At 62.5% G+C, this 56,247-nt stretch carries 54 protein-coding genes, 1 tRNA gene, 2 pseudogenes and 1 riboswitch (1 of these 58 only partly in view); of the genes and pseudogenes, 33 read left to right on the forward strand and 24 right to left on the reverse strand.

The window, feature by feature from the left end; translation table 11 throughout:
- The 3 genes from AC13EY_RS03250 to AC13EY_RS03260 all read left to right on the forward strand — a co-directional run.
- Positions 1–139, forward strand: a 139-nt coding sequence (locus tag AC13EY_RS03250; RefSeq protein WP_482876293.1) for an IS3 family transposase, incomplete at its 5' end; no start/stop codon positions are given.
- Positions 132–635: a restriction endonuclease subunit S gene (locus AC13EY_RS03255; protein WP_233048768.1), complete on the forward strand. Its 504-nt coding sequence runs from the start codon at positions 132–134 to the stop codon at positions 633–635. The genes AC13EY_RS03250 and AC13EY_RS03255, both read left to right, overlap by 8 nt.
- 14 nt (positions 636–649) lie before the next feature.
- The gene (locus AC13EY_RS03260) at positions 650–808 is read left to right on the forward strand and encodes a hypothetical protein (protein WP_233048769.1); all 159 of its coding nucleotides are present in this window, start codon (positions 650–652) and stop codon (positions 806–808) included.
- 93 nt (positions 809–901) lie between these two features.
- Here AC13EY_RS03260 and AC13EY_RS03265 read toward each other — a convergent pair whose 3' ends face one another.
- From AC13EY_RS03265 to phnC, 5 genes are read right to left on the reverse strand one after another with little or no spacing between them, the layout of a single operon-like run.
- On the reverse strand, positions 902–1,774 hold the full coding sequence (locus tag AC13EY_RS03265) for a LysR family transcriptional regulator (RefSeq protein ID WP_233048770.1): 873 nt from the start codon (positions 1,772–1,774) through the stop codon (positions 902–904).
- Complete coding sequence (gene ptxD, locus AC13EY_RS03270) at positions 1,768–2,778, reverse strand: phosphonate dehydrogenase PtxD (protein ID WP_233048771.1); 1,011 nt, start codon at positions 2,776–2,778, stop codon at positions 1,768–1,770. The genes AC13EY_RS03265 and ptxD overlap by 7 nt, the downstream gene beginning before the upstream one ends.
- An 8-nt stretch (positions 2,779–2,786) precedes the next feature.
- Positions 2,787–3,614: a phosphonate ABC transporter, permease protein PhnE gene (phnE, locus tag AC13EY_RS03275; protein ID WP_233048772.1), complete on the reverse strand. Its 828-nt coding sequence runs from the start codon at positions 3,612–3,614 to the stop codon at positions 2,787–2,789.
- An 8-nt stretch (positions 3,615–3,622) separates the two neighbouring features.
- On the reverse strand, positions 3,623–4,486 hold the full coding sequence (gene phnD, locus AC13EY_RS03280; protein ID WP_083728746.1) for a phosphate/phosphite/phosphonate ABC transporter substrate-binding protein: 864 nt from the start codon (positions 4,484–4,486) through the stop codon (positions 3,623–3,625).
- Positions 4,483–5,310, reverse strand: a complete 828-nt coding sequence (gene phnC / locus AC13EY_RS03285) for a phosphonate ABC transporter ATP-binding protein (RefSeq protein ID WP_233048773.1) — start codon at positions 5,308–5,310, stop codon at positions 4,483–4,485. Before phnC ends, phnD begins: the two co-directional genes overlap by 4 nt.
- A gap of 260 nt (positions 5,311–5,570) precedes the next feature.
- Here phnC and AC13EY_RS03290 point away from each other — a divergent pair, with 260 nt between their 5' ends.
- Positions 5,571–5,798, forward strand: a complete 228-nt coding sequence (locus tag AC13EY_RS03290) for a hypothetical protein (RefSeq protein ID WP_233048774.1) — start codon at positions 5,571–5,573, stop codon at positions 5,796–5,798.
- A gap of 434 nt (positions 5,799–6,232) precedes the next feature.
- Here AC13EY_RS03290 and AC13EY_RS03295 read toward each other — a convergent pair.
- Positions 6,233–6,309, reverse strand: a tRNA-Arg gene (locus tag AC13EY_RS03295).
- A gap of 358 nt (positions 6,310–6,667) precedes the next feature.
- Here AC13EY_RS03295 and AC13EY_RS03300 point away from each other — a divergent pair.
- On the forward strand, positions 6,668–7,093 hold the full coding sequence (locus tag AC13EY_RS03300; RefSeq protein ID WP_228245656.1) for a c-type cytochrome: 426 nt from the start codon (positions 6,668–6,670) through the stop codon (positions 7,091–7,093).
- 59 nt (positions 7,094–7,152) lie between these two features.
- Here AC13EY_RS03300 and rep read toward each other — a convergent pair whose 3' ends face one another.
- The gene (rep, locus tag AC13EY_RS03305) at positions 7,153–9,162 is read right to left on the reverse strand and encodes a DNA helicase Rep (protein WP_228245657.1); all 2,010 of its coding nucleotides are present in this window, start codon (positions 9,160–9,162) and stop codon (positions 7,153–7,155) included.
- A 302-nt stretch (positions 9,163–9,464) separates the two neighbouring features.
- On the opposite strand from rep, the gene AC13EY_RS03310 reads away from it, so the two are divergent.
- Entirely contained in the window at positions 9,465–11,171 is a 1,707-nt protein-coding gene (locus AC13EY_RS03310; RefSeq protein ID WP_228245658.1) for a putative bifunctional diguanylate cyclase/phosphodiesterase, read from the forward strand.
- Positions 11,172–11,298: 127 nt separating this feature from the next.
- Here the strand turns inward: AC13EY_RS03310 and AC13EY_RS03315 are convergent, their stop codons facing one another.
- Together AC13EY_RS03315 and AC13EY_RS03320 are read right to left on the reverse strand one after the other, a co-directional pair.
- Complete coding sequence (locus AC13EY_RS03315) at positions 11,299–12,804, reverse strand: YifB family Mg chelatase-like AAA ATPase (protein ID WP_228245659.1); 1,506 nt, start codon at positions 12,802–12,804, stop codon at positions 11,299–11,301.
- Positions 12,805–12,887: 83 nt separating this feature from the next.
- Positions 12,888–13,133 carry an accessory factor UbiK family protein gene (locus AC13EY_RS03320; protein WP_228245660.1) on the reverse strand — a complete coding sequence of 82 codons (246 nt, stop codon included), beginning with the start codon at positions 13,131–13,133 and terminating at the stop codon, positions 12,888–12,890.
- 572 nt (positions 13,134–13,705) lie between these two features.
- On the opposite strand from AC13EY_RS03320, the gene glnK reads away from it, so the two are divergent.
- Positions 13,706–14,044: a P-II family nitrogen regulator gene (gene glnK / locus AC13EY_RS03325; RefSeq protein ID WP_088276303.1), complete on the forward strand. Its 339-nt coding sequence runs from the start codon at positions 13,706–13,708 to the stop codon at positions 14,042–14,044.
- 51 nt (positions 14,045–14,095) lie between these two features.
- Positions 14,096–15,343 (forward strand): ammonium transporter, encoded by a 1,248-nt coding sequence (locus tag AC13EY_RS03330; RefSeq protein ID WP_228245661.1) that lies wholly within the window; start codon positions 14,096–14,098, stop codon positions 15,341–15,343.
- 213 nt (positions 15,344–15,556) lie between these two features.
- On the opposite strand, the gene AC13EY_RS03335 is transcribed toward AC13EY_RS03330, so the two are convergent.
- Together AC13EY_RS03335 and AC13EY_RS03340 are read right to left on the reverse strand one after the other, a co-directional pair.
- The gene (locus tag AC13EY_RS03335) at positions 15,557–16,900 is read right to left on the reverse strand and encodes an ATP-binding protein (protein WP_228245662.1); all 1,344 of its coding nucleotides are present in this window, start codon (positions 16,898–16,900) and stop codon (positions 15,557–15,559) included.
- Entirely contained in the window at positions 16,878–17,543 is a 666-nt protein-coding gene (locus AC13EY_RS03340) for a response regulator transcription factor (RefSeq protein ID WP_228245663.1), read from the reverse strand. The genes AC13EY_RS03335 and AC13EY_RS03340 overlap by 23 nt, the downstream gene beginning before the upstream one ends.
- A gap of 159 nt (positions 17,544–17,702) precedes the next feature.
- Between AC13EY_RS03340 and AC13EY_RS03345 the strand changes: the two genes are divergently transcribed.
- The 17 genes and pseudogenes from AC13EY_RS03345 to AC13EY_RS03425 all read left to right on the forward strand — a co-directional run bounded on the left by AC13EY_RS03345 (position 17,703) and on the right by AC13EY_RS03425 (position 33,747).
- Entirely contained in the window at positions 17,703–18,212 is a 510-nt protein-coding gene (locus AC13EY_RS03345) for a cupredoxin domain-containing protein (protein WP_228245664.1), read from the forward strand.
- Positions 18,202–20,160: a copper resistance system multicopper oxidase gene (locus AC13EY_RS03350; RefSeq protein WP_228245665.1), complete on the forward strand. Its 1,959-nt coding sequence runs from the start codon at positions 18,202–18,204 to the stop codon at positions 20,158–20,160. Before AC13EY_RS03345 ends, AC13EY_RS03350 begins: the two co-directional genes overlap by 11 nt.
- A gap of 68 nt (positions 20,161–20,228) precedes the next feature.
- Positions 20,229–20,876: pseudogene (locus AC13EY_RS03355) on the forward strand (copper resistance protein B).
- A 93-nt stretch (positions 20,877–20,969) separates the two neighbouring features.
- Positions 20,970–23,306 (forward strand): annotated as a pseudogene (locus AC13EY_RS03360) (heavy metal translocating P-type ATPase).
- A gap of 65 nt (positions 23,307–23,371) precedes the next feature.
- The gene (locus tag AC13EY_RS03365) at positions 23,372–23,797 is read left to right on the forward strand and encodes a secondary thiamine-phosphate synthase enzyme YjbQ (protein WP_228245667.1); all 426 of its coding nucleotides are present in this window, start codon (positions 23,372–23,374) and stop codon (positions 23,795–23,797) included.
- Positions 23,798–24,013: 216 nt separating this feature from the next.
- A riboswitch (guanidine-I (ykkC/yxkD leader) is annotated at positions 24,014–24,118 on the forward strand.
- 55 nt (positions 24,119–24,173) lie between these two features.
- Entirely contained in the window at positions 24,174–25,181 is a 1,008-nt protein-coding gene (locus tag AC13EY_RS03370; RefSeq protein WP_228245668.1) for an ABC transporter substrate-binding protein, read from the forward strand.
- A 51-nt stretch (positions 25,182–25,232) separates the two neighbouring features.
- Positions 25,233–26,258: a fatty acid desaturase family protein gene (locus AC13EY_RS03375; RefSeq protein WP_228245669.1), complete on the forward strand. Its 1,026-nt coding sequence runs from the start codon at positions 25,233–25,235 to the stop codon at positions 26,256–26,258.
- A complete protein-coding gene (locus AC13EY_RS03380; RefSeq protein WP_228245670.1) occupies positions 26,255–27,046 on the forward strand; it encodes an SDR family NAD(P)-dependent oxidoreductase in 792 nt (263 codons plus the stop codon). Before AC13EY_RS03375 ends, AC13EY_RS03380 begins: the two co-directional genes overlap by 4 nt.
- Positions 27,046–27,801 (forward strand): SDR family NAD(P)-dependent oxidoreductase, encoded by a 756-nt coding sequence (locus AC13EY_RS03385; RefSeq protein WP_228245671.1) that lies wholly within the window; start codon positions 27,046–27,048, stop codon positions 27,799–27,801. Before AC13EY_RS03380 ends, AC13EY_RS03385 begins: the two co-directional genes overlap by 1 nt.
- Entirely contained in the window at positions 27,801–28,682 is an 882-nt protein-coding gene (locus AC13EY_RS03390) for a DMT family transporter (RefSeq protein ID WP_228245672.1), read from the forward strand. Before AC13EY_RS03385 ends, AC13EY_RS03390 begins: the two co-directional genes overlap by 1 nt.
- Complete coding sequence (locus AC13EY_RS03395) at positions 28,682–29,452, forward strand: creatininase (protein ID WP_228245673.1); 771 nt, start codon at positions 28,682–28,684, stop codon at positions 29,450–29,452. The genes AC13EY_RS03390 and AC13EY_RS03395 overlap by 1 nt, the downstream gene beginning before the upstream one ends.
- Before the next feature lies 1 nt (position 29,453).
- Entirely contained in the window at positions 29,454–30,101 is a 648-nt protein-coding gene (locus AC13EY_RS03400) for a cysteine hydrolase family protein (RefSeq protein ID WP_228245674.1), read from the forward strand.
- Positions 30,098–30,880, forward strand: a complete 783-nt coding sequence (locus AC13EY_RS03405; RefSeq protein ID WP_228245675.1) for an N-acyl homoserine lactonase family protein — start codon at positions 30,098–30,100, stop codon at positions 30,878–30,880. Before AC13EY_RS03400 ends, AC13EY_RS03405 begins: the two co-directional genes overlap by 4 nt.
- Positions 30,877–31,635, forward strand: a complete 759-nt coding sequence (locus tag AC13EY_RS03410; protein WP_228245676.1) for a hypothetical protein — start codon at positions 30,877–30,879, stop codon at positions 31,633–31,635. Before AC13EY_RS03405 ends, AC13EY_RS03410 begins: the two co-directional genes overlap by 4 nt.
- Positions 31,632–32,474 (forward strand): ABC transporter permease, encoded by an 843-nt coding sequence (locus tag AC13EY_RS03415; protein ID WP_228245677.1) that lies wholly within the window; start codon positions 31,632–31,634, stop codon positions 32,472–32,474. The genes AC13EY_RS03410 and AC13EY_RS03415 overlap by 4 nt, the downstream gene beginning before the upstream one ends.
- Before the next feature lie 4 nt (positions 32,475–32,478).
- Complete coding sequence (locus tag AC13EY_RS03420; RefSeq protein ID WP_228245678.1) at positions 32,479–33,321, forward strand: ABC transporter ATP-binding protein; 843 nt, start codon at positions 32,479–32,481, stop codon at positions 33,319–33,321.
- Positions 33,322–33,429: 108 nt separating this feature from the next.
- Complete coding sequence (locus AC13EY_RS03425; protein ID WP_088276279.1) at positions 33,430–33,747, forward strand: hypothetical protein; 318 nt, start codon at positions 33,430–33,432, stop codon at positions 33,745–33,747.
- Positions 33,748–33,765: 18 nt separating this feature from the next.
- Here the strand turns inward: AC13EY_RS03425 and AC13EY_RS03430 are convergent, their stop codons facing one another.
- From AC13EY_RS03430 to lptM, 6 genes are read right to left on the reverse strand one after another with little or no spacing between them, the layout of a single operon-like run.
- Positions 33,766–34,476 (reverse strand): HAD family hydrolase, encoded by a 711-nt coding sequence (locus tag AC13EY_RS03430; RefSeq protein WP_228245679.1) that lies wholly within the window; start codon positions 34,474–34,476, stop codon positions 33,766–33,768.
- Complete coding sequence (gene xerC / locus AC13EY_RS03435) at positions 34,473–35,396, reverse strand: tyrosine recombinase XerC (protein ID WP_474121113.1); 924 nt, start codon at positions 35,394–35,396, stop codon at positions 34,473–34,475. The genes AC13EY_RS03430 and xerC overlap by 4 nt, the downstream gene beginning before the upstream one ends.
- Positions 35,380–36,084, reverse strand: coding sequence for a DUF484 family protein (locus tag AC13EY_RS03440; protein ID WP_285677322.1), 705 nt, complete (start codon positions 36,082–36,084; stop codon positions 35,380–35,382). Before AC13EY_RS03440 ends, xerC begins: the two co-directional genes overlap by 17 nt.
- Complete coding sequence (dapF, locus tag AC13EY_RS03445; RefSeq protein WP_088276275.1) at positions 36,081–36,911, reverse strand: diaminopimelate epimerase; 831 nt, start codon at positions 36,909–36,911, stop codon at positions 36,081–36,083. The genes AC13EY_RS03440 and dapF overlap by 4 nt, the downstream gene beginning before the upstream one ends.
- 1 nt (position 36,912) lies before the next feature.
- Positions 36,913–38,166, reverse strand: coding sequence for a diaminopimelate decarboxylase (gene lysA / locus AC13EY_RS03450; protein ID WP_233048775.1), 1,254 nt, complete (start codon positions 38,164–38,166; stop codon positions 36,913–36,915).
- Positions 38,167–38,173: 7 nt separating this feature from the next.
- Entirely contained in the window at positions 38,174–38,314 is a 141-nt protein-coding gene (lptM, locus tag AC13EY_RS03455) for an LPS translocon maturation chaperone LptM (RefSeq protein ID WP_103904635.1), read from the reverse strand.
- Between the two features lie 122 nt (positions 38,315–38,436).
- Between lptM and cyaY the strand changes: the two genes are divergently transcribed.
- Positions 38,437–38,781 carry an iron donor protein CyaY gene (cyaY, locus tag AC13EY_RS03460; RefSeq protein ID WP_233048776.1) on the forward strand — a complete coding sequence of 115 codons (345 nt, stop codon included), beginning with the start codon at positions 38,437–38,439 and terminating at the stop codon, positions 38,779–38,781.
- The gene (locus AC13EY_RS03465) at positions 38,778–38,975 is read left to right on the forward strand and encodes a DUF1289 domain-containing protein (protein ID WP_088276270.1); all 198 of its coding nucleotides are present in this window, start codon (positions 38,778–38,780) and stop codon (positions 38,973–38,975) included. The genes cyaY and AC13EY_RS03465 overlap by 4 nt, the downstream gene beginning before the upstream one ends.
- Positions 38,976–38,987: 12 nt before the next feature.
- Here AC13EY_RS03465 and AC13EY_RS03470 read toward each other — a convergent pair whose 3' ends face one another.
- Entirely contained in the window at positions 38,988–41,828 is a 2,841-nt protein-coding gene (locus AC13EY_RS03470; protein ID WP_233048777.1) for a class I adenylate cyclase, read from the reverse strand.
- Positions 41,829–41,836: 8 nt separating this feature from the next.
- The gene (locus AC13EY_RS03475) at positions 41,837–42,079 is read right to left on the reverse strand and encodes a TIGR02647 family protein (RefSeq protein WP_088276268.1); all 243 of its coding nucleotides are present in this window, start codon (positions 42,077–42,079) and stop codon (positions 41,837–41,839) included.
- A 158-nt stretch (positions 42,080–42,237) separates the two neighbouring features.
- Here AC13EY_RS03475 and AC13EY_RS03480 point away from each other — a divergent pair, with 158 nt between their 5' ends.
- Complete coding sequence (locus AC13EY_RS03480; RefSeq protein WP_228245685.1) at positions 42,238–42,897, forward strand: glutathione S-transferase family protein; 660 nt, start codon at positions 42,238–42,240, stop codon at positions 42,895–42,897.
- Positions 42,898–43,367: 470 nt separating this feature from the next.
- A complete protein-coding gene (locus tag AC13EY_RS03485) occupies positions 43,368–44,375 on the forward strand; it encodes an adenosine deaminase (protein ID WP_228245686.1) in 1,008 nt (335 codons plus the stop codon).
- Between the two features lie 40 nt (positions 44,376–44,415).
- Here AC13EY_RS03485 and AC13EY_RS03490 read toward each other — a convergent pair whose 3' ends face one another.
- The 4 genes from AC13EY_RS03490 to aptA form a co-directional block, all read right to left on the reverse strand.
- A complete protein-coding gene (locus tag AC13EY_RS03490; RefSeq protein ID WP_233048780.1) occupies positions 44,416–46,323 on the reverse strand; it encodes a beta-ketoacyl synthase in 1,908 nt (635 codons plus the stop codon).
- A gap of 190 nt (positions 46,324–46,513) precedes the next feature.
- Positions 46,514–47,269, reverse strand: a complete 756-nt coding sequence (locus tag AC13EY_RS03495) for a substrate-binding periplasmic protein (RefSeq protein ID WP_233048781.1) — start codon at positions 47,267–47,269, stop codon at positions 46,514–46,516.
- 79 nt (positions 47,270–47,348) lie between these two features.
- Positions 47,349–47,711, reverse strand: coding sequence for a cupin domain-containing protein (locus AC13EY_RS03500; protein WP_233048782.1), 363 nt, complete (start codon positions 47,709–47,711; stop codon positions 47,349–47,351).
- Between the two features lie 55 nt (positions 47,712–47,766).
- A complete protein-coding gene (gene aptA, locus AC13EY_RS03505) occupies positions 47,767–49,104 on the reverse strand; it encodes an omega-aminotransferase AptA (protein ID WP_233048783.1) in 1,338 nt (445 codons plus the stop codon).
- A 241-nt stretch (positions 49,105–49,345) separates the two neighbouring features.
- On the opposite strand from aptA, the gene AC13EY_RS03510 reads away from it, so the two are divergent.
- Together AC13EY_RS03510 and AC13EY_RS03515 are read left to right on the forward strand one after the other, a co-directional pair.
- Positions 49,346–50,845 (forward strand): aldehyde dehydrogenase, encoded by a 1,500-nt coding sequence (locus tag AC13EY_RS03510; protein WP_233048784.1) that lies wholly within the window; start codon positions 49,346–49,348, stop codon positions 50,843–50,845.
- 236 nt (positions 50,846–51,081) lie between these two features.
- Positions 51,082–52,230: an MFS transporter gene (locus AC13EY_RS03515; protein ID WP_233048785.1), complete on the forward strand. Its 1,149-nt coding sequence runs from the start codon at positions 51,082–51,084 to the stop codon at positions 52,228–52,230.
- 9 nt (positions 52,231–52,239) lie between these two features.
- Here the strand turns inward: AC13EY_RS03515 and AC13EY_RS03520 are convergent, their stop codons facing one another.
- On the reverse strand, positions 52,240–54,315 hold the full coding sequence (locus tag AC13EY_RS03520; RefSeq protein WP_233048786.1) for a TonB-dependent receptor family protein: 2,076 nt from the start codon (positions 54,313–54,315) through the stop codon (positions 52,240–52,242).
- A 248-nt stretch (positions 54,316–54,563) separates the two neighbouring features.
- Between AC13EY_RS03520 and AC13EY_RS03525 the strand changes: the two genes are divergently transcribed.
- Both AC13EY_RS03525 and gabD read left to right on the forward strand, forming a co-directional pair.
- Complete coding sequence (locus AC13EY_RS03525) at positions 54,564–55,031, forward strand: MarR family winged helix-turn-helix transcriptional regulator (RefSeq protein WP_088276256.1); 468 nt, start codon at positions 54,564–54,566, stop codon at positions 55,029–55,031.
- Positions 55,032–55,193: 162 nt separating this feature from the next.
- On the forward strand, positions 55,194–56,247 hold the 5' portion of the coding sequence (gene gabD / locus AC13EY_RS03530) for an NADP-dependent succinate-semialdehyde dehydrogenase (protein ID WP_228245694.1). The gene runs 407 nt beyond the window's last position; the window shows 1,054 of its 1,461 coding nt (coding positions 1–1,054); the start codon lies at positions 55,194–55,196; its stop codon lies off the right edge, out of view.

A 56,247-nucleotide genomic window follows, 5' to 3' on the forward strand; every position in this document is an offset into this window, starting at 1 on the left:
CACTAGGCAGGATGCTCGCGCTGACGTGTTCGACTACATCGAGATGTTTTACAACCCAAAACGCCGACACGGTTTCAACAACCAGCTGTCACCGGTAGAGTTTGAAAGGCAACATTTACTGAGCCTGGAAAGTGTCTAGGAAATCCGGGGCGATTCACATTGATCGAAAAGGCAATCTGGATCTATCAGATGTCTCTTACATTAGCGAAGCTGATCATCAACGCATCTATAAAAGGTGTGGGCCTGAAAAAGGCGATGTGCTTTTGGTTTGTGTTGGAGCTACCATCGGCAAAGCACTTGTGGTTCCTGATATTGGGGAATTCAGCTTGGCGCGAAGTGTTGCCTTGTTAAAGCCAGGCAAGGAGATTGTTTCAGAGTACTTATTGTCATTGATTAATACTGATGCATTGCAGCGTCAATTTGTTTCCTCAGGAAACTCTTCTGCTCAGGCTGGGCTTTATTTGGGGAAAATAAAGGAAATCATGGTTCCTGTACCTGGCTTAAAAGAGCAGCTCCGATTTAAAGAAATCGTCAATTTTGTCAAAGAAAAGTTTTCCTCAAAAATTAATGGCGGAAATTTAGAGTCGGATTTTGTTTTAAGCCTCAGCCAAAAGGCCTTCTCCGGCCAGTTGTAGATAAGGAAATCCCCATGCGCCTCAAGTTCGTCAAGCTCAGCCATTTTCGTGGTTATCGCACCACCACGGTTATCCCCATCGACGAAGCCATGACCGGTAGCGTCGGTCGTAATGACGATGGCCAAACTATCGGTCACGGCCGAAGCGGGTCAGCGGAAAGGATGAGCATATAGATGGGCATTGTGAGCGCCAGCCACCTTGCGGACATCTCACCAGCCAGCACTTGGAAATAAGCTCTCACTTCACGTCGGCCGGGATTGAGGTCGTCACAATCCAGCTAGATCTGCCTCCTCCAATAAGTGCCGCACAAATCCCGGCGGGTGCAGATTTCCGGGAGGTTTGCGCCAGATCAGTTGGAGACGCTTTTCAAGCCCCGGGATGGGAAGAGCTACCAGCGCGCCACTGCGAACTTCGTCTTGTACTGCGGAAGCCATCACCAACGACACGCCGAGTCCCGCCCTGACCGCTTGTTTGACTGCCTCGGTGCTGCCTAGCTGCATACCGCTGCGAGGCACGCCCAGCTCGCCAAAGTATTCGGTCAGAAGCCGTCCGGTACCGCTACCCGGTTCACCTCCCAGCATCGGCAGGTCCACCAGACGATCACGTTCTATGCACCCTGCTTCAGCCAGCGCATGGTCGGGGCTGACGATAAGCACCAGCGGCTCGACCCGCCAGAGGCGGTGTTCGAAGTCGGGGTGAGGTAGCCACCATTCCATGATCGCGGCGTCGAGCTGGCCCGCCAGTAGCTGGTCGGCCACATCCGGGTTGGCGGCGATGCGCAGATCCACCTCGCCCCTCTCATTTGCGGTCGTCAGATAGCTGCGCACGAATGGCTGGAGAAGGTAGGTGCCGATGTTGGAGCTAGCCCCGACGCGCTCACGATTGCCATGCAGGGCTTCTAGCGCCCGGGCGTGCATGTCGAGCAAGGCGGTCGCATGCGGCATGAAGGCCAGCGCCCGTGTGGTAGGCTGGCAGCCGCTACGACTGCGCTGCACCAGCGTTACGCCGACCTGCTCTTCAAGCTTCTGCAAGTGCTGCGACACCGTCGGCTGGGCCAGCCCCAACGCCCTCGCCGCGCTCTGAAAACTGCCTGTTTGAACGATCGCTACCAGGCTCTTCAGCCAGACCGGATTCAACATGAGGCAGGCTCGGCCTGGGGCAGACGGTTCGCAGCGTTGATTGGGCGCGCACCTGCCAATGCCTGGATGATGTTCTGCGCTGCACAACGTTCAATCTCCAGGCGCACCGCGCGCACTGCCGACCCTATGTGCGGAGTGAACAGCGTATTCGGATGCGCGAGCAGCGCAGGATCGATCAGCCGCGGCCGGTCCGCGCGAGCCCAGTCTTCCATTTCGAATACATCCGCCGCATACCCGCCGAGCTGGCCTCGCTCAAGCGCCGCGAGCACGGCGGCTTCATCCACTACCGAACCACGACAGGGGTTTACAAGCAGAGCGCCCGGCCGTACGAGGGCAAGCAGCTCGGCGTTGACCAGATGCTGGGTATCGGCATTCAAGGGAAGCGCCAGCAGGATGAAGTCCGAGCTGGCGAAGAGTTCGCTGCACGCCACCCGGCGCAGGCCGAGCCGTTGCTCGGTTTGTGTATCCAGAGCCTTCGCCTCGTGGTACTGCAGGGTCGCGCCCCATCCCTGCAAGCGATCAGCCATGGCCAGTCCGATGGCGCCCATGCCAAGGATGCCGACCGTAGCGTTATCCAGCCCCGTGCCGTAGAACTGTGGTTGCCAGCCCTGGAACTCGCCAGAGCGGACGAACGCATCTGCTGCCCGCAGATGCCGCCCCAGCCCCACCGCCAGTCCGATCGCCAGCTCGGCAGTCGGGACCGTCAACAGATCAGGCACGAAGGTCAGCCAGACCCCGCGGGCAGTACAGGCGTCCACATCGAAATTGTCGAAGCCCTTGAGCGCGCAGCCGACTACACGCAGCTCAGGGCAGGCTTGAAGAAAGTCTGCATCGACCCGATCGGGCATGAACGCCATCATCGCCTGAGCATCGCGGCAGCGGCGTAGAACTTCCTCGCGCGTCAGCGTGCTGTCGGTCTGGTTGGTCACCAGCTCGCAATGTGGCGCCAGCAGTTGCAGGATCTCATCGTGTACCCGGTGAGTTATAACGAGTTTCGGCAGCATGGTTTCTCCTATTTGAAACGTTTGCGCAGCACGCCACTGAAGGCGTCTACCAGCGTGACCATGGCCAGGATGACCAGCAGGATTGCTGCGACCTCCTGGTACTGCATGATGCGCAGCGAGCCCATGAGTTCGAAGCCGATACCGCCGGCGCCGACCATGCCCATCACGGTGGAGGCGCGAAAGTTGTATTCCCAGCGGTAGATCGCCACGTCGGCGAACTGCGGCGTCACCTGTGGCAAAACCGCGTGCAGCAGCACTTGCATCGGCGTAGCCCCCGCAGCCCGAGCGGCTTCCACCGGCGCTTCGTCGACGTGCTCGATGGCCTCGGCGAAGAACTTGCCGACCATGCCGATCGAATGCAGACCCAGCGCAAGCACGCCTGGCAAGGCGCCGAATCCTACGGCTGCAACGAAGATGATGCCCATGATCAGCTCCGGCACCGACCGCAGGGCATTGAGCAGCACCCGGGCAACACCGAATACCAGGGGGTGCGGCGCCGTGTTACGGGCGGCGATGAAAGCCACCACCAGCGAGAACACCACTGCGATGGCCGTACCGGCGATGCTCATCGCCAAGGTGTCGATCAAGGGGCGAATCCAGCTTCGATAGCCCGAAAAGTCTGGCGGCATGGCCTCGCCTGCCAGGGTCGCGATGGAGGGCAGCCCGTTCAGCAGCGTGGTGGCATCGAGCAGCCCCACGTACCAGCAGGCCAACAGCACCACTCCGAATACAATCGCCACCTGCCCCAGCTGGCGCCACCAACCGAGGCCGAAGCCTCGAAGGATGTGCTCGCGTTGCTCTGCAGGCAGCGCCTGCACGTCGTAATGAGTAGACATATCGGTGCTCACATCGTGGCGAAGTCGAGGCCGAGCAGTGATCCCATGTTACGGATCACATCGTAGTCGGCGTCGGTGATGGGCGCGAAGGCCTCGGCCTTGAAGTTGCGCAGCACTTCGGGATCGTCGATACCGACGAATACATCCCGCACCTTGGTTTTCAGCTCGGGGCTCAGGTTGGAGCGCATCGCCCAGGGGTACTGGGGATATTCGCCGCTGTAACCAAGTACTTTCACCTTGCTCGGATCGATTAGGCCACGTTCGACTGCGTGATTGAAAATTACCTCCGACAGCCCACCCGCATCGGCGTTGCCGTTCGCCACGTTGACGGCAACGGCGTCATGCGTGCCCACAAAATGTTGTTCGTAGTCCTGCCCACCCGTCAAATCGGCCGTCTCAAGAAGCACGGTTTTGGGAATCAAATGGCTGGACGTCGATGCCCGGTCACCATAGGCCATCTTCTTGCCCTTAAGGTCGGCATACTCATTCACGCCTGACGCCACATTGGCGATAATCACCGAGCGATAGGTCGGCTTGCCGTCGATGACCATGGCAGCGAAGGGCTCGATGTCGCTTTTGCTTTTGGCCATGACGTAGGACAGCGGACCGAAATACGCCAGGTCGATACGGCCAAAGCGCATCGCCTCAATCATCGAGGAATAGTCGGTGGTTACGATCAGCTGCACCTTCTTGTCCAGATGCTCTTCCAGATAATCCTTCAGCGGCTGGTTACGCTTGATCAGCTCGGAGGCGTTTTCGTCCGGCAGCAGGGCAACCTTTAGCACATCCGGATCGGCATCGGCCGCTAGGGCGGACAAACTTGAAACAGCGGACAGCAAGCAAGTCAATAAGAGCGCGGATAAGCGTTTCATCGGGACATCTCCAGTGAAGGTTCGAGCATGACAGGTGGTTCAGCCGGAGCATTCGCTGGCTGAGTCGTAGAGCGGCCTGCATAGATGCGCTCAAGCTGCGCATCGGTGAGTTCCGAGGGCGCGGCATCGAAAGCGATCTGAGAATCGGCCAGCCCGACGACGCGATCGGCGAAGCGGCGGGCATATTCGAGTTGATGCAGCGAAACGATGGCGGTGATGCCGTCTTCCTTACAAATGTCGCGCAGCAGTCCGAGAACGCGGACCGAGGTTGCCGGGTCGAGGCTGGCTACCGGCTCATCGGCCAGAATGATCGCCGGCTGCTGCGCTAACGCACGCGCGATGCCTACCCGCTGCTGCTGGCCACCGGACAGTTTGTCCACTCGGCTCAGCGCCTTGTCTGCCAGCCCGACCCGGGCGAGGCAACTGAGTGCAATCTCCTGATCGGCACGCGGCAAAGGAAACAGCGAGCGGAGCGTGCTGTGAAAGGCCAGCCGGCCGGTCAGCACATTAGCCAGTGCGCTTTGACGTTCGATCAGCTGGTGGTGCTGAAAGATCATGGCGGTACGCCTACGGTGCTGACGCAAGGCCGAGCCGCTGCCGAGCTCACCGAGTTCGCTGGTGACGCTGCCGCCAGTGGGCGTGACGAGTCGATTGAGACTACGGAGCAAGGTCGACTTGCCCGCGCCCGAGAGACCAAGCAGCACGGTGAACTCACCACGCCGGAATGCAACCGAGGTATCGCGCAGGGCGGTCACGCCGCCTGGGTAGACGACGCTCAGCCGGTCGACCCACAGCACGGCGTCCTGTATCGGGTGGGGTGTCATATTATCACCTTTTGCAATTTTACGGGCCGCAGAATTGCGGTTCGCAATGCATAAGGTAGGCATTTTTTGTTAATTCACTGCTTCAGAATGATGACGATTCAATGAAAGCTGTGGATTTCCTCGCGAGAGCGAGAATGGCTAGGTCGACAGGCCAAATTTGTTCTCAGCGCATCAAAATCATTCAAGACCGCAGCAGAGAACCCTGTCATTCATACAACCAGGCGGCGGCGTGTACTCAGCACGTGGACGCAGCTATAGGTATGAACCGCTCCATCGGAGATACAGCTGCCCGTGTTTTTTCATCGCAGTTTTACTCGGCAATTGGTTTTGGGAAGTCAGTACCAGTCGCTTTTGAGCAGGCTAGAAATGCATTGATGCTTGAAGGCATACCTGAAAGCTCAACTCCAGTGCTTTACTTGCGAGAAGGGGTAGAGGCGGATGATTTGATATTGGTTAAGCCCAGAGAAAAACTACGATCGGCTCTATAAAGAAAATAGCCATTTAACTATTTGCTACCTACGCGGGCGTGAGGCAGAGGGCCGTTACAACAACCCGAACGAAGTGTGGCATCCCCGAGTGTGCTCTGTATCTATCAGGAAAAGTAGGGCAAGACTAGTCCGGCTGGGGCCTCATGTGAAAGGCGCTCCTTTGCTCTTATCGGAGGTGTTGTTTGGGCAAGGCATGGACCCGGAGGGCAATACTCAAAATCCTCGCTGCTGCGTAACGCGCAAAAATCATTGGGCACCGTATGGGCACATTTTGGGCACACGGCTTTTTTCCAGCTTTTTCAATGCTGGAGGGCAGAGGTCATTCTTGCGAGGTGTTTTGGAAGGGCGAGTGAGTATTTATTTTCTGTAGCCGCCGATTTGGGCACAAGATAAGAGAGCTCGGATGCTCGTAAGCTATTGATTCTAAAGAGAAATGGCGCACCCGACAGGATTCGAACCTGTGACCCCCGCCTTCGGAGGGCGGTACTCTATCCAGCTGAGCTACGGGTGCATATAAGTAATGCGAGGTCATTTTGACCTTTAGCCGCACCGTGGCACAAGGGGCTGAGTATTGCCTTCGGAGGGCAGTACTCTATCCAGCTGAGCTACGAGTGCGTTGCGCTGTTGCGGTCGTTGCGACCTTTGGCCGCACCCTGGCTGCCTTTGCGTGTTGCAGTCGGCGGCAGGTGCGTTTCAGCGCGGCAATGATACGCATTGAACGGGGCCGCGTCCATGCCTCAGGGTGGATTCCTTGCGTGCTGTGGCAAGTCGGGTACTTTGTCGGGTGGGGGTTTATCGGTATACTCGCGCACATTGTCCGGGCAATGCACTTGGGCGCAACACTTATAGCCATGATGAGGATGCACAAGGTGATGACTTTGAAGAAGATTCTGCTGGCCTCGGCGGCCATGCTGGCCGTAGTTGCCGGTAATGCTTTCGCTGCCACCGCGAACGAAGAGGCTATCGCTGAACGTCTGAAGCCTTACGGTACCGTCTGCCTGGCAGGTGATCCGTGTGCTGACGAGGTTGCTGGCGGTGGCGCTGCTGCTGCAGCGGGTCCGCGCTCCGGTGCCGATGTAGTCGGCAAGTTCTGCTCCGCCTGCCACAGCGCTGGCGTACTGGGCGCTCCGAAGATTGGTGATACCGCTGCCTGGACTGCCCGTCATGGTGGTGATCTGGATATGCTGCTGGCAAACGCCGTTGCTGGTTTGAACGCGATGCCGCCGAAAGGTACCTGTGGTGACTGCTCTGACGAAGAGCTGATGGCAGCGATCAAGGAAATGTCCGGTCTCTGATTCGGCCATTCGCGCTGTACTGAACGCTCCGCCCTGTGCGGGGCGTTTTGCTTTCTGGCTCAGGAGCCCTTGAGCAGGTCGCGCAGGTTGGACAGTGCCGCTTTACCGCGGGCCTGCTTCTGCTCGACCGGTGCTTCCTCGGTGCCTTCCCACTCCAGATCTTCGGACGGAATTTCGTCCAGGAAGCGGCTGGGCGCACAGTCGATGACTTCACCAAACTGGCGGCGCTTGGCAGCGAAGGTAAACGTCAGCGTCTTGCGCGCACGGGTAATGCCGACATAGGCCAGGCGGCGCTCTTCTTCGACGCTGTCGGCTTCGATGCTGGAGCGGTGGGGGAGAATCTCTTCCTCCATGCCCATGATAAACACGTGCGGATACTCCAGACCCTTGGAGGCGTGCAGGGTCATCAGCTGTACCCGGTCGGAGTCCTCTTCCTCTTCCTGGCGTTCGAGCATGTCACGCAGGACCAGCTTGGCAATCGCATCTTCGATGTTGCTCTCGCCGCTTTCGTCCTTTTCCAGGATGCTTTTGATCGAGTCCAGCAGGAACCAGACGTTGCCCATGCGCTTGGCAGCGATCTCGTCGCTGGAGCAGTTCTGGCGAATCCAGTTCTCGTAGTCCAGATCGAGCACCATGCGTCGCAGGGTTTCAATCGGGTCGCCTTCGTAGCACTGCTTGCGGATGCCGTCGAGCCAGGTGATGAAGCGCTGCAGCTTTTCGGTGTAACGGGCATCCAGGCGCTCGCCCAGCCCGATCTCGGTGCAGGCCTGGTACATGGTGATCTGGCGTTCGTTGGCGTAGGTGCCGAGCTTTTCCAGGGTGGCCGGGCCAATCTCGCGGCGCGGGACGTTGATGACCCGCAGCAGGGCGTTGTCGTCATCCTGGTTGACCAGCAGGCGCAGGTAGGACATCAGGTCCTTGACCTCCTGCCGGCTGAAGAAGCTGGTGCCGCCGGACAGGTGGTAGGGGATCTGGTGGTGCTGCAGTTTGAGTTCGATCAGGCGGGCCTGGTGGTTGCCGCGGTAAAGGATGGCAAAGTCGCGCCAGGCACGCTTGTGCTGGTGGTGCTGGTTCTGAATCTCGACCGCCACGCGCTCGGCCTCGGCCTCTTCATTGCGGCAACGGATCACGCGCAGTGGCTCGCCGTAGCCCAGCTCGCTCCACAGTTGCTTCTCGAACACATGCGGGTTGTTGGCGATCAGGGTGTTGGCGGCGCGCAGGATACGGCTGGTGGAGCGGTAGTTCTGCTCCAGCATGACTACCTTGAGCTGGGGAAAGTCTTCCTTGAGCAGCGCCAGGTTTTCCGGGCGGGCGCCGCGCCAGGCGTAGATCGACTGGTCATCGTCACCGACCACGGTAAAGCGCGATTGCGCGCCGACCAGCATCTTGACCAGCAGGTACTGGCTGGCGTTGGTGTCCTGGTATTCGTCGACCAGCATGTAGCGGATGCGAAACTGCCACTTCTCGAGCACATCGGGGTTATCGCGAAACAGCACCACCGGGATCAGGATCAGGTCGTCAAAGTCGACCGCGTTGTAGGCCTTTAGGGTGCGCTGGTAGTGCATGTAGACGCTGGCGGCGGTCTGCTCCTGCGGGGTCTTGGCCTTGGCCAGTGCTTCATCCGGCAGGATCAGGTCGTTCTTCCAGTTGGAGATCTGTGCCTGGATGCCTTCGATGCCGTCTTCGGCGCCGTAATCCTTGTGCATCAGATCGGTAATCAATGCCGTGGCATCCTGTTGATCGAAGATCGAGAAGCCGGGCTTGTAGCCGAGTCGCTGATGCTCCTTGCGGATGATGTTCAGACCGAGGTTGTGGAAAGTCGAGACGGTCAGGCCGCGGGCGTCCGGTCCCTTGATCAGCTGGCTGACCCGCTCCTTCATCTCGCGTGCGGCCTTGTTGGTGAAGGTCACGGCGATGATGTTTTGCGCGCGGATACCGCACTCCTTGACCAGATAGGCGATCTTGCGTGTGATCACACTGGTCTTGCCGCTACCGGCCCCTGCCAGTACCAGCAGCGGCCCGCTGATATATTCGACGGCTTCCTGTTGGCGGGGGTTGAGGCGTGACACGGCTTTGATACTCCTGAACGGGCGGGCAATAGTAGCAGTTTTCGTGTTGAGACCGGATGAGCGGTGCGGGTGAAGCTTGGTAATTACGCAAAATTTCGCTATAAGTAACTTCACAAAAATGCTGTATATATCTAAATTTAAAAGAATCTTTGCCTTTCGAGACGTAATGTGACGCTGTCAGCCCTGCCTGATGTCGCAGTGGCTTCCAGAAAGATGTCAGCCAAATCAAGTAGATAGCTTGGCTAGCTGGAGGGTGGGATGGTGAGTGTCAGTGTTGTTCTCGAACCTTGGGGGATCGCCAGTTGAGCGATGACAGTGCGACGCAGCGGGTAGTAATGCTCGATAGCGACCACGGAGCCTACGTGCAGCTCTGTCGGCGGCTATCGGCATTGGCACGTCTGCCCTTCGTGCTGGAGCGTATGGATGACTGGCATCAGCTGCAGACCCGAATCAATCAGGATGAGGTACAGGCGGTACTGTCGCGTTCGGCGAATCTTTCCCTGCTGCAGGACTGTGGCGTCCCCGTCATTCACTTGGTCAGCGAGCCGGATTTCTCCGGGTTTAACAGCGGCTTGAACGACAGTCTCTGGGAGCAGGCGTCAGCCAGCGAGATGGTGCGTTGCCTGCAGTACGCCATTGAACGCCACCGGCTGCGCAGTGCCCTTGAACGGGCTGCAAGCTTCGACCCGCTGACCGGCACCTGCAATCGGCAGATGCTTCAGGATCGCCTCAAGCAGGGCATGCGCCGCGCCCTGCGTACCAATCAGCCGCTGGCGGTTTTCTGTGTCGACATGGACAACTTTCGCCACGTCAACGATACCCTAGGCCACAGTGCCGGCGACGCCATCATTTGCGAAGTGGTCGAGCGGCTGCGCTCGGTGCTGCGCAACACCGACACCATCGGCCGCATGGGCAGCGACGAGTTTGCTCTGGTAGTCGAGGATTACGGCTCGTCCAGCAACCTGCTGCAGATCGCGCAGAAGATCATCAACGAGCTGGCCGAGCCCTTTAACGTCAACAGTGAAGGCATGCTGCTCGGCTGCAGTGTCGGTATTGCCACCTATCCTGAGGGTGGCCAGACCGTCGACAGTCTGTTGCTGCACGCCAATCTGGCGATGCTGCAGGCCAAGGGCCAGCGCGGCTGCAATTTCCACTTCTATGACGAGCGCATCAATCTGCAGGCGCACAGCCTGATCGAGTTTGAGGCTTCGCTGCGCCATGCGCTGCGGCGCGGTGAGTTTGAGCTGCACTATCAGCCGCGGGTCGATCTCGGCAGCGGCAAGATCGTTGGCCTTGAGGGGCTGATTCGCTGGCGTCATCCCGAGCGCGGTCTGCTCGGGCCCAACGAATTCATTCCGCTGGCCGAGGAGACCGGCCTGATCGTGCCAATGGGCTATTGGGTCATTGCCCGCGCCTGCCACGATCTGGCCCAGATGAAGAAGCGCAATATGGCACCGGTGCACGTGGCGGTGAACATGTCGTTCCGCCAGTTCCAGGACAGCGCGCTGCTGTCGACGGTCAAGCGCCTGCTCGAACGCACCGGCATCGACCCGCACTGGCTGGAGTTCGAGCTGACCGAGACCGCGGTCATGCAGCAGCCGGAGCAGGTGCTGATGACCATGGACGGGATGACCGGCCTGGGGCTGCGTTTTTCGCTGGATGACTTCGGCACCGGGTTTTCGTCGTTCGTTCACCTGCACAGCCTGCCGATCAACCTGCTGAAAATTGATCGCAGTTTCGTCAAGGCGATTGCCGAGCGTACGGCCGATCGTCAGTTGGTGGGGGCGATGATCGACATGGGGCACAGTCTGGGGCTGGAAGTGGTTGCCGAAGGCGTCGAATATCGCGACCAACTGGAGATTCTGCGCAGTCTCGGGTGTGATCAGGTACAGGGCTATTTCATCAGCCCGGCGCTGGCATTCGAGGAGCTGTGTTACTTCATGGATGCCTACGCGATGGGGCGTGAGGAAGAGTGCGGATCGGCAACCGGTCTGTCACTGATTTCCTGATTGCTGCAGGTTAAACGCAAGGCGACGACCGGCACCGCTGGCGCCAGCGTCTCGACACCGGTGCCGCCCCGCTGCTACTGACTATAGTCCACCTGTTCGCGCCTGCCAGTTATTGCATATCTTTTCTCTAGCCGGGCTGGCGGTCCAGCTGCCGATATTGCAGCGCTTCTGCCAGATGTGAACGGCTGATCTGCGCTACGGCGTCCAGATCCGCCAGCGTCCGCGCGACCTTGAGTACCCGGTGACTGGCCCGATGGGAGAGCCCAAGGCGGGTGACCGCCTGCTCCAGCCACTGAGCATCGGCGTCGCTCAGCTTGCAGTGCGTACGCAAGCTCTCCAGTCCCATATGGGCATTGAGACCCTGCTGCCGATTCAGCTGGCGCGCCCTGGCGGCTGCCACCTGCGCCGCAGCAGTCGCGCTGTCCGGCCGGCCGGGCTCGTTGTTGCCCTGCAGGCTGAATGGCTCGTTGCGCATCGCCAGATGCAGGTCGATGCGGTCCAAAAGGGGGCCCGACAGCTTGCTGCGGTAGCGCTGAACCTGCTCCGGCGTGCAGCGGCAGCGGCTCGATGGGTCACCCTGATAGCCGCAGGGGCAGGGGTTCATCGCCGCTACCAGTTGAAATCGGGCAGGAAAGCGCAGTTGCTCGCGGGCGCGGGCGATGTGAATCGCACCGGACTCCAGTGGCTCACGCAGCATCTCCAGTACCTTACGATCGAACTCCGGCAACTCATCCAGAAACAGCACGCCATGATGTGCCTGGCTGATTTCACCGGGGCGTGGCTGGCTGCCGCCGCCAACCAGCGCCGCAGCGGATGCACCGTGATGGGGCGAGCGAAAGGGGCGGGCAGGCCAGGCGCTCAGCGGCGTGCGGTCGCAGACCGATTGAATCGCCGCGACCTCGAGTGCTTCCTGCTCCGCAAGTGGCGGCAGAATGCCGGGCAGACGGCTGGCCAGCAGGGTCTTGCCGGTTCCGGGTGGCCCGAACAGCAGCAGATTGTGACCGCCGCTTGCGGCGATGATCAGCGCCCTTTTGGCCTGCTCCTGTCCCTGTACGTCGGCGAGGTCGGCATGCCTGGCTGGCTCTGAGGGCGCCGTCGGGGGGAGGTCGGGCAAGCGCTGCTCACCGCGCAAGTGCGCACATAGCGGCAGCAGATGATCGGCAGCGATCAGTTCGATCCCGCTGACCAGTGCGGCCTCGGCCGCGTTAGCGGCCGGCAGAATCAGCTTGCGACCGGCATCGCGGCAGGCCAGCGCCACCGGCAGCACGCCCTGTATCGGTCGCAGCTCGCCGGACAGCGCCAGCTCGCCGATGCACTCGCAGTCGGTCAGTGCCTGTGCCGGAATCTGCCCGCTTGCCGCCAGCAGCCCGAGGGCGATGGCCAGATCAAAGCGGCCGCCATCCTTGGGCAGATCGGCGGGCGCCAGGCTGATGGTGATGCGCTTGCTGCCCGGGAACTCCAGCTGCGCGTTCAGCAACGCGCTGCGCACCCGGTCCTTGCTTTCACGGACCGCCGTTTCCGGCAAGCCGACCAGGGTCAGGCTGGGCATACCGTTGGCAAGATGGACTTCGACCTGGACGGCCGGCGCGTCGATACCCAGACACGCGCGGCTGTGGATGGTGGCCAGGGACATGATCGCTCCTTGATCAATACCTGATACTGCCGAGGGTCAGGCGATAACGTGTGGGTTGGCAGCAAGGCTGCTGCCAAGGGGCATCAGGGGGCTTTGGCTTCCAGCTCGCTGACGCGCTTTTCCAGCGCTTCCAGGCGCTCGCGGGTGCGCATCAGCACGGCCTGCTGGGTATCGAACTCGTCACGGCTGACCACATCCAGCTTGCTCAGCGCGCTTTGCAGCAAGGCCTTGAGATGCTTCTCGACTTCCACGTTGGGTAGCCCCTGTTCGCTCATCAGCAGTTTGGTCGCCTGAGCGCTGACGGTGTCTATCACCAGTTTGTGCAGCATATGCCTGTTACCTGCGGGTCAAGAGGGCTGACGGGCCTGCAAGTGTAGCACTCCGATCCGGCTCGCCGAAATCCGCGCCGTGCTTGTGCGTACTTTGTGCGCGCGCACCACGCTTGTGCACTATGCTGGTGCATGGGTAGTGCGTTGATGATGGCCTGCTGTCCCTGTTTATTTGCAACCAATTGAAAATTAACGGGAAAACAAAATTGGCAGGGTTTCTGCAAAGCTTGCTCCAGCTGATCCCGGCGGCATGTCCCTCTACGGGGCACGGCATCGGGGCGCAGCCAGAATCGTGAGCGATCACATCGGGAGCACAATAATGAAGCGATTGACCCTGGCAGGTTTGACCCGTAATCCGCGGTTAGGCATCGGGAACACCCAGGCGCTGCCAGCGGGGGCAGGGACGCAATTGATCTCTGCCTGTGTCGAGATGAGTGCGCCGGCATGTGCAGGGCGTGTCGGCGATTCTGACGACTGCGACAGCACTTTTGTTTTGTCCGTTTCTAAAAGCCTCTAACTCGGCATAGACTTGTGCTGTCCCCCAGGGCAGTCCATCACACGGGAGTATCGAAATGAAACTAGTAACGGCTGTAATCAAGCCTTTCAAGCTGGATGACGTGCGTGAAGCGCTGTCTGAAATCGGCGTTCAGGGCATCACCGTAACCGAGGTCAAGGGCTTTGGTCGTCAGAAAGGTCACACCGAGCTGTATCGTGGCGCTGAGTACGTTGTCGACTTCCTGCCGAAGGTGAAGATCGACGTTGCCATCGCTGACGACATGCTGGATCGCGTTATCGAGTCCATCACCAAGGCAGCCAACACCGGCAAGATCGGTGACGGCAAGATCTTCGTGGTCAACCTCGAACAGGCCATCCGCATCCGTACCGGCGAGACCGGCACCGACGCCATCTAAGGCGGGTTGTTCAACAGACAGCAGTAACCAAGCCTATATGGGGGGCTTAAAATGGAAGACATCGTACAAATCAAGTACGCGCTTGATACATTCTACTTTCTGATCTGCGGTGCTCTGGTGATGTGGATGGCGGCGGGTTTTGCCATGCTCGAAGCCGGTCTGGTCCGCGCCAAGAACACCACTGAAATTCTGACCAAGAACGTGGCCCTGTACGCAACGGCGTGCACCATGTATCTGCTGATCGGCTACCACATCATGTACTCCAGCCCGGAAGGCGGTATCTTCCCGAGCTTCGGCGTGCTGATCGGTGCCGAGAACACCGTTGAAGACGTACTCGCCGGTGGCGACGATGCACCGTACTACTCGGTTGCTTCGGACTTCTTCTTCCAGGTCGTATTCGTTGCGACTGCCATGTCCATCGTTTCCGGTGCGGTTGCCGAGCGCATGAAGCTGTTCGCGTTCCTGGTCTTCGCCGTGATCATGACTGGCTTCATCTACCCGATCCAGGGCTTCTGGAAGTGGGGCGGTGGCTTCCTGAACGAAGCTGGCTTCCTCGACTTCGCCGGTTCCGGTGTGGTTCACATGACCGGTGCTACCGCTGCTCTGGCCGGTGTGCTGCTGCTGGGCGCTCGTAAGGGCAAGTACGGCTCCAACGGTCAGATCAACGCCATCCCGGGCGCCAACCTGCCGCTGGCCACTCTGGGTATGTTCGTCCTGTGGCTGGGCTGGTTCGGCTTCAACGGTGGTTCGCAGCTGGTTGTATCCAACATCTCCGATGCCAACGCTGTTGCCCAGATCTTCGTCAACACCAACGCTGCTGCTGCTGGTGGTCTGATCGCCGGTCTGGTTGTTGCCCGCATCCTGTTCGGCAAGGCTGACCTGACCATGGCACTGAACGGTGCACTGGCTGGCCTGGTTGCCATCACTGCCGAGCCGCTGACTCCGAGCGGCCTGCAAGCCACCCTGATCGGTGCTGTAGGCGGCGTGATCGTAGTCTTCTCTGTCCTGGCTCTGGACAAGCTGAAGATCGACGATCCGGTCGGTGCCATCTCCGTTCACGGTGTGGTCGGTATCTGGGGTCTGCTGGCTGTATGCCTGACCAACAACGACGCTACCCTGACCGCTCAGCTGATGGGTATCGTAGTGATCTTCCTGTGGGTGTTCATCTCCAGCCTGATCGTCTGGAGCATCATCAAACTGGTGATGGGCCTGCGCGTCAGCGAAGAGGAAGAGTACGAAGGTGTGGATATTTCCGAGTGCGGTATGGAAGCCTATCCGGAGTTCACCAGCAAGAAGTAATCGCTGGTAGAACACGCAACACCAGACGGGGCGCCCATTGGGCGCCCCGTTTTTTTGTGCCTGTAACCCTTGCGGTGCCGCTCGGAAGGACCGAGCTCCAGCTCGGCCGCAGGGTCGCCGCATGTCGTGTCCGGGCGGCCTTGGTCACAGCTGCAGAGGTAAGGATCCTGCGCCGTCCCCATCCCCCGCCAGCGGACACAGCATGCTGTGTCCCTACGTGATGGCCGGTAGCTGGACGCTCACCGACAGTCCGCCCAGCGCGCTGGCTTCGAATTGCACCTGGCCGTGGTAGCGCTCAGCAAGGTCGCGAACAATGGCCAGCCCGAGCCCATGCCCCGGCATCTGCTGGTCCAGTCGCCAGCCGCGGGTGCCGAGCTGGCTGCGTTCCTCGGGCGCTACGCCCGGCCCGTCATCGTGGACCTCCAGAATACGCTGATCGGCCTGCTCGCTCAGGCGCACCCGAACGCGGCTGCGTGCCCATTTGCTGGCGTTATCGGCGAGGTTGCCCAGTAGCTCGCTGAAATCCTGCTCTTCCACCGGCCAGCGGGCGGACTCGGCGAGACTGGAGTCCAGTTCGAATTCAATATGACTGTGCAGCCGGCCGAGCATCCACAGCAGCTCGCGGGCCTGTTCCAGCGGCTGGCAACTGCTGCCGGCCAGCGGGCCGCCGGAATGGCTGGCATGCAGGCTGCCGTCCAGCTGGCGACTGATGTCGTCCAGGCGCTGGCTGATCTGGCTGCGGGTCTCGGGTGTGATCGGTTGCTCGCTGCTGATCAGTTGATTGATTGCTGCGATGGGGGTCTTGATCCGGTGCGACAGATTGGCGTTGGCCTCACGGACCTTCTGCAGGCGGTGTTGCAAGGTGTCGAGTAACTGATTGAGCTGACCGATAAGACCGCTGAACTCCTGGGGTACGGCGTCTCCGAGCCGTTGCAGGTGCCCTTGCTTGAGCGCTTTGAGATCCTGCTGCAGTTGGCGTACCGGGCGCATCGACAGCTGCACAGCCAGCAGAATCAGGGCAAACAGGACGGCCAGCAGCCCGATCGCAACCGCCGCAGTCCACAGATGCAGCTCGTGGGCGCTGGCCTGCAGCTGGCTGTAGTCTTCGGCTGCGACAATGGTGACCGGCTGGCCGTTGATCTGCGTTTCGGTTCGCCAGGCCATATAGCGGTGGGCCGCCGGTTCGCCCTCGGGTACGCCGTGCAGTTCGATCAGGCCCTGATCGGGCAAGTCCAGCCAGGGTAGCAGCAGATCGGACCACTGTGGATGTGACAGGCGCGCGTGTTCGCCGATCCTGAGTACAAACAAGTGATGTGACAGTGCACCGAAATAGTTGCCGTCGAGCGCCTCCAGCCCGGCGGGAGAGCCGAGTTGCTGCTCGATCATGGCCACCTCCTGCTGCAGGCGCTCGCGCACGAAGTCGCGGGACATGCGATCCAGCAGTGCCCCATGCAGATACCACGCGAGCAGCATGAACAGGGTGGCAAACGGCAGCAGCCAGAGCAGCAATGTGGTGCGGATCGAGCGGGTGCGCCTAGTCGTCGGCAGAAAAGACATAGCCTTGCCCCCGTTGGGTCTTGATGGCGTCCCGGCCGATCAGCAGGCGCAGGCGGCGAATGTAAGTCTCGATGGTGTTGAGCGTGGGCTCGGCGTCCAGATTATAGAGCTGCTCCAGCAGTGCTTCCTTTGGATGCAAGCGATTCGGGCGGCTCATCAGACAGCGCAGCAGACGAAACTCGGTACCGGTCAGTGGTTGCCATGTACCGTCCGGGGTGCGCACCCGCTGGCGCTCCTCGTCGAGCAGGTAGTTGCCGGCCTGAATCTGCGTGTGACTGCGGCCCTCGCTGCGCCGCAATAGCGCCTGTAGCCGGGCCAGCAGCTCTTCCGGGTGAAAGGGCTTGGTCAGGTAGTCGTCGGCCCCGGCTTTCAGGCCGTTGACCTTATCCTGCCAGCGGTCGCGGGCGGTCAGCAGCAGAATCGGCAGATCTCGCCCGGCGTCGCGCCAGCGCGCCAGCAGCTGCAGGCCGTCGCCGTCGGGCAGGCCGATATCCAGCACGATCAATCGGTAGTCTTCCTGCTGTGCCAGCTGGTCTGCGGTGAGGACCGAGCCGGTCGCATCCACGGCAAAGCCAGCCTGGCTCAGGCTCTCATGCAGGCTGTTGCGCAGCAGTTCATCGTCTTCCACCAGCAGCAGGCGCATGGGCGGTTTCTCTTTTCTTTGTGGGGTTCAGTCAGGATTCAGTTTCGCTCGGCAAGCTACAGTCATTCCCAACGGGTGGAGCAGAGAGTGCATCGGCAACCGGGGTGGTTGTCAATTCTGCGTCCGTTGGCGGTCCTTTCAGCAACAGGAGATACACGCATGAATCGCACAGTGAACGGGGTGGTCGCGGCGCTGCTGCTCGGCGCAACAACGGCCGCGGGCGCGGCGGCTAGCGAGGGCGGTGAGCCCGGCGACGCGCAACAGGTCAGCCGTACCATCGAGATTGTCATGCACGACAACTACTTCGAGCCCGAGCAGCTGAGCTTTGCCGCGGGCGAGACGGTGCGCCTGAAGGTGCGTAACGAGGGTGCGCTGGTGCACGAGTTCAACATCGGCACCGCAGCCATGCACGAGGCCCATCAGGGGCAGATGCAGATGATGGTGGAGCATGGCGTGATTCAGGGCGATCACCTCAACCATGAGCGCATGAAGATGGACATGGGCGGCGGCCACACCATGGAGCACAACCACGCCAACAGCCTGCTGCTGGAGCCGGGGCAGGAGGCTGAGCTGGTCTGGACCTTCGCCCGTTCCGACAGCCTGGAGTTCGCCTGCAATGTGCCCGGCCACTATCAGGCCGGGATGGTCGGAGGCATTCATGTTGAGTAAAGGATTTGCTGCCGCCCTGGCGCTGCTGCCGCTGATCAGCTGGGCGGGTGAATACAGCCTGACCGTCGACCGGGTGACCATCGACACCGGTGACTTCAGCAAACAGGGCATTGGCTATAACGGCGCCTCGCCCGGCCCGATTCTGCGCTTTCGCGAAGGCGAAGACGTCACCATCCACGTGACCAACAATCTGGACGAGCCTACCTCGGTGCACTGGCACGGGCTGATCTTGCCCTATCAAATGGATGGCGTACCGGGGCTGAGCTACCCCGGTATTGCGCCAGGCGAGACCTTCACCTATCGCTTCCCGATCAAGCAGTCTGGCACCTACTGGTTTCACAGCCATTCGGGTTTTCAGGAGCCGGACGGCGCCTACGGCGCCATCGTGATCGAGCCGCAGGGGCGCGAGCCTTTCCGCTACGACCGCGAATACGTGGTGCAGTTGACCGACAAGCACCCGCACTCGGGCGACCGCATCATGCGCAACCTGAAAAGCTCGGCTGACTACTACAACCGCCAGCAGCAGACGGTGGGCGACTTCTGGCGCGATAGCCGCGAGCGCGGGCTGGCCGCCACGCTGAAGGATCGGCTGATGTGGGGTGATATGCGCATGATGTCGAGCGACATCGAGGATGTGCAGGGCTTCACCGGGCTGATCAACGGCAAGGGGCCGGAGCAGAACTGGACCGGATTATTCAAACCCGGTGAGCGGGTGCGCCTGCGGCTGATCAACTCGTCTGCCATGACCTACTTCGATGTGCGCCTGCCCGGTTTGAAAATGACCGTGGTGCAGGCCGACGGCAATAACGTGCAGCCGGTCACGGTCGATGAGCTGCGTATTGGCGTTGCCGAGACCTATGACGTCATTGTTCAGCCGAAGGAAGACCAGGCTTACACCCTGTTCGCCGAATCCATGGGTCGCTCGGGTTTTGCCCGCGGCACTCTGGCGCCGCGTGAGGGCATGCAGGGTGAGATTCCGGCGCTGCGTCCGGCACCGCTACTGACCATGGCCGATATGGGCATGGCGCATGCGGGTATGGATCATGGCGACATGGCCGGCATGGATCACAGCGGCATGAACCACGGCGATATGGCCGGCATGGATCACAGCGGTATGAACCACGGTGAGATGGCCGGAATGGATCACAGCGGCATGAACCACGGTGATATGGCCGGAATGGATCACAGCGGCATGAACCACGGCGATATGGCCGGCATGGATCACAGCGGCATGAACCACGGTGATATGGCCGGTATGGACCACGGCAGCATGAGTCACGGCGACATGGCCGGCATGGATCACAGTGGCATGAACCACGGTGATATGGCCGGCATGGATCACAGCGGCATGAACCACGGCGACATGGCCGGTATGGATCACAGCGGGATGAACCACGGCGATATAACCGGTATGGATCACGGCAACATGAACCATGGCGAGGCCGCAGCACTGCCCGCTGACCCCTTCTACGCCGAGGGCAGCGGGTTGATTCCACAGGCCTATAACGACGGTCGCTTCCTGTCCTATGCCGACCTGCGCGCCCAAAAGCCGTTGTATGAAGATCGCGAACCCACCCGCGAGATCGAGTTACGGCTGACCGGTAATATGGAGCGCTATATCTGGTCGATCAACGGCATCAAGGAGTCGGACGCCGAACCGATTCGCCTGCAGTACGGCGAGCGGGTGCGCTTCAAGTTCGTCAACGAAACCATGATGACTCACCCGATGCACCTGCACGGCATGTGGTCGATCCTCGACGTGGGCGCTGACCAGTGGAACCCGGTCAAGCATGTGATCAGCGTGGCGCCCGGCACCACCGTTTACATGGAGACCGAGGTGGACGCACCGGGCAAGTGGGCCTTCCACTGCCACCTGTCCTATCACGCGGCGGCGGGGATGTTCCGCACCGTCATTGTCGAAGGCGGCCCTGAAGGAGATGACTCATGAAGCGCCTGATGATCCCGTTGCTGCTGATGGTTTCGGCGTCGGCAGCAGCCGAGCAGATGCGTCACTCCATGCACCACGGCTATTTCTATGGCCTGCAGGCCGACGCGCTGGAATACCGCTATGGCGACAGTGGCGAGGAGCTTGGATACTGGAGCACCGAAGCCTGGTGGGGCACCGATGAGTTGAAAGCGCTTTGGCTGAGCGAGGCCGAATACAGCTTTGATCACGACAGTTGGGAGACGCTGGACAACCGTCTCGCGCTGCAAACCCCGGTCAGCGACTTTATCGATCTGCGCGGCGGCCTGCGGTTTGACACGCCAGACGGTGAGAACCGGCAGTACGCATTTGTCGGCCTGAATGGTCTGCTGCCCTACTGGCTGGAGATGGATAGTAACCTCTACGTGAACGAGTACGGCGATCTGTCGCTGGATCTCGCGCTGGAGTACGAGCTGCTGCTGAACAATCGCCTGCATCTGACCCCCTAGCTGGAGCTGGATGCGGCGTTCTCCGACGACGAGGCGGTGGGCGTCGGCCGTGGGCTCAGCGGCATGGAGGCGGGGTTGCGGTTGAGCTACGACCTGGTTGATCGCTCCATCGTGCCCTACGTTGGTGTGCACTACGAGCGGGCCTTTGGGCGTACTGCCGAGTTTGCCGCAGACGAGGGTGAGGATCGGGACGGCTGGTTTGCCGTGGCGGGGGTTCGCCTCGCATTCTGAGTGCGGGCGCAAGGCTGTACGTTGCCATAACTTCACTAGAGCTGGCGCCGCTGGTGCGGCGACAGTTGTGGGTACTGATCACAGGGAGCTCTTATGTCCGATGCTCATCATTGCCATCATCACGACGGGCCTGAAGCGGGTGGTCGAGTGACCGACCCGGTCTGCGGGATGCAGGTTGATCCGCACACAACAGCGCATCGATACACCTATCAGGGGCGCACATGGTATTTCTGCTCGGCGCGTTGCTGCGAGAAGTTCGCAAGTCAGCCTCAGGATTATCTGAAGCCGGAGGAGAAGGTAGAGGACGCGCTCCCGGTCGGCACTATCTACACCTGCCCCATGCATCCTGAAGTGCGTCAGGAGGGGCCGGGAGACTGTCCGAAATGCGGCATGGCGCTGGAACCGGAAACCGTGACGGCCGATACCGGAAGCTCGGCCGAGTTGCAGGACATGACGCGTCGCTTCTGGATTGGTCTGGTACTGACGTTACCCGTCTTCATCATGGAAATGGGTGGCCATCTATTCGGTCTGCACCAGCTGATCGCGCCTCAGGCGGCCAACTGGCTGCAGCTGGTACTCGGTACGCCGGTGGTGCTCTGGTGTGGCTGGCCCTTCTTCCTGCGTGGCTGGCGCTCGCTGCGCACGCTCAATCTCAACATGTTCACTCTGATTGCCATCGGCACCGGCACGGCCTGGCTGTTCAGTGTGCTGGCGACGCTGATGCCAGGCCTGTTCCCCGAGGCGTTCCGCCAGCACGATGGGTCGGTCGCGGTGTACTTTGAAGCGGCGGCGGTGGTGATCGTTCTGGTGCTGCTCGGGCAGGTACTTGAGCTGCGAGCGCGGGAGAAAACCAGTGGTGCCATTCGTGCACTGCTGGATCTGGCTCCCGCCACCGCTCGGCGCCTGGACGCGGATGGGAACGAGCAGGAAGTGCCGCTTGAGCATGTTCAGGTGGGTGACCGCCTGCGCGTTCGTCCCGGCGACCGGGTGCCGTTGGATGGGGAAATACTCGAGGGTCGTTCAAACATCGACGAGTCCATGGTGACGGGCGAACCGATGGCGGTTTCGCGTGCCGCCGGAGATCAGGTAATCGGCGGCAGCATGAATGGCCAGGGCGCCTTCGTCATGCGCGCCGACAAGGTTGGTCACGACACCATGCTGGCGCAGATTGTCAGCATGGTGTCCAGCGCCCAGCGCAGCCGGGCCCCGATTCAGGGGCTGGTGGATCGGGTCGCTGCCTAGTTTGTGCCGGCTGTCGTGTTGGTGGCGCTGTTGGCGTTTATCTGCTGGTCGCTGTGGGGACCTCAACCGCCGATGGCCTATGGCCTGATCGCCGCAGTCAGCGTGCTGATCATTGCTTGCCCCTGTGCGCTGGGGCTGGCGACGCCGATGTCGATCATGGTCGGCGTCGGACGTGGTGCCCAGCATGGTGTGCTGATCCGCGACGCGGAGGCGTTGCAGCGGCTGGAAGCGGTGACCACGGTGGTGGTCGACAAGACCGGGACGCTGACCGAAGGCGCGCCCAAGGTGGTTGAAGTGGTTTGCCTGGGCGGCGTCGCTGAGGCCGATCTGATCAGCCTGGCTGCCTCGCTGGAGCGCAGCAGCGAGCATCCGCTGGCGCGGGCGATAGTCGAGCATGCTCAAGACGCTGGTGTCAGTTTGCAGGAGGCCGCCGAGTTTGACTCGCCTAACGGCAAGGGCGTGGTAGGTACGGTCCAGGGCCAGCGGGTGGCGCTGGGTAACCGGTTGCTGATGGAGAGTCTGCAGTTGCCGGTGGCGAAACACGAGGCGCAGGCTGATCGGTTGCGCGCAGACGGTGCCACGGTCATTTTCGTCGCTGTCGGTGAGCAGGTTGCCGGTCTGCTGGCGATTGCCGATCCGGTCAAGCAGACCACCGAGCAGGCGGTGCAGGCGCTGCAGGCTGAAGGGTTGGAAGTGGTGATGCTCACCGGTGATAACCGCACATCGGCCGAGGCGGTAGCGCGGCGTCTGCATATTGACCGGGTGGAGGCTGAGGTGTTGCCAGAGGACAAGGCAAACATTGTTCAACAGTTGCAGCAGCAGGGGCGCGTGGTGCTGATGGCTGGCGACGGTGTGAACGATGCGCCGGCGCTGGCGACAGCCGATGTCGGTGTGGCTATGGGAACCGGCACCGATGTTGCCATTGAAAGCGCAGGGGTGACTCTGTTGCGTGGTGACCTGATGGGCCTGGTGACGGCGCGGCGGCTGTCTCGTGCGACCATGCGCAATATCAGGCAGAATCTGTTCCTGGCCTTTGTCTACAACGCGCTTGGCGTGCCTATTGCTGCCGGGGTGCTGTATCCGCTCAGTGGCATGTTGCTGTCACCGATGATTGCGGCGGCGGCAATGTCGCTGTCGTCGGTCAGCGTCATCAGCAACGCGCTGCGGTTGCGCGTCAGTCGCCTGTAATAAGGCGCGGTTGGGCAACAGGCAGCGACCATTCTCCGCAACCTGCCAGCAAGGACCCTTCTGCTATGTGGCTGCAGCGCAGCATTGCTCTCAAGCCCCGCGCGCGGGGCTTTCACCTGATCGATGACGAGATTCTGCGTGCGCTGCCAGAGCTGACCGAGGTGCGCGTGGGGCTGCTGCATCTGTGGCTGCAACACACCTCGGCGTCGCTGACTGTCAACGAGAACGCCGATCCGCTGGTACGCGGCGACTTCGAGGCGTTCTTCCGGCGCGCGGTGCCGGATGACGCCCCCTACTTCAAGCATACCTACGAAGGCCCGGACGACATGACAGCGCATATCAAGTCGAGCCTGCTGGGTGTGCAACTGACCCTGCCGGTAACTGCGAGCAGACTCGCCGTTGGCACCTGGCAAGGTCTCTATCTCGGGGAACACCGGGAGCATGCCGGCAGTCGCCGGGTGCTGGCAACCTTGCAGGGACAGTGCGACTGAACCGGGTGCATCCCGGGGCGCTCGCCCCAAATCAGGGCGAATTTGAGTGACGTCAGGTGACCATTGCATCAGCGCCGTCGCCAGCGATGCTCGCAACTGGCTGATAAATAGATCATTTCCGACAGGTATCAAAAAGCTGGCACCAACCGTGCATTGAGTCTCAGTGAAACGGGATGAGTCGTCATTGACTCATGACGCATCACACACTGGAGTGGTACTCAGGCGAACTAGGGTTCCGGCTTGCGTGGCAAGTGTCTGGTCCGAGAGTTTTCCGGCTCTCAAGGAATGAGGGCTACACGGCGGGATAAAAGCCCGGGAGACCGTCATGACGACGTTGTCCCCGTGCGCCTTTTCTCACTGTGTAGGAGTTGTACCCATGACCGCCCCACGCTTCAGCTTTGTCCGCAAGTCCCTGGCCGGCATCAGTCTGGCTGCCGCTGCCGCCCTGTCTCCTGTTGCCGCACACGCCGCCGACTCCATGACCATCGGTACGGTTGTGTGGGCCGGTTACGGTCCGTTCTATGTGGCTGACAAACTCGATCTGTACGACCAGTTTGGTCTGGATGTCGAGCTGCAGTTCTTCAATGACCCGGCGTTGCTGCCGTCTGCCATGGCGGGTAACGCTGTCGATGGCGCGATGCTGACCTACGACCAGGTGGTCGGTTCGGTGGCCAAGGGCCTGCCGCACCGGGTGGTCATGCCGATCGACTTCTCCTACGGCGGTGACGCCATCGTTGCCGACAAATCCATCACCAGCATTGCCGATTTCAAGGGCAAACAGGTGGGTTTCAACCCGCTGTCACCGTCCGACTTTCTGCTGGCCTACGCGCTGCAGATCAACGGCATGGGCGAGAAGGACATTCAGTCGGTCAACATGACGCCTGAAGGCATTCCCAGCGCCATGGCTTCCGGCAGCCTGCCGATTGGCGTGACCTACGAGCCGAACGTATCGCAGATCCTCGCCATGGGCGGCGGCGACAAATTCCACGTGGTGTATTCCTCCAAGGACGCACCGGGCCTGATCACCGACGTGCTGGCCTTCACCGAAGAGCAGATCGAGGAAAACCCCGAAGCCATCACCGCCATGATCAAGGGCTATCAGGCCGGCCTGGAATACATGCAGGCGCACCCGGAAGAGAGCGCAGAGATCATCGGCAAGGTGCTGGGCGTGAGCGGTGCCGAGGCGCTGGAGCAGATGGAAGGCGTCTACAACATTCCGCTTGCCGAGATGGGCCAGAACTTTGTCGAGTCCAGCGAAACCACGTCGTTTTATGGCAGTGGTGCGGTGATCGCCGACCTGCTGCTGAAGAACAAGCAGATCCCGGCGATCCCGGATTTTGCCGACACCTTTGACGCCAGTTTTGTCACTGAGCTTACCCAGTAAGACCACGGGCAGGCGCTTGCGCCTGCCCTGATCGGGACTTGCGGAGGAATCATGTCCACGTCCAAACCACTTTACCGTTACGCCGATGGCCGGGTCTGGAACAGTCTGGCGATCGCCTACAGCGTCGGCGGCTACCTGATCGGCCTCGGTCTGCTGCTGACCCCGTTCTGGCTGGCCAAGCTGGGCGGGCTGCTGTTGCTGGCGCACGCGATGATCATCGGCGCCTACCTGATTCACGAATTTGCCCACGGCACCATTTTCAGCAAGCCTGCCCACAACGCGCTGGCCGGCGAGGTTTTCAGCTGGATGACCGGCGGCTGCTACGCCGACTTTCAGGATCTGCGGCGCAAGCACATGCGCCATCACGTCGATCGCGCCGACGTCATCACCTTCGACAGCAAGGCATTCATCAACGGCCTGCCGAACTGGGCACGCAAGCTGATTCTCGCGCTTGAGTGGGCGTATATCCCGGCGGTTGAGCTGATCATGCATTTCTACGTGGTGCTGCTGCCGTTTATCAGCCAGAGCGAGAAACACCGTGCCCGCCGCGGCAAGGTGCTGACGGTGCTGCTGATCCGTACCGCGCTGTTTGCCCTGCTCGGCTGGCTGTCGTTCAGTGCGCTGGTGCTCTACTGCGTTGCCTGGCTGATCATGGTCACCGTGCTGCGGTTTGCCGATGCCTACCAGCACACCTACGACGCCTTCGCCGTGCTGGAAGAGGACGGCAAGATCCCGGCCGACAAGCTGCGTGACCGCGCTTATGAGCAGCTCAACACTTTCAGCAATGTGGTGTCGCTGCGCTGGCCGTCGCTCAACCTGCTGCTGCTCAACTTTGCCTATCACAACGCCCATCACGAGAAGCCGGTCGCGCCCTGGTATCGCCTGCCCAAACTGCACGAAGAGCTGTACGGCGATGCCTACCGTCAGGTAGTGCCGATGAGCGAGCTGCTCAGCAGCTTCCACCGCCACCGGGTGCGCCGGGTGCTGAGCGATGACTACGGTGAATTCGTTGATGGTCCCAAGCGTGCCGAGAACTTCTACGGCGCGGTGGGCGTGTCCTTCCTGACGGCGGTATGAATATGCAGACGCTGGATTATCAGGGCCGCACCGTGGTGATTACCGGCGCCGCCAGTGGCATCGGTCTGGGCCTGGCGCAGGCCTTTGCCGCGCAGGGCGCGCGGCTGGAGCTGGTCGACCGCAATGCACAGGCGCTGGCGGCTACCGTCGAGCAGCTCTCGGCGGTGACCCAGGTGCACGGCCGGGTGCTGGATCTGAACGACGACGCGGCGGTGGCCGATTACGCCAGCCGACTGGGCCAGCGTCAGCCGCAGGTGGATGTGTTGATCAATAACGCCGGCATGGAACAGCCAACGCCGCTCAGTGATAGCGCCGCCGACGCCAACCGGCGCTGGCAGCACCAGCTGGATAACAACGTGGTGTCGATGCTGCGCCTGACCCGCGCACTGCTGCCGCTGCTGGGCAAGGGCAGCAGCGTGATCAACCAGTCCTCGATCTGGGGGCTGAGTGCCGTGGCCGGATTCTCCGCCTACGTTGCCAGCAAGCACGCGGTGATCGGCCTGACCCGCTCACTGGCGTGGGAGCTCGGCGGGCAGGGTATTCGCGTCAATGCCGTGTGCCCCGGCTGGGTCGGCACCGACGCAGCCATGGCGTCCCTGCGCAATATGGCGCAGGGCAGCGGCCGCAGTGAGGCCGAGGAGCTGGAGCACATCCTCGCCGCGCAGGCGATCCCTGAATTGCTGACGCCTGCCGATCTGGCCGGCACCTTTCTGTTTCTCGGCGCGCCGGCCTCGGCCGCCATTACCGGGCAGGCCATCGTGGTCAGTCGCGGGGAGGTCATGCACTGATGTTGAAGGTCGAGTTGAAAGGCCAGCGCATTCTGGTCACCGGCGCCGCTACCGGTATCGGCCGCGCCTGCGCGCTGATGCTGGCGGGGCAGGGCGCCGAAGTCTGGATCAACCATCTGGGCCAGGCCGGTGCCAGCGCTGATCTGGTGGAGCAGATTCGCGCGGTTGGCGGCCGCGCGGTGGCGATCGAGGCGGATGTCAGCGACCCGGATGCGGTGGAGGAAATGTTCGCCTGCATCACCGCCACCGGCCCGCTGCACGGGCTGGTAAATAACGCCGGAATCATTCAGGAGCAGGGCTTTCTGGACACCTCGGAAGACGACTGGCGGCGGATCATGGCGGTCGATCTGGATGGTGTTTATCGCTGCTGCCGCTGTGCGCTGGAAAGCATGAGTGGGGCGGGCCGCGGGGCCATCGTCAATATCGCTTCCGAGCTGGGTCAGCTGGGGCGCGAAAACTATGTTGCCTACTGCACCGCCAAGGCCGGCGTGATCGGCATGACCAAGGCGCTGGCGCGCGAGTTTGCGCCCGCTATTCGCATCAACGCGGTGGCGCCCGGCCCGGTGGAAACCGCGATGGTCTCGCTGGAGCACATGAGCGAAGAGTGGATTGCCAGGGAGCTGGCCATTCCGGCCGCGCGCCTCGGCCAGCCGGAGGAGATTGCTGCGGCGGTCTGCTTCCTGCTGTCGCCGGCAGCGAGTTTCTTTACCGGGCAGGTGCTCGGCGCCAACGGTGGCGCCTGGATGGGTGGCTGATGCTGCGTCCGGAATGGGTACTGATTCTGGCAACGGTGCTCTGGGGCACCAGCTGGCTGCCGCTGCAGGCGTTCGCGGCGCAGGGTATTGATGGCTTTCCCATGGTGCTGGCCAGCTACGGCCTGATCGCAGTGTTTGCCCTGCCGCTGCTGTATTGGCAGCGCGCCGGCTGGTGGCAGCAGCGCTGGGGGGTGCTGGGCATCGTGCTGTTTGGCGGTTGGGCGAACGCGGCGCTGCTGTCATCGCTGTCGCTGGCCGAGGATCTGGTGCGGGTGATGCTGCTGTTCTATCTGGCGCCGGTGTGGGGCGTGCTCGGCGGCTGGCTGCTGCTGCGTGAACGGCTGACCGCGCTGCGTGTCGCCGCACTGGTGCTGGCGCTCGCGGGCATCGCCCTGACGCTGGGCGTCAATGCGCAAACCTTCGCCAGCCTCACCGCGATCGACTGGCTGGCGCTGAGCGCCGGATTGGGCTTCGCCCTGAACAACCTGGCGACGCGGGCGGCGGATCGGGTGCCGATGTTGAGCAAAACGGTCGCCGCCTTCGTTGGCAGCAGCCTGTTTGCCGGTGCCGCCTGCCTGCTGTTCGCCAAGGGGTTGCCGGCGCTGGCGTCGACGACCTGGCTGTGGATCGCACTGTTTGCGGTGGGTTGGCTGCTGCTCGCCACCCTGGGCGCGCAATACGGCGTGACCCACCTGGAGGCCAGCCGCGCAGCCGTGCTGGTGGTATTCGAATTGATCGCCGCCGTGTTGTCGGTGGCCTGGTTCAACGATGAGGTGATCGCACCGCGCACCTGGCTGGGGGCCGGCATGGTCACGCTGGCGGCGGTGATGGCCGGCTGGCCCGAGCGTTCACCCGCGCAACTGACGAGGAGTACGTCCTGATGGCAAGTGTCTATATGGATCAGATCAGCTGGGTCGAATACCGGCAACGGGTCGAGCAGGGTGCGGTGGTGTTTCTGCCCTGCGGCGCGACCGAGCAGCACGGCCCGCACCTGCCGCTGGGCACCGATGCGTTGCTGTCGACCGCATTGAGCGCCGATGTGGCGGCGCAGATTGGTGGCATCGTCGCCCCGGCGCTGGCCTACGGCTACAAGTCGCAGCCCAAGTGCGGCGGCGGTCAGCATTTCTGCGGCACCACCAGCCTTGACGGCGCGACTCTGATTGCGCTGGTGCAGGATGCGGTACGCGAGTTTGCCCGTCATGGCGTGAAGCGCCTGGTGCTGGTGCTGGGGCATTACGAGAACACCTGGTTTGTTACCGAGGGCATCCAGCTGGCGCTGCGCGAGCTGGGGCCGGCCTGTGATCTTGAAGTCATGCGCCTGGAGCACTGGGACTTCTGCAAGGAAGAGACGCTGGACGATATCTTCCCCGATGGTTTCCCCGGCTTTGCGCTGGAGCACGCCGCGGTGATCGAAACCTCGCTGATGCTGCATTACCTGCCGCATCTGGTCAGCCTCGACAAAATCCCGAACGACCCGCCGGCCGACTTTCCGCCCTACGACATGTACCCGACCCGCACCGAGTGGGTGCCACCGTCCGGAGTGCTGTCCTCGGCGCTGGGGTCGACCGCAGAGAAGGGCGCACGCATGGCTGACGACATCGTCACCGGCATCGCCGCTGCGGTGCGTCACGAATTCAAGCTGGAGGCCTGAGATGCTGCCGCTGTTGCCGTCACGTACCGCGCTGCTGCTGATCGACATGCAGCGCGACTTCTGCGCCCTCGGCGGTTACGCCGATCAGGCCGGGCTGGATATCGCCTGCCTGCGCGCGCCGATTCCGGCTCAGCAGCGCCTGCTTGCAGCGGCGCGGGCCAGCGGCATGTTGGTGGTACATACCCGCGAAGGGCACCGCCCGGATTTGTCCGACCTGCCCGACTGGAAACGCATCCGCGCCGAGCGCAGCGGCGCGCCGATTGGCGCAGCAGGCCCGCTCGGTCGGCTGCTGGTGCGTGGCGAGTACGGCCATGACCTGATCGACGAGCTGCAGCCGCAGGTCGGAGAGCCGGTGATCGACAAGCCCGGCTACTGCGCCTTTGCCGCCACCGACCTGGAACTGATCCTGCGCAGCCGCGGTATCGACACGCTGATCATCACCGGGGTAACCACCGAGGTCTGTGTCAGCTCGACCCTGCGCAGCGCGATTGACCGCGGCTTCAACTGTCTGACCGTCAGCGACGCCTGCGCGTCTGCGCATCCCGAGCTGCACGCCGCCGCGTTGGCGATGATTGGCGTCGAGGGCGGCATCTTTGGCGAAGTCTGTGACAGTGCGGCGCTGCTCAGCGCCCTGCGGGAGGCAGCATGACTCAGGTGCAGAAACTCTGGCCGTTGCTGACCGCCACCCACCATTACGACAAGTCAATCTCGACCCGTGGCCGTGGCCACGGCGTACAGATCGAGGCGCCGATTCTGGCCTTTCTGATCGAGACCAGACAGGGCCGGGTGCTGTTCGACGTCGGCTGCGACTACAACAAGCTGAGCGATCCAACGCTGCGCGCCCGCTGGTACGACCCGGTGGAGTTTCCCATGGGGCCGCCGCAGATGAGCGAAGAGCAGCGACTGGAAGCGCATCTGGCCAAGCTCGGGCTGACCTGCAAGGACATCGACATGGTGTTTCTCAGCCACCTGCATTTTGATCACGCCGGTGGCCTGTGCGACGTCTGCGGCGCCGAAGTGCATGTCCACGAAGACGAGTTGCACGCTGCCCGTGAACCAGCGGACAACGCCTACTTCGCCGATGACTTTACCGGCAACGTGCGCTGGCGCCTGCAGCAGGACGAGTACGATCTGCTGCCCGGCCTGCGGGCGATCAACACGCCGGGCCACACCGCCGGGCACATGTCGCTGATGATCGAACTGCCGACCGGTGCGCCGGTGATCCTCACCGGTGATGCCGCCGACCTGACTGAAAACCTCGATGATGAAATCGCGCCCGGCCTGTGCTGGCGCGACCGCGAGGACATGGCGCTGGACAGCATCCGCAAGCTGAAACGCATCGCCGGCGAGACCGGCGCCGAGCTGTGGCCCAACCACGACATGGTGTTCTGGCGCACCCTCAAACGCTTCCCGGAGTACCACGCATGAACGCCGTTCCCGAGGCCTATCACGGCGTCTGGCAGCGCACCCTGCTGCGTCTGTCCGACGGCACCGAGGACATCGCAACCCGGGTGTTCTGGCTGCAGAGTGCGCATCTGCACGCGGACCTGCGGATTCCCGATCCGACACCGAAACTGCCGTTTGAGCGCGCTGCACAGGCGGGCTTTGCCGGCCTGACCGAGGCCACTTCTGGCCGTTGCCAGTGGCACCGCATCATCGATTTCCACCCGGACAGCGGCACTGACATCGGCAACATGCAGTTTGTCAGCAGCGATGAGGTTCACGAGAGCGCACTGAACGGCAGCTATCTGGAAATCTGGCGCCGTTTGCCGGACTCGTGCGGCCCGGTCGCAGAAACCTGGCTGCTGAGCGCCGACGGCTCCGGTCGTCAGGCCTGCCTGCTGCGCGCCGGTGACTACTTTATGTTCGCCGCGGACCGCCCCGTGCGCCTGGGCCGTGGCCGTTCACTGTCCGAATACCTGCAACACGACTGTGCACGCAGCGCTGAACACCTGCTTGGCTGCGAGCTGACCTTCGGCCGTATTCAGGGCGGCGAGCGGCCCTGGCAGATTTTGTTCAGCACCTTGCCCGCCGCCACCGGCGGCCTGTTTTCCGTACCCGCCGATCCGGCGCGCTGGGATGCGCTGCCGGTCGGCTGGCTCGGTATCTATCCACCCGAGAATGGCTGGCGCCCGACCTCGTTGCCGCGCCTGCAGCACCTCACCACGGAGACACTGGTATGAACGCACCAGCCCCCCTACCCGAAACCCCCGCGGTTGCAGTCAAGCACAAACCCCGCTCGCGCTGGTGGGTCGTGCGCGGCAGCCTGTCCTCACGCACCAGTGCCCTGCTGACCGCCGTTGGCCTGGCAGCGCCGTTTTTCATCTGGTGGCTCTACAGCGCGCTGGGTCTGAATGACCCGCTGTTCATGCCGGGCCCCGGCGCGGTGCTGGAACGCGTTGTCAGCTGGTGGCAGGAGGATGGTCTGTGGGACGACATCTGGATCAGCGTCTACCGGGTCATGGCCGGCTTTCTGCTCTCGGCGATGATCGCGCTGCCGTTGGGGCTGTATCTGGGCACCTACAAGCCGGTGCAGGCAACGCTGGAGCCATTGATCGACTTTATCCGCTATATGCCGGCGGTCGCCTTTATTCCGCTGGTAATGCTCTGGGTCGGGATCGGCGAGGGCTCGAAGATTCTGATCATCTTTATCGGGACCTTCTTTCAGATGGTGCTGATGGCCGCAGAAGACATTCGCCGGGTGCCGATGGCGCAGATTGAAGCAGCGCAGACCATGGGCGCCTCGCGCAGCGAAATCATCCGCCTGGTGGTACTGCCCTCGGCCCGTCCGGCCTTGCTCGATACCCTGCGCATCACCTGCGGCTGGGCCTGGACCTATCTGGTGGTGGCCGAACTGGTGGCCTCCAACTCGGGCCTTGGGTACGCCATTCTGCGCGCCCAGCGCTACATGCACACCGACAAGATTTTCGCCGGCATCCTGCTGATCGGCCTCATCGGTCTGCTGACCGACCAGGCGTTCCGCTGGCTGGGTCGCCGCGCCTTCCACTGGCAGAAGAGGTAAGCCCATGGACCAGTCCTGTATCAGCATTCGCAACGTGGGCAAGCAGTTCGCCGCCCGCAACCAGACCATCGAGGCGCTGCGCGACGTCAACCTCGAAGTGCAGCCCAACGAGTTCATTACCTTTGTCGGCGCTTCCGGCTGCGGCAAGTCGACCCTGCTGCGCATCATGGCCGGGCTGGAAACCCACAGCAGCGGCGACATTCTGCTGCGTGGCGAGCCGATTGACGGCCCTGGTGTGGACCGCGCCATGGTCTTCCAGCACTACAGTCTCTACCCGTGGCTGACGGTCACCGAGAACATCAAGTTCTGCCGCCAGCTCAAGGTCATCGCCGACTCGGTACACAGCCAGTCCGACGTCGAGGCTGCCAGCGGCCGCGCCGATGCGCTGCTTAATCTGATGGGGCTGAAGAACTTTGCCGGTGCCTATCCCAGTCAGTTGTCCGGCGGCATGCAGCAGCGGGTGGCGATTGCCCGCGCGCTGATGCCGCGGCCGGATTTTCTGCTGATGGATGAGCCCTTCGGCGCGCTCGATGCGCAGACCCGCGAGGTGATGCACGATCTGATCCTGCACGTGCACCGGCTAGAGAAGAGCACCATCCTGTTCGTCACCCACGATGTGGAGGAGGCGATTTATCTGGGCACCCGCATCGTGCTGATGGCGCCGCGCCCGGGTCGGATCGACAGCGTCTACGAGGTGCCGCTGCCCAAGGTGCGGCATCAGGATATGAAGCTGGAGCCGGAATTTATCGCCCTCAAGCGCGAGATTCTGACCCGCATTCGGGAAACGTCCGGGGTGCAGACCGATCTGGATCAGCTGGCGCGCCTGAGCGAGGGAGCTGTTTTATAGGCTGGCCGTCTAGGGCAGGCGCTACAGGCGAAAATTTTTTTTCGCAAGACTAGCCAAATTCCCTCGATGAACTATATATAGCCTGTTTTCCACTGTGAGGATTCAGGCATGAGTGATGATCTGGACGACGATCTGGATGGTATGGACGACTCCGAGGTCGACGATCAGGATGATGTGGTAGACGACAGCGATGACGGTGACGACGGCGAACCGGTTTCCAGCGGCAAGTCGCGCAAGAAGGCATCGTCCTCGGCGGATGACCTGGAAGGGGCGTCGATGGAGGCCAAGGAGCGTGAGCGCGAGATGCTGGCCCGTCAGATCGAAGAATTCATGGCCCGAGGCGGCAAGGTCCAGCAGATTGACGACAACGTCGTCTCTGATCCGCCGAGAAAGCCTGAGAGCAAGTACGGCAGCCGTCCTATCTGACGCTGCCGTAGCCACCGTTCAGCGCTTGGCGTAGCGCTGGTAGCGGTTCAGCCAGGGCGGAATCTCGCTCAGGCAGCGCACTTCGCCATGGGCCCGTTGCTGACCCGCCCAGGCACTACCCTGTGGGTTGAACCACAGGGTATGCATGCCCACATCCAGTGCCCCCTGGATGTCATCACCCGGATGATCGCCAATATGGACCGCCTGCTGCGGCTCGACGCCAGCCCGTTCCAGTGCGGTGACAAAGGGTGCCGGATGCGGCTTGCTCAGGCCCACTTCGTCGGCCGAAACGATAATGCTGAAATAGCGGTCCAGACCCAGCCGGCGCACGTCGGCGTTGCCGTTGGAGATACACGCCAGCTGGTACTGGCGTGACAGCAGTTCCAGCACCAGTTCGGCATGCGGAAAGTATTCCAGCCGGTGCCGTGCGTCGATGAATACCTCGAAGCCTGCCAGCGCCAGTCGCTTTGCCTCGTCCGCTGAATAGCCTGCCTGGCGCAGGCCCAGCTCCAGCACCGCGATGCGCAGGGCTGTGACCCGGTGGCGCAGTTCGGGGTCGGCATCCAGTACCTCGGCCAGCAATGCCTTGCGGGCCTCCTTGTCACGGGCGGCGGTGTAATCCGGTGCCTGCTTGCCAAGCCAGTCGGCCAGCACCCGTTCGGCATTGGCTACCACCGATTCGGTTTCCCACAGGGTGTTGTCGAGGTCAAAGGTCACCAGTTGAATCATTTGTCTGCCTTGCGTTTGGCTCTGGGATGGGCCTGATCATACACCTGCGCCAGGTGCTGGAAATCAAGATGGGTGTAAATCTGGGTGGTGCTGATATCGGCGTGGCCGAGCAGCTCCTGCACGGCGCGCAGGTCGCCGGAGGATTCGAGCATGTGGCTGGCGAAGGAGTGGCGCAGCATGTGCGGGTGCAGATGCTGGCCGATGCGCTCGATGCCGTGACGGCGCAGGCGCAGCTGGATGGCGCGCGGTGTCAGTGCGCTGCCGCGCTGGCTGACGAACACCGGCTGCTGCGCCCCTTTGCGCGTCGGGCGCACGCTGAACCAGTCGCGCAGGGCACGGCGCGCCATGCGCCCGACCGGCAACACGCGGGTCTTGTTGCCCTTGCCGGTTACCCGTACTTCGCCTTGCTGCAGATCGATGTCGGCCATGTCCAGCCCGGCCAGCTCCGACAGCCGCAGGCCGGAGGAGTAGAACAGCTCAAGCATGGCCTGATCGCGGCGCTGCAGCCAGTCGTCTTCACCAGTGTTGTCGAGCAACTGTGCGGTCAGGTCGGCGTCGAGGGTGCGTGGCAGGGTGCGCGGTGCCTTGGGCGCGCGCAGATCCTGTGCCGGGTTCTGGCGGCTGCGCCCTTCGCGCTGGAGAAAGCGGTAAAAGCTGCGAATGGCGCTCAGCAGGCGCTGCAGGCTGCGCGGTGCCAACCCATGCTGATGCTGGCTGGCGATGAAGTGGCGCAGGTGCTGGGTGTCCAGCTGGCCCCAGCCGGGCAAGCTGCGTTCGGACCGGTACAGGTCGAGGCGGAGCAGGTCGTGGCGATAGGCTTCGACGGTACGCGGCGACAGCCTGCGCTCAATGCGCAGGTGATCGAGAAACGCGCTGATGTCAGGGTCGGCGACGCCGGCCGGCTCAGGTGTGGCTTTCATCGGCCAGCGGGCGTTGGCGCAGCAGCACGCGGGCAAGCGCGTCGGCGACGTAGCCCAGAAACAGGGTGCCGGTGGCGCTGCGGTACTGCTGGGGGTCTTCGCTGCCCAGTGCCAGCACGCCATGCAGGCCCTGGTAGCGGATCGGTGCCAGCGCGGTGGAGGCCACCTGTTCGGCTGACTCGGCGAACAGGAAGCTCAGCTCGGCAGGACGCAGCGCACCGGCCAGCGGCTTGTCACTGTCCAGCAGGTGGCCGATGGCCTCCTTGGCCGCCGCGTGGGTGACGCAGTGGGCGTTGCTGTAGCGATCGGCCTCGGTAAACAGGATCAGGCTGACATGGGGTACCTGAAAGTCGGTGCGCAGGCTGTCTTCCAGGGTGGCAATCACCTGATCCGGACTCTGCGCTTCCAGCATGCCGAGAATCAGTCGACGGCTCTTGTCGAACAGTCTGTCGTTCTCGCGGGCGGTGTCCATCAACTGATTGAGCCGATGGCGAACATCGATATTGCGCTCGCGCAGCAGCTTGACCTGACGCTCCACCAGCGACACCGCATGGCCGGCCTCGTGCGGGACGATCAGATCGGCCAGCAGCTCGTCGTGCTCGACGAAGAAGGCCGGGTGGCGACGCAGGAAGTCTGCGACCTGTTCGGCGTTGATCTGTGCCGGCTGCGGTGTCTGCTGTTCCTTCATACGCGGATCTGTCCCTCGTAAACTCGGGTGGCGGGGCCGGTCATCAGTACCGGTTGGCCCGGGCCGGCCCACTCGATCTGCAGGCGGCCGCCGGGCAGATCGATCTGTACCGGTGAGTCGAGCAGGCCGAGGCGGATACCGGCAACGGCAGCAGCGCAGGCGCCGGTGCCGCAGGCCTGGGTCTCGCCGACGCCGCGCTCGTATACCCGCAGACGGGCGTGCTGGCGGTCAACCACCTGCATAAAGCCGGCGTTGACCTTGCGCGGAAAGCGCGGGTGCGCTTCGATCAGGGCGCCAAGGCGCTCCAGTGTGCCGTCGCGCACATCCGATACCAGGGTAACGCAATGCGGGTTGCCCATGGATACGGCGGCGACCTGCAGGGTCTCACCGCCAACCTCGAGGCTGTATTCGCAAGCTTCAGCGTCGGCCTGGAACGGGATCTCGGCCGGCACGAAACGCGGCGCACCCATGTCGACGGTGATCTGCTTGTCGCGGTTTACCTTGAGTACGATCGGGCCGCCGGCGGTTTCGACGTGGATGGTCTGCTTTGCGGTCAGGCGCTTGTCCTGCACGAAGCGGGCAAAGCAGCGCGCACCGTTGCCGCACTGTTCGACTTCGCTGCCGTCGGCGTTGAAAATCCGGTAGCGGAAGTCGGCATCGGGCGTGCTTGGCGGCTCGACCAGCAGCAGCTGGTCAAAACCGACACCGGTGTGGCGGTCGCCCCACTGGCGGATCTGCTTGGCTGACAGCTGGGCGTGCTGGGTGACCAGGTCGATGACCATGAAGTCGTTGCCCAGCCCGTGCATCTTGGTGAATCGCAGCAGCATCTCAGGCCTCGGGCAGCAGTGATTCGCCGGCCAGCAGCTCGCCGACGGTTTCGCGGCGACGGACCAGATGGGTGGTTTCGCCGTCGACCAGGACTTCGGCGGCCCGTGGGCGGGTGTTGTAGTTGGAGCTCATGACAAAGCCGTAGGCACCGGCCGAGCGCACGGCCAGCAGGTCTCCTTCGGCCAGCGCCAGCTCGCGGTCCTTGCCGAGGAAGTCGCCAGTCTCGCAGACCGGGCCGACCAGATCCCAGGTTTGCACGGCAACGTCACTGCGCGGCTTGACCGCATCGATGCCCATCCAGGCGCTGTACAGGGCCGGACGGATCAGGTCGTTCATGGCGCCATCGATGATCGCGAAGTTCTTGTGTTCGGTCGGCTTGAGCAGGTTGACGCGGGTGAGCAGTACACCGGCGTTGGCCACGATCGAGCGGCCCGGCTCGAACACCAGGGTCAGGTCGCGGCCGGCCAGCGCCTCGCGGACCTTGGCCAGGTAGCTGCCGGGGCTCGGCGGCACTTCGTCACGGTAGGTCACGCCGAGGCCACCGCCGAGGTCGAGGTGGCGAATGCTGATGCCTTCCGCTGCCAGACCGTCGATCAGTTGCAGCAGGCGTTGCAGGGCGTCGATAAACGGCGTGTCGTCGGTCAGCTGGGAGCCGATATGGCAATCAACGCCACAGACCTCGATGTGACTCAGCTCGGCGGCGCGGCGGTAGACGGCCGGTGCCTGGGCGATGTCGATGCCGAACTTGTTTTCCTTCAGCCCGGTGGAAATATACGGGTGGGTCTTGGCATCCACATCCGGGTTGACCCGCAGCGAAACCGGGGCCTTGACGTCCAGCTCCGCAGCGACCTGCTGCAGACGCTCCAGCTCGGCGGCGGATTCGACGTTAAAGCAGTGGATACCCACTTCCAAAGCACGGCGCATTTCGGCGGCGGTCTTGCCCAGTCCGGAGAAGACAATCCGGGCCGGATCACCGCCGGCGGCCAGCACGCGCTCCAGTTCGCCACCGGAAACGATGTCGAAGCCGGCACCACGGCGGGCCAGCAGGTTCAGCACGCCCAGGTTGGAGTTGGCCTTGACGGCGAAGCAAACCAGATGGGGAACGCCTTCCAGCGCGCTGTCCCAGGCGTCATAGGCCTGTTCGATGGCAGCACGGGAGTATACGAAGCAGGGCGTATCGTATTGCTCGGCAATAGCGGACAGGGCGACGCCTTCGGCGTAGAGTTCGCCGTTGCGATAATCAAACGCGGTCATGGATGCATCACTTCTCGGTCGATTGCTCGGTGGTCTCGGTTTGGACCGCGGAAGTGGCAGCCGTGTCCTCGGGCAGGTAGAGAGGGCCTTTCTGACCGCAACCGGTGAGAACCAGGAGCGTAAACAGGGCCGCAGCGAATGGCTTCATGTTGAAATCCTTACAGGTAGAATACCCGGCAGTATACCCAGCCACCCGGTCGGACGCATCAGCCAGCGGCCGGGCGGACGGAAAACGGCGCACAGGCGCCCGAGCCAGATGAGAGACAGACAATGCAGGACATGAGCGAAGCGGCATTTCACCAGACCGTGGATCGGGTGCAGGACCTGATCGAGCACGCCCTTGACGGCGGCGACCTGGATCTGGAGATGGAGCACATTGACGGTTCGCTGGTGCTGATACTGCCGGAGGGGCAGCGGCTGGTGGTCGGCCGCCAGCCGGCGTCACGCGAGCTGTGGCTGGCGACTCCGGACCGCACGCTGCACTTCAACTTTGATCCCGAGCGCGGCTGGTTGCATGACAGCGGTGAAGGCACGCTGGGGGAGGTACTGGCTGGCGTGCTGGAAGAGTTCAGTGGTGAAGATGTCGAGCTGGATATCGACGCGGAGTCGTTGTGAGCAGCCGCGGGCGCCAGCCTTCCCCCTGCGTGCGCAAGTGCTGCCTGGACGGCGATCTGTGCATGGGCTGTGGCCGTCTGCTGGATGAAATCCTTGAGTGGGGCAAGGCGTCCGACCGTCGTCAGTGCGAGATCATTGATGCAGCCGCGCAGCGCCGCGCGGCCTGGCAGAATCCCTCCGCCGCATCGCGCTGAGCCCGCCGGACGTCAGGCCAGCGCCTGCATGGCGTCGTTCAATGCCGTTTCCAGCTGCTGCCGATAGCGCAGGTACTGAACGGTCTGCATGCGCCCGCCCGGGTCGATGGCGGACAGGTCCAGATCGGTGATGTAGCACGGATAGGCTTCGCGGTGGCGGCGCTGGCCGAGGATATGGCTCGCCACTTCCCGGTACAGGCGTTCGCCGTACTCCAGCTCGGAGAACTCCCGGTGATCGCAGAAAATGGTGACCCGCGGACCGCGGCTGCCGCCGGGCTCGGCGATCGCCTGGACCGCGTAGATGTCGGGATCCATGCCGCCACGCGGCAGTGGGCGCTGCTCGATGCGCAGCGGATGACCGTCAAGGGCCGGCAGAATGGCGTATACCAGCAGATCCCCTTCGTTCACGCTGCTGTCCAGTGGCTGGTTGGCCTGGCGGCGCTGCCGAATGCTCTGCAGAAACCGCAGCAGCGGCAGCAGCAGGGTCTGTTCGTCGCGGTAGCTCTGGCGTGTGCTCCATAGCGCACCGCGTTCATCCAGCAGGCTGATCTCGGCATAGCCCTGCGGCTTGAGACGGTAGAACAGCTGGATGCGCCCTGGCTGGTCCTGCGGCAGGATCAGCGCCAGATCCTGGCCTTGCAGGGCGTAGTTGTCCAATGCCAGCTTGCTGTAGCGTGGTGTGGGTTTGCCGAGGTAGCGCAGCAGCTGTTCACGGTCGCTGAGGGTCTGCATGCGGATCTGCTCATCCTGCCATTCCAGCGCACGGTAGCCGTTTTGCAACTGCAGCAGGAAGCGCTCTGGCTGACCCGAGAGCAGGTGGTTTGAGGCGTCACGAAACAGCTGCTCTACACGTTCGGCGATCGCGCTGGCCCGGTTGCGGCAGAAACAGCGTACCTCCAGCTCGGGCAGGCGCTGATGTTCGCGACCGCTGGTAAGGTAGTCCTGCAGGGCCTGCATGCAGGCTTCTTCGCCACTGTACTGATGCACCAGCAGCTCGTTCCAGCTGTTGAGGGTGATCTGATCGATGCTCAGAATCAGGTTGTCGCGCATCCCCGAGTAGCCCAGCGCATCGGTATGGCTGCTGATCAGGTGCAGGTTTTTCTGGCTGTTGCCGGGTAGCGGGTCGAGGCCGATATTGACCAGCAGCACTACCTTGCACGGCTCGCTGGCGCGCGACAGGGCGGTTTCGGTGAGTGCCGGCAACGGCAGCGGGAACTGCTGGCGCAGGCAATGCACGATACTGTTGAGTTCGTACTCGGTCAGGGCGCTGTCGCCCGGATGCAGGGCAAAGCGGGTAGCCCCGTCAATCACGCCGTTGCGCTGCCCCCAGGCCAGCAGCTCCAGCAACTGTCTCGACCGTTTCAGTGGCAGATGGTCGCTCAGCTCCTGCACGTTCAGTGTGCCGCGGTAGAGGCTCCAGTAGGGCTCCCCTTCGTCTGCCGACAGGTTCTGGCTGATGGTCAGCACCGGTTCGCTCAAATCCGGGCTGATGCCGGGATTGATGAACTCGATCTTGCCGGCCTTGCGCTCGAAGGCGGCATACAGACGACGGCCGAGCAGTGACAGGTCGCGGGCACTGACCTGATTGATCACATCCTGGCTGCGACCAAACTGCGACAGCAGCCGGTAGCTGTGGGTCAGCTCGTTGACCAGCTGGCGACGTTCGGCGCTGACCTCGCGGATGCGCCACTGGGTGCGGTCGTCCATCTGCTGCAGCTGACGCGGGCCCCAGTGCCACTCGCGCACCAGCTTTTCCATGATATTGCGCTTCCAGTCCATCATGCCGCTGCGCCGGCTCAGGCGCACATTGGCCTTGATGTACAGGCAGCGGCGCACCAGTTCCAGTCGCTCGGATTCGCCGCGGTTGACCAGATAACGCTCCAGTTTGCGGTACAGCATGACGTAGGGGTCCAGCTCGTCCTCGTCCAGCTGACCGGCAAAAATGGCCTGCTTGAAATCCAGACTGAGGCAGCGCACCTGCGGGTGTTCGCTGGAGTACACCTCGGTCAGCAGCAGCTTGAGCACCGATTTGTAGGGCGAGTCGATACCCTTGAACAGTTGCCACAGGCCGGCGCCGACAAATTCGCCGGCGGGAATGCTGGCGACATGGCCGAAGTCGAGGCTGTCGGCCTGCTTGATAAAGCGCTTGCTGATCAGCTGGTCGGTGTAGTGGGCGTAGCGCGCCTCCTCGTATACCGGCACCAGCCACCACAGCGGAAAACGGCCGCCGAGCAAAATGGCGGTGCGATAAAACTCGTCCAGCAGCAGGTAGTGCTGGGTGGTGCCGCAGTCCTCGATGCCGAGGGTGTTCTCACGCGCGCCCTGGGCGAAGTGGGTCGGGTCGACCAGGTGGAAGTGGGCTTCGCAGCTCTGGGTTGCTGCCCAGTCGCTGATCGCCTGACACTTGCGGCTCAGCTCGTCGCGCTGGGCGGCAGACAGATTGGGGGTGTGGCAGACCCAGATATCCAGGTCACTTTGTTCGGATTGGCCGATGGTACCGCCACTGCCCATCAGGTACAGCCCCTGAATGTGCGGCGTGAAGCCTGCGGGATGGCGGCGGTACTGGAAGCTGCGGGTCAGGCTCTGGGCCACCTGCAGGCTGGCGGTTTCCGGTTCGAAATTGGCCAGCCCGCAGGGCGTGTCGCGGGAAACAAAGCCGGGCAACAAGGGATAGTTGACGTCAAACAGCAGCGGAATCAGCTGCAGTACGTTGTACTGCCTGGTGGGCAGTGCCTGCAGAACCCGGCGCAAGCGCGTGGCGTTGAGTGCCATGAAGCGCTTGCGCAGGGTATTCAGAGCCTTGCGGTCAATGCCCTCTTCAATGCGTGGCTGGATTTCACCGTGCGACTGCATGTGGCGTGTCAGGATGCAGCAGTACGCAGAATGGTCAGCAGGGTCTGGCTGTGTTCGGCGGCGTCCAGGCCGAGGCTGGTCAGATAGCCGCCGTCGTGCTGGGTGATCAGGCCCTTGGCAAACAGACGCTCGGCGGCGGCGACAATCGCCGGATCGGCATCGTGGCTGTGGATCTTGAGTCCTTCCAGGGAGTTGGCCAGGTTGAACTGGCTGAGCAGGTTGATTTCGATGATTTCGTCGGATGTCAGCATGGCGGGGCCTTTTTTATCGGGTTTGCAGTCAGTCTAGCCGGGTGTCGTTGTTGGCGCATTCAGAGCCATGATGACACTGGCGCATTATCACCTGAGCGGGTACAAATCAGGGCGCGTCACGGTGTCGCCACTTCCGCCTAACAATGGAGAACAACAGGATGATCAGACTACACGGCTTTGCCGCCAGCAACTACTTCAACATGGTCAAGCTGGGGCTGCTGGAAAAGGGCGTCGAGTTCGAAATCAATCACGTGCATGGCAGCCAGGACCCCGAGTTTCTGGCAATCAGTCCGCGCGGCAAGGTTCCGGTACTGGAGACCGACAAGGGCTTTCTCAATGAAACCAATGTCATCCTGGAATACATCGAGGAAACCCAGGGTGGCAAGCCGCTGCTGCCAAGCGACCCCTATGAGCGCGGGGTGGTGCGGGCGCTGACCAAGGAGATCGAGCTGTATATCGAACTGCCGGCCCGTTCCTGCTTTATGGAAGTGTTTTTCGGTGGCAAGGTCGATCAGGCGATCAAGGACAAGGCCCGCGTCGAGTTGCTGGCCGGTGTTGCCACCCTGGCCCGTCATGCCCGCTTCGCGCCCTACGTGGCCGGCAGCGAAATGACCATCGCCGACCTGTTCTTCCTCTACAGCTTTGATCTGGCTTGCACTGTCGCGCAGAAACTGTTCGATATCGACCTCAAGGCCGAACTGCCTCAGGGTGCAGCGCTGCTGGAACTGCTGGCGCAGAATCCCAACGTGCAGCAGGTTGCTGCCGATCGCGATGCCGAGATGGCTGCGTTTATGGCGGCGATTCGGGCTCGTAAGTAATTGAGTGCTCTCTAGCGCGCTTGCCTTCAATACTTCACGACATTTCAGGGTGAGTGCCGAGGCACTGCGCCAAGTGTTGCTGCTGAATGCGTGGATGGTGGAGTGTGCACTCGGGTTTTGTCCCGTTTACGCGGGCGAGTAGCGCAGATTTATCGGGAATAAGAGCCACAGGATGTCTGAGGCTCGTAGAGCCGAGTTTTGTGGCTCCCCGATAAATCGAGCAACGCAGCGAACCCGAAGGGCCGCGTAGTCGGGTGCCCGGGGGGATCGCCAAGGGGGGCCGGGCAAGCGGCCCCCTTTGGCTCGCCGGCAAAGGCGAAAAGCTGACGAAACAACCGCGCCATTCAGGAGCTAGGCAACTGGCCGGGCTAGAACAAGGAGGGCCAGTTTGCAGGACAGCTAACCCGCGCTTGGCATATCCTTTGCTGCATGAACTGCACGTTCGTGCAGCAGGATTCCAGGAGTTGCCCATGTCCTTCCCCGATACCGATTTTCTCCGCGCGTTGCCCAAGGCCGAGCTGCACATGCATCTGGAGGGCAGTCTTGAGCCCGAATTGATGTTTGCGCTGGCCGAGCGCAACGGCATCACCTTGCCCTACGCCGATGTGGAGGCGCTGCGCGCGGCCTACGAGTTCGGCAACCTGCAGGACTTTCTCGATATCTATTACCAGGGCGCCGATGCCCTGCGTACGGAGCAGGACTTCTTTGACCTGACCTGGGCCTACCTGCAGCGTTGCGCTGCCGACGGTGTGGTGCACGTCGAGCCGTTCTTTGACCCGCAGACGCACACGGTGCGGGGTATACCCATTGCGGTGCAACTGGCCGGTATCTCACGGGCGCTGGCCGAGGGCGAGCGGCAGCTGGGTATCAGCTCGCGGCTGATCCTCAGCTTCCTGCGCCACCTCAGTGAGGACGATGCCATCGCCACGCTGGAAGAGGCGCTGCCGCTGCGCGAGCATTTCGTCGCCGTCGGGCTGGACAGTTCCGAGCGGGGCAACCCGCCGGACAAGTTCCAGCGCGTGTTTGCCATGGCCCGGGAGGCCGGGCTGGCCTGCGTGGCCCATGCGGGTGAAGAGGGGCCGGCCGAGTACATTGAACAGGCGCTGGATCTGCTCAAGGTAGTGCGTATCGATCACGGTGTACGCTGTGTCGAAAGCCCGGCGCTGGTCCAGCGGCTGATCGCCGAGCAGATGCCGTTGACCGTTTGCCCGCTGTCCAATACCCGCCTGAAGGTATTTGCCGACATGCGCGAGCACAACATCCTGCAGTTGCTGGAGCAGGGCGTGAAGGTCACCATCAACTCGGATGATCCGGCCTATTTTGGCGGTTATCTTTTGGCCAACTTTGTCGCGGTGCGCGATGCCCTGAACATGACCCGTGAGCAGGCGATTGCGCTGGCGCGCAACAGCATTACGGCGAGTCTGCTGAGTGAAGCCGAGCAAGCCGGATGGCTGGCAAAACTGGCCGAGGCAGCCTGAGGCGGGAGCGGGGCACGGCAGGCCGTGCCCTGCGGTCAAATCAGTCCAGCATGTCCTTGAAGCGCTCATCGGTGCGGAAGGTCAGCGCCTTGCTGAACCCGGGCACCTGAATCTGCGCGTCGCTGATCTCGATTGCCGACTCGTCGATCATGTTCTGACCGAAGTTGTAGATGATATCCAGCTGGCCCTTGAGTGCGCGCTGGTCATAGGCCGCGGCCGCGGCGCGGGTCTGTTCGCGGCGCTGCTGCCAGGCCTCGAATGCCTCGGCCCCGTAGCGTTTTTTCAGCATCCGTTCGACGACCGTCGGGGCGATCACTACGGCACTGGCGTTATTGCCGCCAAAGCCCTTGGAGTTGATAAAAGCGACTTCCAGCGGCAGCTGGCTGCGGTCGATATCGCGGGTGCTGATCAGCAGACGCTGCTGGTGCACATCATCGGCGACCTGATCAATGGTCTTGATGCCCGGGATAATCTGGTACTTGAAGCTGCCGAGGGTTGCGGCCAACTGATCGGCACTGGCGCTGGCCAGTGAATGCCCGACGTAGGCTTTCACCGCCGCGACCGGCCAGCTGCTGATGTCGAACGCCTCGGCCACGCGGTCGAGAATTTCCGACTCGGTTACCCGGTTGGCCGGGGTGCTGGAGCCGTGAGCCTGAATGAAACTGCGCTGGCGCACCGCCTCCGGGCCAACGATCTGCATGGCCGCGTGGACCGCTTTGGCCATGGTCAGATAGTTGCCGGGGCCGGGTGCGGAAATCGATTTCTTGAAGCCGTCGGCGTTGATGAACACGTCCGGCACCGCGCCGTGAATATCTGCGCCCAGTTCCATCGCCAGGGCGTCGTCCATCAGCACAAAGAACTGGCCGGACTCTGCCAGGGTAAAACCGCAGTTGGCGCTGAACGGGCGGCTGGCACGGCGGAAGTCGACCTCGTCGCTGCCGCCAATCTGGCGTAGACCGTCTTCGGTGGCCAGCGCGCCCATGGCGCCGTAGCCCTCGATGCATTCCTGGGTAATCGGCGCTTCCCCGTTGCCGACCAGTACCACGCGGGCGCGGCCGCTGGTGATCATGTCGCTGCCTTTTTGCAGGTTATAGAGGAAGCTGGCGCAGGCGCCGGTGATGGCGCCGGTGGTGCCGACGCTGCCGAGAATATAGGCATTGATAAAGTCGGCCGGCATGCTGTTCAGGCCGAGCGCGAGCTGCTTGGCGCTGACCCGGCCGCCTTTCAGGCGCGACTGCATCAGGCCGCCGAAGCTGTTTTCGTCAAGCTGGCTCATGGCGCTGCTGGCAAACACCGCGACTTCGTCGGGTTCAACACTGTTGGCGATGGTCTGCCAGTCGATGCCGACCGAGCGCAGGGCGTCGGTGGCGGCAACGATGGTCAGCTGCAGGCCGCGCGGATGAAAGCGCGAGGCGTACAGCTCACCGGGCTCCAGGCCACTGGGCAACTGGCCGGCCGACTTCACCGGCAGGGCGCGGAAGCTGTCGACCTTGAGATCGCAGCCGTCATACACGGTGACCATGACTTCGGTGTCGTTCAGCGGCTCAACCACCCAGTCGCTCGGCAGCGGCTCGGGCAGCTGCTTGCTCAGGGTAATGAAGGAGAAGGGCTTGCCGGCTTCACCGGTGACGGTCAGATTCTTTTGCCAGTGGGCGGCGTCGACGTCCAGATAGCGCTTTTCGATGCGGCGTACCAGGGTGCCGTCGAGGATCTGCTGGCCAAAACGCTGCTCGATGTCGGCGAGAGTCAGCGGCTGGCCATCGGTATCGATATATTGATCGTTCTCGACGCTCACCAGCTTCATCAGTACGGCCAGGCCTGCGAGTGTCTCCTGCCGCTCGGCAGCGGGCAGGGACTCGATCACCATGCGCCGAAAACCGTGGTGGAAAGAGCTGCGGCCGGCGGCGTTGTAGCCGCCGAAGCCGACAATGACCGGTAAACGCGACATCAGACTGGACTCCTGGCTGTGTCCTGAGCTCCTGCAACAGGGGCGTAATCGGGCGCTACCTGGCTATTGAAAGCCGCTGCCCGATCAATGGGACTATTGGATTGTTGGTTTCGATGTCAGTGCTGACGAGAAATGTAACCGGCTGGTCACGTTTAGACCACTGTGTTTTGTAATCGGACCGGGCTGCAGGTCACTGCCGGTAAAGCGCTGCGGCCAGAATCCGTTGTACATCGCCGCGCTGTTTTACCCTGCGCAGTGCGGCATCCAGCCGATCACGCAGGCCTTCGGCATCGGGATGGGCGCGGGATATGAAAAGGTAGACATCCATCCGCACCAGCGGGTCACTGGCAATGCTGTCGGCCGGCAGCGCATCGATCAGGCCGCGCATCGGATCGTCATAGTTGAGCAGATAGGGCGCGCGATTGTGCAACAGCATCTGCAACGCCCCGGAGTGGCTGTTGGCGTAGGCAATCCGAACCCGAGCGCCGGGGGCCTTGAGCTGTTCGCCGAGTGCGCCATAACGGTAGGCGCCAATCAGGATCACGCTGCTGCCTGCCAGGTCCGCCGGGCTGCGGATGGCCGGTTGCAGCGGCTTGCGGTAGATGTTCAGGGCCAGGTTGAACACCGGGACATTGCCCTGCAGGGCGCCGACCAGCATTCCCGGGTGCCCTTCGCCGCCCATGGAGACGGTCGTTTGCCCCTGCTGCAGCCTGCTGTACAGACGGGCGGCGGGGTAAGCGCGTGTGGCAAAGGGCAAGTCGGCCTCGGCAAACAGCGCGTCGGCCAGCGCCAGCACCGGGCCGCCAGGCTCCCCCTGGTCGTCGATCTGGAAGTACGGGGGGAAGTCGGCCAGCGCGAACTCGAGCGGAGCCGGCTCCTGGGCACAGGCTGGAAGTACCGTCAGTGACAGTGATAACAGGCTGACAAGAAAGACAAGACGCCTCACCAATTGCTCCCGCCGTATCCGTATGGCTTCTTCTCCAACCTAGGTGGTGGGGCGTGATACGTCAAACCGGCGGTGCTGATCAGCTGGCCGGTTCGTAGATCACGTAGACCTTGCGGGTGCGCTCGCGGACTTCCCAGCTGCCGCTGAAACCGGCGGGGATGACGAAGCGGTCGCCGGTGCGCAGCACCCGGCTGTTGCCGTCGGCGTCGTGCAGTACCGACTCGCCCTCGAGAATCTCGCAGTACTCGTGCTCGCTGTAGCTGACTGTCCAGTGACCGGGTTCGGCCTCCCAGATACCGGTGCTGAACTGGCCGTCCGGGCTGCTGTAGTGATTGCGCACGTTCTGTGCCGGGTCGCCGCTGATGATCTTGGCGGCGTCCGGACGGTAGTGCTCTGCCGGGGTGTCGGCAGTGGCGAAATCAATGATGCTGGAAATACTCATGATGGCTCCCTGTAAGGTTTTGGCTGCCGTCGTTTCCGACAGCAGCCGGACAAGCTCAGGCGGTGCGACGAATCACGGTAGCGAGGGTGTCGACCAGACGATCCAGTTCGGCCTTCTCCACAGTCAGCGGTGGCGACATGGCAATGATGTCGCCGCTGCAACGCACCATTGCGCCTTCCCAGAAACAGCCATCGAACACCTCGTAGCCACGGACACCGGGGGCGTCCGGACGACTGGCCAGGTGCACGGCGCCGACCAGTCCGGTGTTGCGGATGTCGATCACGTTCGGCAGGTCACGCAGGCTGTGCAGCGCATCGGCCCAGTAGTCTTCCAGCTCGGCAGCGCGGGTCAGCAGTTGTTCGTTGGCATAGATATCGAGCGTTGCCAGCGCGGCGGCGGCAGCGACCGGGTGACCGGAGTAGGTGTAGCCGTGGAAGAACTCGATCAGCCCCTGCGGGCCCTGCATGAAGGCGTCGTGAATATGCTGGGCAACAAACACCGCGCCCATCGGGATTGAGCCGTTGGTCAGCCCCTTGGCGGTGGTGATGATGTCCGGCGTGACGCCCCAGCGTTGCGAGGCGAAGGGTGCGCCAACGCGGCCGTAACCGGTAATGACCTCGTCAAAGATCAGCAGGATGCCGTGTTTGCGGGTTATCTCGCGCAGCCGCTGCAGATAGCCCTGGGGTGGCAGGATGACGCCCGCCGAGCCCGACATCGGCTCGACGATGACGGCGGCAATGTTCTCGGCGCCGTGCAGGGTAACCAGTGCTTCCAGGGCCTCGGCCCGCTCGATACCGAAGGTCGGCAGGCCCTTGGTGAAGGCGTTGCGCTCCAGATCCAGGGTGTGTGGCAGGTGGTCTACCCCCGGCAGTTGCGGGATGAACGCCTTGCGATTGTTGCCCATGCCGCCGACCGATACGCCGCCAAAACCGACGCCGTGATAACCCAGCTCACGGCCGATCAGTCGGGTCCGGGTGCCCTGGCCGATGGCGCGTTGATAGCCCAGTGCAATCTTCAGGGCGGTATCGACCGACTCGGACCCCGAGTTGGTGAAAAACACCCGGTTCAGGCCTGCCGGGGCCAGCTCACTCAGCCGCTCGGCCAACTGGAACGGCAGCGGGTGGCCCATTTGGAACGTGGGCGCAAAGTCCATCTGCTGGATCTGGCGGCTGACGGCTTCGGAGATCTCGCGACGACCGTGCCCCGCGTTGCAGCACCACAGCCCGGAGGTCCCGTCGAGCACCTGTCGCCCGTCGACGTCGGTGTAGTAGACACCGGACGCGCTGGCCAGCAGCCTGGGCTTGGCCTTGTACTGACGGTTGGCGGTAAAGGGCATCCAGAACGGGTCAAGGCTGAGGTCCTGGGCGGGTGTCGGGTGCTGCAAGCTGGTCATGATGCAATCCTGGCTGAGGGGTGAAGTGAGGCAGACTGCAACGTCATCGTCGGGAGGGGTGGGCGGTGGCGCTGATGCAGGAAAGTCTATGTCAAAAATAACAAACGTCAAAGGGGTGTTAAGCGAAGCAGAGCGGTTCTTTTATTATCGTTTGTCAAAAATATTGAATTATTCCCGCGGACTGAATTACTGTTGCCGGAATTTCAATTCCCTTCAGCGCAACAGCAGCAAGGAGCAGAACATGAGCAAGGCAGTCAGTCGGCAGGACTGGGAGCAGCGCGCGGCCGCGCTGCAGATTCAGGGCCAGGCGTTTGTGGCCGGCCAATACCAGCCGGCGCTCAGCGGCGAGACCTTTGACTGTGTATCGCCGATCGACGGCCGCGTGCTGGCGCAGATTGCCAGCTGCGATCAGGCCGATGCCGATCTGGCAGTGGCCAATGCCCGTGCGGTGTTCGACAGCGGCGTCTGGTCGCGCAAGGCGCCGGTGCAGCGCAAGCGCATCATGCAGCGCTTTGCCGACCTGATTGAGCAGCACGGCGAAGAACTGGCGCTGCTGGAAACCCTCGACATGGGCAAGCCGATTGGCGATTCCATGGCGGTCGACATTCCCGGTGCAGCCCGCTCGATCCGCTGGAGCGCTGAGGCAATCGACAAGGTCTACGACGAAGTGGCACCTACCGCCCACGACGAGCTGGGTCTGGTGACCCGCGAGCCGGTCGGTGTGGTTGCGGCCATTGTGCCGTGGAACTTCCCGCTGCTGATGGCCAGCTGGAAACTGGGCCCGGCACTGGCAACCGGTAACTCGGTGGTTCTGAAACCGTCGGAGAAGTCTCCGTTGACCGCCATCCGTGTCGCTGCGCTGGCGGTTGAGGCTGGTATCCCGGCGGGCGTGCTGAACGTGTTGCCCGGTTACGGCCACACCGTCGGCAAGGCGCTGGCGCTGCACATGGATGTCGATACCCTGGTGTTCACCGGCTCCACCCGCGTAGCCAAGCAGTTGATGATCTACGCCGGCGAGTCGAACATGAAACGCGTCTGGCTGGAAGCCGGTGGCAAGAGTCCGAACGTGGTATTCGCCGATGCACCGGATCTGGATGCCGCGGCGGAAGCTGCGGCCAGCGCTATCGCCTATAACCAGGGCGAGGTCTGTACCGCCGGCTCGCGTCTGCTGGTGGAAGAGTCGATCCGCGAGGCGTTTGTCGCCAAGGTGGTTGAGGCGCTCAAGCGCAGCTGGGCACCGGGTCACCCGCTGGATCCGAATACCAGCGTGGGTGCGCTGGTCGATACAACCCAGATCGAAACCGTGCTGCGCTATATCGACGCCGGTCACGCCGACGGTGCAACCCTGAAGCTCGGCGGCAAGCGGGTGATGGAAGAAACCGGCGGGCTGTTTGTCGAGCCCACCGTGTTCGATGGCGTCACCAACAGCATGCGGATTGCCCGCGAGGAAATCTTCGGGCCGGTGCTGTCGGTCATCGGCTTCAGCAGCTTCGACGAAGCCATGCAAATTGCCAACGACACCATCTACGGTCTGGCCGCGGCAGTCTGGACCAGCGACCTGTCCAAGGCGCACCGCGCGGCGCGTACCCTGCGCGCAGGCAGCGTCTGGGTCAACCAGTACGACGGCGGCGACATGACCGCGCCCTTTGGTGGCTTCAAGCAGTCCGGTAACGGCCGCGACAAGTCGCTGCACGCCTTCGACAAGTACACCGAACTGAAGGCGACGTGGATCAAGCTCTAAGCAGCTGCGCTGCTTGGAGCAGCGGCAAGCTGCAAGCCTCAAGCTGCAAGTAAAACCCGCGTAGCACCGTGCTGCGCGGGTTGTCTCGCAGTCTTGCATAGTAAAAAACGAAACAATCGTTGACGGCCCCGCCGCGCAACTAATCCTTTTGCAGCTTGCAGCTTGCAGCTTGCAGCTTGCAGCTTGCAGCTTGCAGCTTGCAGCTTGCAGCTTGCAGCTTGCAGCTTGAGACCCCTATGAACTGGAAAACCTACACCGTTGTCACCGCCGCGGTGGTGATCGTCGGGCTGGCGCTTGGCGTGACCCTGCCGCTGGTGTCGCTGCGCCTGCACGAATGGGGTTACAGCACCTTTGCCATTGGCATCATGGCGGGGATGCCGGCGGTGGGTATTGTGCTGGGCTCGCGTTTGAGCGGGCGGCTGGCGGGACGGCTTGGTTCGGAGAATACCCTGCGCCTGGTAATGGTCTGCAGTGCGGTATCGGTTGCGCTGCTGGCGATCTGGCCGAGCTATGGGGTCTGGCTGCTGCTGCGGCTGGTGCTGGGCATTTCGCTGACGGTGACCTTTATCCTTGGCGAAAGCTGGATCAATCAGATTGTGCCGGATCGCCTGCGCGGGCGGCTGGTGGCGGTATACGGCAGCGGTTTTGCCCTCAGCCAGCTATGCGGGCCTTTGCTGCTGGGCTTTATCGGCACCGAGGCGGACAGTGGTTTCTGGCTGTCCACCGGGCTGCTGGTGTTCGGCAGTCTGATGCTGATGACCGTCTCCGGTGCGCCGGTGGTGGATGCGGCCGCCGCAGGCGGGCGTGGCCTGCGCCGCTTCATCCGTCAGCTGCCGGCGATTGCCTGGGCGATGGTGCTGTTTGCCGGGTTTGAAACCATGACCCTGACCTTGCTGCCGGTTTATCTGATCCGCGAGGGCTTTGCCCAGCAGCTGGCGCTGATCATGGTCAGCACCGTGGTGGTCGGCGATGCGGTGCTGCAGGTGCCGGTTGGTGCGCTGGCGGATCGAGTCTCGCGCACCGCGCTGTTCAGGTTCTGCGGGCTGATATTGCTGCTCAGCAGTATTGCCTTGCCGCTGGTACTGCATACGGTGCTGATCTGGCCGGTGCTGGTGCTGTTTGGCGCCAGTGCCGGCGCGCTCTATACCCTGTCGATCATTCTGGTTGGGCAGCGTTACCGGGATGATGAACTGGTGCGCGCCAATGCCCACATCGCCATGCTCTGGGGCCTTGGCTGTTTGCTCGGGCCGATGCTGACGGGCGCGGTCAGCCAGTGGCTGACCGGCCACGCACTGCCGATCATGATGGCCATTGCTGCGCTGATCTTCGTGCTGCTGGCGCGCCGGCCCGGGGCGTTCGACGCCGTCAGCATCGACCGCGCCTGATGGTTGGGCTCAGTCCCAGCGGTACTCTACGTCCAGGCCAAGCAGCCAGCTGCGCTCCGGCGCCGGTTCGTAGTAGCGGGCGCCGGCGCCGTTGACGATCAGTGAGCCGATGTACTCGCGGTCGTTCAGGTTGTCGATGCGGACGAACGGCTCCAGCTGCAGATTGCCGAGCTGCTGGCGGTAGCTGGCGCGCCAGTTGAAGGCCGCATAGCCTGCGGCGTCGGCGCTGTTGTCGTCGTTGGCGTAGCGCTGGCTCAGGCTCTGCATTTCCAGCGCGGTGCTCACCTGTTCGGTCGGTTGCCAGGCCAACTCGGCGTAGAGGCTGTGGCGCGGTACGCCGGGCAGGCGGTTGCCGGCCAGATCATCGCCGTTACCGTTGATGTAGCGGTCGAAACGCGCGTCCAGCCAGGTGTAGGCCAGGTAGCCCGTCAGGCTTGAGGCAAGCTGCTGCTCGACGCTGAGCTCAAGGCCGCGACGGGTCGATTTGCCGGCATTGGCATAGGTGGAGCGGTCAGTGTTCAGCTGCGGCTCGCCGGCGACGATTTCATCGTCGACCCGGGCATGGAACAGCGCCACATCGATCTGCGTCCGGTCACGGCGCAGTTTGAAGCCGACCTCGGCGTTATCGGCAGTGCTCGGGCGCAGGTCCAGATTCAGGCCGCTGCCGTTCGGACGGTAGGCCAGCTCCTGTGCGGTCGGTGTTTCAAATCCCTTGCCAACGGCGGCGTAGACGCTGACGGTCGGTGTCCACTGGTAGCTCAACCCGAGTGCCGGCGTGGTTTCGTCGTAGCGGACCGAACCGCTGTCGTCCTGACCGTCGGCCAGGTACTTGTCGTCGGAATCGAAGTTGACCTTGCTGTAGCGCGCGCCGGCAGTCAGGCTCCAGCGCGGTGCCAGCTGCCAGGTGCTGATCAGGTAGGCTTCGCGGCTTTCCACCCGGTTGAACTCTTCACGTTGCAGACCGCCCTTGCGGCCGAACTGGTTTACAAAGCCCTTGCGGCCTTCGCCCTGATAATTCCAGCCAAGGCCCGCGGCCAGGGTGACCGGTAATGCGAACAGCGATGTGTCGCGTTGCCAGCCCAGCTCGCTGCCGCCGAAACGGCGATCAAGCTCAATGACGCCCCCGCCGGAATACTGCGAATCGCCGGGGAAAGCCAGAAACTGCTGCACGTCGCGCTCGCCGCCGTAGACCATCACGGTGATCTGGTCATCGTTGGCCAGGCGGCGCTGGTAGTTCATCCCGGTTTGCTGGTGGCTGACGCTTTTGCGGGTATCGAATCGCTCGGCCTGGGCTACGGCCTGCTGGCGGTCAGCGGCCAGCGCGGCGGCGGTCAGGCCCAGCGGGTCCTGGGTGTCCGGCTGGTCCAGCGCACTGAACAGCAGGGTCAGGCTGGAGGCATCGTCGATATCCCAGCCCAGACGCAGGTTGGCCATGTCGCGGCGGGTTTCGCTGTGGTCGCGGTAACCGTCGGTTTCGAGTCGGGAAATGTTGGCGGCGACATTGAGGTCGCCATATTGCGCGCCGTACTTCAGGCGTTCTCGCCAGAGTCCGTCGCTGCCGATGCTGCTGCGGCTGCTCAGGGTAGGGTAGTAGCTGCCTTCGCTGCTGAAGCCCTGAATGATGCCGCCCGAGGCGTTGCCGTACAGGCTGCTGAGCGGGCCACGCAGTACTTCGATGCGTTGCAGGTTATCGAGATCGAATAATGCCGGCTGGCCCTGGCCGTCGGGCATGGTCAGAGGGATGCCGTCCTGCAGCAGGCGCACACCGCGCACGCCGAACTGGGCGCGGGCGCCGAAGCCGCGGGATGAAATCTGTACGTCCTGGGCGTAGTTCTGGCGGTTCAGCGCAAGCAGGCCCGGCACCCTTTGCAGGGGCTCGGACAGGTTGGCGCCGAGATTGGCTGTTGGTAGCTGCTCGGCGAACAGGCTGCTGCGCGCCAGTGGCAGGCCCAGGTCACGGCTGTCATCGCTGGCACCGAGCACGGTCTGGGAGGGCAGTCTGAGCGCATCCGGGGCGCTGTACGCGAGGTGGGTTGTGCAGAGCAACGCGCTGCTGAGCACGACCCGGAACGAAGTGGGTTTCATCGGCACGGACTGTTGTTATCGGATGTGTTTCGCCTGAATGGCGGTGTCTGGCAGCAGTCTATCAGGGGGCTCTTGTCAGGGCAGCTGGAATGGCAGGGGGGATTTGGGGGAGCCGAACGAGGCTTATTGTTTTGAAGTGAAAGTAAATTGGGTGTATCTTTTCGCGTTATTAAGGTTTTTCTGGGAGATGCTCTTTTTCTTGCTGTAACTTTTGCAAGGAGCGTCTTCGTCGTCGGGAGGTATAACGCATGCATATGATGCACGATCTTTATCTTGCCCTGCGCCGTTTGCAGCGCGCCAGCGAGATTCACGCCAAGCGTCTTGGTCGCCACAGTGGCCTGACGCCCATTCAACTGCTCATTCTGCACAGCATCAAGGCCATGGGAGAAAGCACCCTGGGAGATCTGGCGCGGCAGGTGAGTGTATCGCAAGCCACGCTCAGTACCATCATTGATCGTCTGGAAAGTCGCGACCTGTTGCATCGGGTGCGCAGTACCAGCGACAAGCGCAAGGTGCATCTGGCCCTGACTGAAAAGGGGCTGGCGGCCATTCAGGCCGAACCCGCGCTGCTGCCGGGTGCCTTCCTTGAGCGCTTTGGCCAACTGGCGGACTGGGAGCAACTGATGCTGCTGGCCAGTTTGCAGCGCGTTGCCGGGCTGCTTGAAGAAGGTCAGCAGGTACGCCCCGAACTGTTCGACGGCGAAACCGCCGCCTGATTCCGGTGCCCGGTTCGCGGGCATCGATTGGCCCATCGCTTTTTTCTTTGTCCGGGTATTGCCTGCGCGCGTCCGCACGCTTAGCATGTTTGAAATATCAAACAAGGCTGTTTTAAATGCGTTACGACAGCCGAAGCACTCCCTGTTACGAGGACTTTTCGGATGGAACTGCATTGCCCTGACCTGTTTCGCCAGCAAGCCTATGTCGCCGGTCACTGGTGCGAGGCCGACAAGGGCGCCCGTACCGAGATCGCCAATCCGGCGACCCATGAACGACTTGGCAGTGTGCCGAACATGGGCGGCGAAGAAACCCGTCGCGCCATTGAAGCCGCCCGCGAGGCGCAGCAGCAATGGCGTCAGCGCACCGCCAAGGAACGCGCGCAGGTACTGCGCAAGTGGTTCGAGCTGATGATGCAGAACCAGGAAGACCTTGCGCGCATCATGACCGCAGAACAGGGCAAGCCGCTGGCCGAGGCCCGTGGCGAAGTGGCTTATGCCGCCTCCTTCCTGGAATGGTTCGCCGAAGAGGCCAAGCGGGTCTATGGCGACGTGATTCCCGGTCATCAGGCCGACAAGCGCATTCTGGTGCAGAAGGAGCCGGTCGGTGTGACCGCGGCCATTACGCCCTGGAACTTCCCCGCAGCCATGATTACCCGCAAGGTCGGTCCGGCGCTGGCCGCCGGCTGTGCGATGGTACTCAAGCCGGCACCGCAAACGCCGTTCTCGGCGCTGGCGCTGGCCCACCTGGCCGAGCAGGCCGGCGTACCGGCCGGCCTGTTCAGCGTGGTCACTGCCGATGTGGATCGCTCCCGCGAAGTGGGTGATGAGCTGTGCAGCAACCCGGTGGTGCGCAAGCTGTCCTTCACCGGCTCCACCGGTGTTGGCATCAAGCTGATGGAGCAGTGCGCTCCGACGTTGAAGAAGCTGTCGCTGGAATTGGGCGGCAACGCGCCCTTCATCGTCTTTGAGGATGCCGATCTGGATGCCGCGGTCGAGGGCGCGATGATCTCCAAGTACCGCAACGCCGGTCAGACTTGCGTCTGCGCCAACCGTATCTACGTCCAGGATTCGGTCTACGACGCATTCGCTGCCAAGCTGGCCGATGCTGTGGCCAAGCTGAAGGTCGGTGACGGCACCGAAGCGGGCGTCACGACCGGGCCGTTGATCGACGCCCGCGCTGTGGAAAAAGTGCAGCGCCATCTCAAGGATGCCACCG

Source organism: Halopseudomonas sp. L-58, assembly GCF_056859475.1.

Coding starts and splice junctions, on each gene's coding strand:
- AC13EY_RS03290 (WP_233048774.1), top strand. CDS start 5,571: ATGAACCGCTCCATCGGAGATACAGCTGCCCGTGTTTTTTCATCGCAG.
- AC13EY_RS03430 (WP_228245679.1), bottom strand. CDS start 34,476: ATGATTCAACTGGTGACCTTTGACCTCGACAACACCCTGTGGGAAACC.
- glnK (WP_088276303.1), top strand. CDS start 13,706: ATGAAACTAGTAACGGCTGTAATCAAGCCTTTCAAGCTGGATGACGTG.
- AC13EY_RS03470 (WP_233048777.1), bottom strand. CDS start 41,828: ATGCAGTCGCACGGTGAAATCCAGCCACGCATTGAAGAGGGCATTGAC.
- AC13EY_RS03425 (WP_088276279.1), top strand. CDS start 33,430: ATGAGTGATGATCTGGACGACGATCTGGATGGTATGGACGACTCCGAG.
- AC13EY_RS03480 (WP_228245685.1), top strand. CDS start 42,238: ATGATCAGACTACACGGCTTTGCCGCCAGCAACTACTTCAACATGGTC.
- AC13EY_RS03380 (WP_228245670.1), top strand. CDS start 26,255: ATGAATATGCAGACGCTGGATTATCAGGGCCGCACCGTGGTGATTACC.
- AC13EY_RS03525 (WP_088276256.1), top strand. CDS start 54,564: ATGCATATGATGCACGATCTTTATCTTGCCCTGCGCCGTTTGCAGCGC.
- AC13EY_RS03395 (WP_228245673.1), top strand. CDS start 28,682: ATGGCAAGTGTCTATATGGATCAGATCAGCTGGGTCGAATACCGGCAA.
- AC13EY_RS03340 (WP_228245663.1), bottom strand. CDS start 17,543: ATGCGCCTGCTGCTGGTGGAAGACGATGAACTGCTGCGCAACAGCCTG.
- AC13EY_RS03475 (WP_088276268.1), bottom strand. CDS start 42,079: ATGCTGACATCCGACGAAATCATCGAAATCAACCTGCTCAGCCAGTTC.
- AC13EY_RS03350 (WP_228245665.1), top strand. CDS start 18,202: ATGTTGAGTAAAGGATTTGCTGCCGCCCTGGCGCTGCTGCCGCTGATC.
- AC13EY_RS03520 (WP_233048786.1), bottom strand. CDS start 54,315: ATGAAACCCACTTCGTTCCGGGTCGTGCTCAGCAGCGCGTTGCTCTGC.
- AC13EY_RS03265 (WP_233048770.1), bottom strand. CDS start 1,774: ATGTTGAATCCGGTCTGGCTGAAGAGCCTGGTAGCGATCGTTCAAACA.
- AC13EY_RS03330 (WP_228245661.1), top strand. CDS start 14,096: ATGGAAGACATCGTACAAATCAAGTACGCGCTTGATACATTCTACTTT.
- AC13EY_RS03515 (WP_233048785.1), top strand. CDS start 51,082: ATGAACTGGAAAACCTACACCGTTGTCACCGCCGCGGTGGTGATCGTC.
- AC13EY_RS03405 (WP_228245675.1), top strand. CDS start 30,098: ATGACTCAGGTGCAGAAACTCTGGCCGTTGCTGACCGCCACCCACCAT.
- AC13EY_RS03390 (WP_228245672.1), top strand. CDS start 27,801: ATGCTGCGTCCGGAATGGGTACTGATTCTGGCAACGGTGCTCTGGGGC.
- phnC (WP_233048773.1), bottom strand. CDS start 5,310: ATGACACCCCACCCGATACAGGACGCCGTGCTGTGGGTCGACCGGCTG.
- ptxD (WP_233048771.1), bottom strand. CDS start 2,778: ATGCTGCCGAAACTCGTTATAACTCACCGGGTACACGATGAGATCCTG.
- lptM (WP_103904635.1), bottom strand. CDS start 38,314: ATGAAGCCATTCGCTGCGGCCCTGTTTACGCTCCTGGTTCTCACCGGT.
- AC13EY_RS03260 (WP_233048769.1), top strand. CDS start 650: ATGCGCCTCAAGTTCGTCAAGCTCAGCCATTTTCGTGGTTATCGCACC.
- dapF (WP_088276275.1), bottom strand. CDS start 36,911: ATGCTGCTGCGATTCACCAAGATGCACGGGCTGGGCAACGACTTCATG.
- AC13EY_RS03500 (WP_233048782.1), bottom strand. CDS start 47,711: ATGAGTATTTCCAGCATCATTGATTTCGCCACTGCCGACACCCCGGCA.
- AC13EY_RS03345 (WP_228245664.1), top strand. CDS start 17,703: ATGAATCGCACAGTGAACGGGGTGGTCGCGGCGCTGCTGCTCGGCGCA.
- AC13EY_RS03315 (WP_228245659.1), bottom strand. CDS start 12,804: ATGTCCCTGGCCACCATCCACAGCCGCGCGTGTCTGGGTATCGACGCG.
- AC13EY_RS03485 (WP_228245686.1), top strand. CDS start 43,368: ATGTCCTTCCCCGATACCGATTTTCTCCGCGCGTTGCCCAAGGCCGAG.
- aptA (WP_233048783.1), bottom strand. CDS start 49,104: ATGACCAGCTTGCAGCACCCGACACCCGCCCAGGACCTCAGCCTTGAC.
- AC13EY_RS03365 (WP_228245667.1), top strand. CDS start 23,372: ATGTGGCTGCAGCGCAGCATTGCTCTCAAGCCCCGCGCGCGGGGCTTT.
- phnE (WP_233048772.1), bottom strand. CDS start 3,614: ATGTCTACTCATTACGACGTGCAGGCGCTGCCTGCAGAGCAACGCGAG.
- lysA (WP_233048775.1), bottom strand. CDS start 38,166: ATGACCGCGTTTGATTATCGCAACGGCGAACTCTACGCCGAAGGCGTC.
- xerC (WP_474121113.1), bottom strand. CDS start 35,396: ATGAAAGCCACACCTGAGCCGGCCGGCGTCGCCGACCCTGACATCAGC.
- AC13EY_RS03385 (WP_228245671.1), top strand. CDS start 27,046: ATGTTGAAGGTCGAGTTGAAAGGCCAGCGCATTCTGGTCACCGGCGCC.
- AC13EY_RS03335 (WP_228245662.1), bottom strand. CDS start 16,900: ATGTCTTTTCTGCCGACGACTAGGCGCACCCGCTCGATCCGCACCACA.
- AC13EY_RS03370 (WP_228245668.1), top strand. CDS start 24,174: ATGACCGCCCCACGCTTCAGCTTTGTCCGCAAGTCCCTGGCCGGCATC.
- AC13EY_RS03510 (WP_233048784.1), top strand. CDS start 49,346: ATGAGCAAGGCAGTCAGTCGGCAGGACTGGGAGCAGCGCGCGGCCGCG.
- phnD (WP_083728746.1), bottom strand. CDS start 4,486: ATGAAACGCTTATCCGCGCTCTTATTGACTTGCTTGCTGTCCGCTGTT.
- AC13EY_RS03410 (WP_228245676.1), top strand. CDS start 30,877: ATGAACGCCGTTCCCGAGGCCTATCACGGCGTCTGGCAGCGCACCCTG.
- AC13EY_RS03490 (WP_233048780.1), bottom strand. CDS start 46,323: ATGTCGCGTTTACCGGTCATTGTCGGCTTCGGCGGCTACAACGCCGCC.
- AC13EY_RS03400 (WP_228245674.1), top strand. CDS start 29,454: ATGCTGCCGCTGTTGCCGTCACGTACCGCGCTGCTGCTGATCGACATG.
- AC13EY_RS03420 (WP_228245678.1), top strand. CDS start 32,479: ATGGACCAGTCCTGTATCAGCATTCGCAACGTGGGCAAGCAGTTCGCC.
- AC13EY_RS03320 (WP_228245660.1), bottom strand. CDS start 13,133: ATGCTGCACAAACTGGTGATAGACACCGTCAGCGCTCAGGCGACCAAA.
- AC13EY_RS03415 (WP_228245677.1), top strand. CDS start 31,632: ATGAACGCACCAGCCCCCCTACCCGAAACCCCCGCGGTTGCAGTCAAG.
- AC13EY_RS03440 (WP_285677322.1), bottom strand. CDS start 36,084: ATGAAGGAACAGCAGACACCGCAGCCGGCACAGATCAACGCCGAACAG.
- cyaY (WP_233048776.1), top strand. CDS start 38,437: ATGCAGGACATGAGCGAAGCGGCATTTCACCAGACCGTGGATCGGGTG.
- AC13EY_RS03375 (WP_228245669.1), top strand. CDS start 25,233: ATGTCCACGTCCAAACCACTTTACCGTTACGCCGATGGCCGGGTCTGG.